This is a genomic window from Methylobacterium sp. TK31 (assembly GCF_055361545.1).
In genome coordinates this window covers 3,221,408-3,276,882 of record NZ_CM143964.1, presented here as the reverse complement: position 1 = coordinate 3,276,882, position 55,475 = coordinate 3,221,408, and the positions used below count along the sequence as shown (strand labels likewise).

The window sequence follows — 55,475 nt, the reverse complement described above, 5'->3', positions numbered from 1 at the left end:
GATTCCCCACGACGACGGAAAGTCCTTCGCGGATGATCAAGCTTCATGGTCCGCAAGGCGCGGTCGAGCCCGAGGCCCAGTCGCCGGCGGCGGCTTACCCCTCGCAGGTCGTCTGGATCGATCTCGATGATCCGAGCGCCGAGGAGGCCCAGCGGGTCGAGGCCTGCACCGGCATCCGGGTGCCCTCCCGGAAGGCGCTGAGCGAGGTCGAGAACTCGAGCCGGCTGCGGCGGCTGAAGTCCGGCTTCTCGCTGTCCACCCCGATGGTCACCTTCGACAAGCTCGACACCCAGTTGAAGCCCCTGGGCTTCGTGCTGACCCGCGACCGCCTCGTCACCGTGCGCTTCCACGAGTTGCGCGCCTTCGCGGAGGTGAAGAAGCGCATCGACGCCGGCGACGGGCCGGGCACAACCTCCACCGAGATCTTCCTCCTTCTGATGGAGGAATTGGTCGACAGCCTCGCGGACTCCCTCGAGGACATGGGGGCCGACCTCGACGAGTTGTCCACGCGGATCTTCGATTTCGATGTCCGTAGCGGGGCTCCCGCCGGGGATACCAAGCTCCGCGCCCAGACGCCCCGCCGGCGCGACCTGGCGCTGCGCCGGATCCTGCGCGGCATCGGCCGGCGCGGGAAGACCCTCGGCAAGATCCGGTCGAGCCTCCTCGGTCTGGAGCGGATCGTGCCTTTCGTGGCCAATGAGTGCGAGCATATCCTCGGCGAAGAGCAGGGGCCGCGCTTCGAGGCCGTGCGTCGCGACATCGCCTCCCTCGACGAGTTCGAGATCCGGCTCTCGGAGAACGTCCAGTTCCTGCTCGACGCGACCCTCGGCCTGATCAGCATCGAACAGAACAACACCTTCCGGGTCCTCACCGTGGCGTCCGTGGTCGGCATTCCGCCCACCCTGATCGCTTCGATGTACGGCATGAACTTCAAGCACATGCCCGAGCTGGAATGGGTCTACGGCTATCCCTACGGCCTCGCCCTGATCCTGGTGAGCGCCATCATTCCGATCGTTTTCTTCCGCATCCGGGGCTGGTTGTGACCGGTTGACGGAATGTTTGCCCGCGTGGTGCTAGAGCCGTGCGCAGCGATGCCCCGTCGAGCCGGCATCCGAGGATGAACCCGTCCGCGCCATGGCCGTGATCGCTGCCTTCATCCTCAATGCCGGCCTGAACTTCATCCTCGGCCTGCTCATCGCCAAGCTGCTGGGTCCCGCCGATTTCGGCCTGTTCGCCCTCGCGACGGCCGGGGCCATCGTGGCCAACACCGTCCTGTTCGAGTGGCTGCGCCTGTCGGCGACGCGGTTCTACTCGACCCGGGTTCGCCTGGATGAACCCTGGATCCGCCAGGGTCTCGACCGCGCCTACATGGTCCTGGCGCTGGCGCTCTTCGCGGCGGCCCTGATCTGCGCCGGATTGGGCCTGACCATCGAGCCCGGTGCGGGTGGGCGCCTCGCGATCACGGCCGGCGCGGCGGTGGCCGCCCTCGGCATCGGCGTGTTCGACTATCATGCCGCGCTCGCCCGAGCCCGCTTCGACGGCGGGCTCTACTTCAATCTCGTCGCCGTCAAGAACGGCCTCGCTTTCGTGCTGATGGCCGGTGCCGCTTGGTTCTTCCCCCAGCCGGTCTGGGTGCTGACAGCGGCGGGCGTCAGCCAAGCTTTCGCCGTCCTGCTGCTGTATCGCCCGTTGCGCGACCCAACCGTCCCGCACCCGCATCCCAAGCTGCGCGAGGCGTGGCGCCTCTTCGTCGCCTACGGCCTGCCGCTCATCGCCGCCAACGCGATCTATCAGCTGATGCCCTTCCTCAACCGCGGCAGCATCGCCGCCCATGCGGGACTCGCCGAAGCCGGCTACTTCGCCCTCGCCGCCGATGTCACGACCCGCAGCATCGGCACCCTCGGGACCGCCCTCGACCTGCTGCTGTTCCAGCTCGCGGTCCGGGTCGAGGAGGAGGAGGGCCGTGCGGCCGCCGAGCGTCAGGTCGGGCGCAACATCGGCGTCGTGGTGGCGCTGCTGCTGCCCTGCGCCGTGGGATTCTGGGCGGTGCTGCCGGGCCTGGAGGCGCTGGTGGTTCCGGAGGCCTATCGCGGCCCCTTCGCCGCCTATGCGGGGCTGATGGTGCCGGGCTTCTTCTGCTTGGCGATGATGAACTTCGCCCTGAACCCGATCTTCCAGATTCGCCGGCGCACCCGCCCGGTGATCGCGGCCGCCCTCCTCGGACTCGGCCTCAACGCGCTCGGGCTGTGGGTCCTGCCATCCCGGCTCGGACCCGAGGGGGTGGCGGTCGCCCAGACCCTCGGCCTCGCCGTCGCCACCCTGCTCCTGGCCTGGCGCGCACTGACCGGACCCGACCGCCTCCGCCTGCCCTGGTGGGAGATCCTGGCGGCCGGCATCGCCTCCCTGGCGATGGCGCTCTGCCTGCTGCCCCTTCGCCACATCGAGCCGACCCGGGCCCTGATGATCGGTGTGCCTCTCGGCATCGTGGTCTACGGCGCGCTGGTTTGGCTCTTCGACATCGCGGGCCTGCGCGGGCACCTGGAGGCCCGCTTCGGCCGGCCTCCGTCCGAGGCGGCGCCGGCCGAATAGCGGGTCCGCGCCGGATGCCATCGGCGCGAAGCTCCTCTAAGGTGGCCGCACAGGAACAGGATCGAGGACGCCGCAGAGCGTCCCGGATCAGGCAGGAAACGATGCGTGCATATCAGCCTCACGACGAGGGCGCGGCGGCCGAGATCGTCCGCGCGGCGGCCTCCGGCGCGGAGCCACTCCGCCTGGTCGGCGGTGCGACCAAGAGTGGGATCGGACGGCCGGCCCAGGACGAGGGCACCCTCTCCAGCACCGGCCTGACCGGCATCACCCTCTACGAGCCGGCCGAGATGGTCGTCGCCGCCCGGGCGGGCACGCCCCTGGCCGAGGTCCAGGTGCTGCTCGCCGCGCGCGGCCAGATGCTGCCCTTCGAGCCGATGGACCACCGCCCCCTGCTGGGCAGCACCGGCGAGCCGACCTTCGGCGCCGTGGCGGCGGCCAACAATTCCGGGCCGCGTCGGATCAATGCGGGAGCCGCCCGCGACAGCCTGATCGGCGTGCGCTTCGTCAACGGGCGCGGCGAGGCGATCAAGTCGGGCGGGCGGGTGATGAAGAACGTCACCGGGCTCGACCTCGTGAAGCTGATGGCCGGCTCCTGGGGCACCCTCGGCCTCCTGACCGAGGTGACCTTCAAGGTGCTCCCCGTGCAGGAGCGGGTCACGACCCTCGCCTTTCCGGACCTCGACGATGCGCGCGCGATCGCGGCCCTGAGCGCGGCCCTGGGCTCGCCCTTCGAGCTGACCGGGGCCGCCCACCTGCCCGCCGGCATCGAGGGCGGCGCCGCGCGGACGCTGATGCGGATCGAGGGGTTCTCGGAGTCGATCGACTATCGGCTCGGCGAATTGCGCCGTCTTCTCAAGCGCTTCGGCGAACCCGGGATCGTCGAGGGCGAGGCCGGCGATGCCCTCTGGACCCGGATTCGCGACGCGACCGCCTTCGCCGAGCCGCGCGATGCCGCGATCTGGCGCATCTCCACCGCCCCGACGCGCGGGCCCGCCGTCACGGCCGCGATCGGCGCCCGGCGCGACGCCCGCTGGTTCTACGACTGGGGCGGTGGCCTGATCTGGCTCGCGACGGATGCGGCGGGCGATGCCGGCGCGGAGATCGTCCGGGGGGCGGTGCGGGCGCAGGGCGGCCACGCCACGCTGGTCCGCGCCCCCGATGCCGTCCGCGCCGCCGTGCCGGTCTTCGAGCCGCTCTCCGAGCCGCTGATGCGGGTCACCGCCGGGATCAAATTCGCCCATGATCCCAAGGGCTTGTTCAATCCGGGCCGGATGTATGCCGGAATCTGAGCGGCCTCCGGTGCGGGACGAGGTCGCGCCGGCCGCGCTGTTCGGAGCGATTCCAAGGCTCGGCAACCGGCGCGAGACGCTCTAAACAGACAGGGCCAAGAACGACGATGCCGACACGGACCGGGTGCGCCCGGTCCGATGGACGGCGCAAGGGTGGACCCGAGGACACGCCGTGCAGACCAATTTCAGCCTGACGCAGCTCGCCGATCCGGCCATGGCGGCGTCCGAGAAGATCCTGCGGACCTGCGTCCATTGCGGATTCTGCACCGCGACCTGCCCGACTTACCTGCTCCTCGGCGATGAACTCGACTCCCCGCGCGGGCGGATCTACCTGATCAAGGACATGCTCGAAGGTGGAAAGCCGGCGGTGCCGGAAGTGGTCAAGCATGTCGACCGCTGCCTCTCGTGCCTGTCCTGCATGACGACTTGCCCGTCGGGGGTGCATTACATGCACCTCGTCGACCATGCCCGGGCGCATATCGAGGAAACCTATCAGCGTCCCCTGAGCGACCGGCTGCTCCGCAGCGTGCTGGCCTTCGTGCTGCCCTACCCGAACCGCTTCCGCCTGGCCCTCCTGGGGGCGAAGATCGGCGCCCCGTTCCGGCCCCTGGTGGCGCGCCTGCCGCGGGTCGGCAACCGCCTCGCGGCGATGCTCGACCTCGCCCCGGCCCACCTGCCGAACCGCAACCCGACCGACCGGCCCGGCACCTTCCCGGCCGAGACCCGGGCCCTGGAGGCGAGTGCGGCGTTGCAGGGGTATACCGCGCCGTCGCGTCGAGGTCGCGTGGCCCTGCTGCGCGGCTGCGCCCAATCCGTGCTGCGTCCCGATTTCAACGAGGCCGCGATCCGGCTCCTGACCCGGCACGGGGTCGAGGTGGTCCAGGCCAAGGGCGAGGGCTGCTGCGGCGCGCTCACCCACCACATGGGCAAGGCGGATTCGTCGCATGCCCAGGCCCAGCGGACCATTGACGCCTGGATCGCCGAGATGGACGGCGCCGGCCTCGACGCGATTCTCGTCACCGCCTCCGGCTGCGGCACGACGATCAAGGATTACGGCTTCATGTTCCGCGAGGATCCGGCCTATGCGGAGAAGGCGAAGCGCGTCTCGGCCATCGCCAAGGACGTGACCGAGTACATGGCCACGATCGGCCTGATGCCGCCGATCGTCGAGACCGACCTCGTGGTCGCCTACCACTCGGCCTGCTCGATGCAGCACGGCCAGGGCATCCGCACCGAACCGAAGAACCTCCTGAAGAATGCGGGCTTCACCGTGAAGGACGTGCCCGAGGGGCACATCTGCTGCGGCTCGGCCGGCACCTACAACATCCTCCAGCCGGAGATCGCCAGCCGCCTGCGCGACCGGAAGGTGGCCAACATCGAGCGGATGCGCCCCGACGTGATCGCCACCGGCAACATCGGCTGCGCCACCCAGATCGGGAAGGGCACGGCGATCCCGATCGTCCACACGGCGGAACTGCTGGACTGGGCGACCGGCGGCCCGAAGCCGGCGGCGCTGGAGGGCCTGCCCGCGCGGATGATGCTGGCAGCGGAGTAAGGGCGCGTCAGCGCCGGAGCGGGTCCGGCAGCGGAATCCAACGGTATCCCAGTCCGTCGCGGGCGACGTGGCCCAGCGACGGAAAGGCGGTGTGGTAGCCGGCGACGAGGATGCGGTCGGTGGCCGCCATGTCGTAGATCGTCCGCCGGGTCGCCGCGCCGGCCGCCTTGTCCAGGTCGAACAGGGCGTGCCAGTCGGGCCGTGCCAGCGAGGCGACCTCGTGATGGGCGCAGTCGCCCCAGACCAGCAGGCGCTGGCCCTCGCTCTCCAGATGGAAGGCGAGGTGCCCCGGCGTGTGGCCGAAGGCCGCCAGGGCGTCGATGCCCGGGACCACATTCTGGCCCGGCGACACGAAGCGGATGCGGTCGGCGAGGGGGAGCAGGTGACTGCGGAAGACGCGGGCCGACTTGTAGGTGTTGCTGTCCGGCGCGGTCGCGAGGCGCGCGTCGTCCTTCCAGAAAGCGAATTCCCGGTCGCCCATGACGTAGCGGGCCCTGGGGAAGAGCGGGCGCCCGGCCTCCAGGAGGCCGCCGATATGGTCGGTGTGGCAATGGGTCAGGACCACGAGATCGATCGCGTCCGGCGACAGCCCCGCCTGCCGCACCCGCTGCGCCAGCTGCCCGCCGGCCGGGCGCGGGACGAAGCCGACTTCGCCGTTGCCGGTGTCGAACAGGACGGTCTCGCGGCCGGTCTGGACGAGGATCGGCGTGAAGCCGGGCTCGAAGCGGTCCGGCGGGAGCCGGTTCGCCCGCATCAGGGCCTCGACCTCCGCCTTCGGACGGTCCTCGCCCACGATCGGCCAGGGACCGTCGATGACCGCCTCGGCGTCGCGCAGGGCGGTGACGGTGAAGGCGCCGAGGCGGAACTGCCGCAGGCCGGCGGGCAGGCTCGGGGGCAGGGCGTGCGTCGGTGGGCCCGCCCATGCGGCCTTCGGCAGGGCGAGGCCGGCGACCAGGGTCGCGGCGAGATGACGGCGGGTGAGTTCGGTCATCGCTGGACGTATCCCGAGAGGGCCGGTTCCGTCAGGATGGGTGCGGGACCGGTCGGAACGGTCTAGCGCGCGGGAGGAGGGCTCAGCTTGAACGAACGTGCTGCGCCGTCCGGCGCGTCGCCGGTCCCGATCTGGCATGTGGAGGGGGCGCACACGCTCTTCGCGGGGCCGCTCCGCTACAATGCCAGCCACCAGCACGGGGCCCCGGTCTACCTGGCGGGGCTCTACGACGCCTTCCGCATCCGATTCGCGCCGGGGTCATGGCTCACCTGCCGTACGGCCTTCGTCCCGGCGGGCATGCCGCACGAGCTGGATTGCGCCGGCGCACCCATCGGTGTCCTCTATCGCGAGCCCGATGCCGGGGCGTGGGCCCTGACGGGCCTGATGGGTCCGGCCGACACGGTCGGCACCGCCCTGGTGGGCAGGGGCGGGGAGATCGGCCCGTTGCGGTCGCTGTTCGAGCGCCGCGACGCCTGCGACTGGGCGGGCGAAGCCATCGCCGACCTGTCCGGTTTCGCGGCACGGCGGGTCGATCGGCCGGCCGATCCCCGGATCGCGAAGATCCTCGTCGATCTGCGGGCCCGGCCGGAGGCCGGGATGAGCGCGGAACGGCTGGCCCTGGCGGCGTCCCTGTCCTCCTCCCGGATGCAGCACCTGTTCAGCGCGACCATGGGTGTCCCGTTCCGGCGCTATCGCGGCTGGCTGCGCATGCGCCGCGCCATCGAGGCCGTCCTGCGCGGTGCCAACTTCACCGGGGCCGCGCACGAGGCGGCGTTCGCCGACCAGGCGCACTTCGCCAACGCCTTCCGCCGGACCTTCGGCGCGCCGGCCTCCTACAGCCTGCAGGACATCCGCCGCCCGAGCCCGTCGCGGCCGTCAGGTGCGATCGCGCATCTCCGCCAGCACGAACACCCGGAGGGCGGATGAGAGGTTCTGGCCGTCCCGGCCGGCATCGACGGCGCCGATCAGGGCCTGGACGGACTGGCCGCGCGCGCCTGCGATCGCCCGCAGGGCGTCCCAGAACGGGTCCTCCAGGGACACGCTGGTCCGGTGCCCGGCGATCATCACGGAGCGCTTGGTGATGCCGTTGGTCATTCCGGCACCCGACCCTCCCCCCTCTGCGGGGGAGGGTGGTCGCGGAGCGACCGGGAGAGGGGAGCGCCATATCCGGAAAGGTCGCTCCCTCTCCCGCCTGCTCCGCAGGCACCCTCTCCCGCAGAGGGGAGAGGGTCACGTGCCGCGTCCCCCATCACCCCTCCGAATCCGGCCCCACGAGCTTGTGGCCCTCGTGGCGCGAGACCTCGATGGCCTTCTTGGCCTCGGCCAGGGTTTTGGCCTTCTTCGGGCGGCCGAAGGCGATGCGGTTGTCCGCGGCCTTCGCCTCCTTCTCCACCCGCGCCCGGTCCTTGCGGGCCTGGCGCAGGTTGATGATCTCCGCCATACCGGTCGGCTCCCTCACTCGGCGCTGGGCGCCAGCATCGTCTCGGGGCGCACCACGCGCTCGAACTCCTCGGCCGTGACGTAGCCGAGGCGCAGGGCCTCCTCCTTGAGGGTGGTGCCGTTCTTGTGCGCGGTCTTGGCGATCTCGGCGGCCTTGTCGTAGCCGATCGAGGGCGCGAGCGCGGTCACCAGCATCAGCGAGCGGCTCATCAGGTCGGCGATCTTGTCCTCGTTCGCCTTGATGCCGACGACGCAATTGTCGGTGAAGCTGACGGCGGCGTCGGCGATCAGGCGGATCGACTGCAGCACCGCGTTGGCGATCACGGGCTTGAACACGTTCAGCTCGAAATTGCCCTGGCTGCCGGCCAGGCTCACGGTGGTGCCGTTGCCGATCACCTGGGCGCAGACCATCGTCAGGGCCTCGCACTGGGTCGGGTTGACCTTGCCGGGCATGATCGACGAGCCGGGCTCGTTCTCCGGCAGCGAGAGCTCGCCGAGGCCCGAGCGCGGGCCCGAGCCGAGGAAGCGGATGTCCTGGGCGATCTTGAACAGGCCCGAGGCCAGGGCGGTCAGCGCGCCCTGCGTGAAGACCAGGGCGTCGTGCGTCGCCAGGGCCTCGAACTTGTTGGCGGCCGAGGTGAAGGGCAGGCCGGTCAGCTCCGCCACCTTGGCGGCGAATTTTTCCGCGAATTCGGGATGGGCGTTGAGGCCGGTGCCCACCGCCGTGCCGCCCTGGGCCAGCGCCAGCACGCCCGGCAGCGTCGCCTTCACGCGCTCGGTGCCGAGCGCCACCTGGGCGACGTAGCCGGAGAATTCCTGGCCGAGCGAGACCGGGGTCGCGTCCTGCAGGTGGGTGCGGCCGATCTTGACGATGGAGGCGAAGGACTCGGACTTGGCCTGGAGCGCGTCGTGCAGGTGCTTCAGGGCCGGCAGCAGGCGGTCGTTGATCTCGCGCGAGACCGCGATGTGCATCGCGGTGGGGAACACGTCGTTGGAGGACTGGCCGCGATTGACGTGGTCGTTGGGGTGGACCGGCGACTTCCCGCCGCGCTTGCCGCCCAGGAGCTCGTTGGCGAGGCTGGCGATCACCTCGTTGGCGTTCATGTTCGACTGGGTGCCCGAGCCGGTCTGCCAGACCACCAGGGGGAATTCCTGGTCGTGTTCGCCGGAGACCACTTCGGCCGCGGAGGCCGCGACGGCCTGGGCCACCTTCGGGTCGAGGGCGCCGAGATCCTGGTTCACCAGGGCGGCGGCCTGCTTGACCATGCCGAGCGCGTGGACGAGGGGCGCCGGCATCCGTTCGGTGCCGATCTTGAAGTTCTGGATCGAGCGCTGCGTCTGCGCGCCCCAGTAACGATGCGCCGGGACCTCGATCGGGCCGAAGGTGTCGGACTCGGTGCGGGTGGCGGGCGTCTCGGTGGGCGACATCGTGGCCTCTTCGTCTGGCTAGAACGGACCCTACTTAAACCGCACGCATCCAAACCGCGATGGCGCATCGTGAGCGGGCCGTGTGCCCGGCGCCGAATTGTCATGGCTTCACAGCCCCCCGTGCCAGCCCCCCGGGGACCCGGAGTTGTCCTACATGCCGCCTGCCGCCGCCCTCGTAGAAGCCCGCGTCGAACCGGTGCCGCCGCTCCGCTTCCGGCCGGCGGTCCCGAAGCCCCTGCGCGAGCAGCCGGGCCTGTTCGGTTTCCTCAAGGCGGCCCGGGCCAATCCGCTGACGACCTGGCTCGACGTGCATTTCGAGAAGCCGGTGGTGGCCGCCGACGGCGCCCTCGGGCGGGTCACCGTGGTCAGCGACCCGGCCCTGATCCGCTACCTCTACGTCGAGAACGCCGCCAACTACCGCAAGGACGACCTGCAGCGGCGCGTCCTCGCCCCCGGCCTCGGCAACGGGCTGCTCACCGCCGAGGGCGACGAGTGGAAGCTGCAGCGCCGGACCCTGGCGCCGATCTTCTCGGCCCGGCACGTGCTCGGCTTCAATGCGCCGATGAACGCCGCCGGCGCCCGCATCGCCCGCCGGCTGGCGCGCCGCGACGGCACCCGCATCGACGTCGCCCTGGAGATGACCCGCGTCACCCTCGACGTGCTGGAGCGGACGATCTTCACCCACGGCCTCGCCAGCGATCCCGACGCCCTGGGCCGGGCGATCACCCGCTTCCTCGAATCGGTCGGGCCGATCGATCCCCTCGACGTGTTCGGGGTGCCGGGCTTCGTGCCCCGCATCGGCCGCCTGCGGGCGCGCCCCGCCATCCGATTCTTCGCCGAGGTGGTGGACGAGCTGATCGAGCGCCGCCGCGCCCTGATCGCCCAGGGCACCGCGCCGGCCGACCTGCTGACGCTTCTCCTGAAGGCGCAGGACCCGGAGACGGGCAAGGGGCTCACCGATCTCGAGGTGAAGGCCAACATCGTCACCTTCATCGCGGCCGGCCACGAGACCACCGCCAACGCCCTGACTTGGGCGCTCTACTGCCTGTCGCAGGACCCGGCCGCCCGGGCCCGGATCGAGGCCGAGGTCGACGCCGTGCCGGCGGACCAGGATTTCGACGCGGAGGCGCTGCCCTACACGAAGGCGGTGATGGAGGAGACCATGCGGCTCTTCCCGCCGGTGCCGTTCCTGAGCCGGCAGGCCATCGCCGAGGACCGGATCGGCCGCATCAAGATCCCCAAGGGCTCCCTGGTGATGGTGGCGCCCTACGTGCTCCACCGCCACAAGACCCTGTGGCAGGAGCCCGAGGCCTTCATGCCCGAGCGCTTCCTGCCGGAGGCCCGCGCCGCGATCCCGCGCTTCGCCTACCTGCCCTTCGGGGCCGGCCCGCGCGTCTGCATCGGCCAGAGCTTCTCCCTGCAGGAGGCCGTGGTGGTGCTGGCCCACATCGCCCGCGCCGCCCGCTTCACGCTGGCCGACGACCACGCCCCGGTGACGCCGCTCCACCGGGTGACGCTCCGGCCCGAGCACGGGCTGCACATGACCGTGCACCCGCGGGGGTGAGGGACGCGCTCCGCGCTCCGAAGGGCCGGCATTTCCGTCGTGCGGGTCATGGAGGAAGATCCCGCGCGCGGCACCGAGGCATCCCGGGGCCGCGCCGCGGAAGCCGGGATGCAGACGCGCAGGTGGTGTAGGACATGACGCTGTCAGCGGTTCTGGATTCCGGGCTCGCCTGCGGCGCCCCGGAATGACGGCGTGGATTTCTCGGAAGGGGAAGAGGCGGGTGCGGCTCCACCGGTCTCGAACACAGCACCGCGTCATCCCGGGGCCGCGCAGCGGAACCCGGGATCCAGATCCGCAGGGGGTGTCGGACATGACGCCGTCGGCGGTTCTGGATTCCGGGTCCGCCGGCAGCGCCCCGGAATGACGGCGTGGATTTCTCGGAAGGGGAAGAGGAGGGTACGGCTCCACCGGTCTCGAACACAGCACCGCGTCATCCCGGGGCCGCGCAGCGGAACCCGGGATGCAGACGCGCAAGGGGGTGCCGAACCCGACGCCGTCGGCGGTTCTGGATTCCGGGCTCGCCTGCGGCGCCCCGGAATGACGGTGTGGATTTCTCGGAAGGGGAAGAGGCGGGTGCGGCTCCACCGGTCTCGAACACAGCACCGAGTCATCCCGGGGCCGCGCAGCGGAACCCGGGATCCAGATCCGCAGGGGGTGTCGGACATGACGCCGTCGGCGGCTTTGGATTCCGGGTCCGCCGGCGGCGCCCCGGGATGACGGGGCGGTCGCCCCCGCCGATCAGCTCTTCTTGCGGAAGGCGTCGAGGCTGACGACTTCGGCGCTGGTCTCGGGGGCGTCCTCGGCCTTCTTGGCCGGGGCCTTGGACTCGGAGCCGTCCTCGGCCTTCGCGGCCTGGGCGGCGGGCGCCGGTGCGGCGCCGATCTTCGGGACGGCGCTGCCGATGGTGGCGAGGCCGGTGCCCTTCGGCTTGATCTCGGTCGGCTCGGAGGCGGCGCCGCGCGGCGGGGTCTTGCCGCCGGCGGCCGGCGCATCCTCCTCCGGCTCCTCCTCGGCGGCGACCGCCTCCGTGCCCTCGCTGAGGTCGAACTTGAGGCCGAACTGCACGGAGGGATCGAAGAAGCCGGTCAGGGCGTCGAAGGGTACGAGCAGGCGCTCGGGCACGCCGGAGAAGGACAGCCCGACCTCGAAGGTGTGCTCGGTGACGCCGAGATCCCAGAACTGGTGCTGGAGCACGATGGTCATGTCCTGCGGGTACTTCTCCCGCAGGCGCTGCGACATGCGCACGCCCGGCGCCTCGGTGCGGAACGAGACGTAGAAGTGGTGCTCGCCCGCGAGGCCCTCGCGGGCCGCGTCGGTCAGCACCTTGCGCACCACGCCGCGCAGGGCGTCCTGCACCAGGAGATCGTAGCGGATCAGGTCGTCTGCCATCTGCGGTCGCTTATGCCCGGTCACTGCCCGCCGTCTCACGCCGCGAGGGCGCTCCGGGTCGGATGAAAATCGAATGGGAGCACCGGTGAACGGCCCTCCCGGAACCCTGCCTGAACGGCCGTGACATCGGCTGGCCGAAGACCGAGCTTCCGCCAAAACCCGGAGCCTGTCGAGCCTCGGGGCCTCGCGGACGGGGGCCTTGCGTCCAAAAGCCCGTGGTCCGGAGCGCCGCCGCCGGGTTACCGTTCCGGCCGCGAACCCCGTTCCGGCGCCGCCGGATCCCCGACCTCGCCGAGCCCCTCGGCCAACGCCTTGATTATAGTGGGAGTGCCGCCGCATTTGAAGCCCGATGATGGGGCGCCGCTGCCGGAGTCGCAGGCGGCGTGGCCCGCATGCCCACAGCCCCGCGCGTCGCGGGTGCGGACCGGCCTCGGGGCCGTGACGGCGCTCGCCGGGCTGGCTTTCGCGGCCTTCCTGGCGCTGGCGGCCGCGACCCTCCTGGCCCTGGTCATCGTCCGGGTCGGCGGCGACTGGATCGACGGCATCGCCCTCCTCGGCGGGGAGCGGCCGCGGCTGCATCCGCGCCAGCTCGCCATGCGGGAGCTCGCCGTGGACGTGGTCCGGCAGGTCGTCCTCGCCCTCCTCGTCGTGGGTGCGGTGCGCTGGCGGGACGGGGCGGCCTGGCGCCGGACCCTGGCCCTGGCGGCGCCGGTGCCGCCGCCCTGGGGGCCCGGCGCCCCGGGCCTGTCGGCGCGCCGCTTCGCCGCGATCCTGCTGGTCTGGCCCCTGATCCACATCACCTGGGTGACCGGCAGCGCCGAGCTGTTCCGGATGCCCATCGGCCGGCACACCGCCCTGTCGCCGGGCCTGACCCCGGCGGCGGCGGCCCTGTGGTTCGCCTACGTGCTCGTGCTGGCGCCGCTGGCCGAGGAACTGCTGATGCGCGGCGCGCTGTTCGCCCGGGCGCGGCAGACCTTCGCGGCGCGCGGCGCGATCCTGGCGACCGCGCTGCTCTTCGCCGGCGCCCACCTCACCCCCGCGGGCTTCGCCCGGCCGGTCTCGCTGATCCCCCTGGCGCTGGTCCTCGGCTGGGTGCGCTGGCGCAGCGGGCGGCTCTGGCCGGGCATCCTGCTGCACGCCTGGAGCAACCTCGCCATGATCGCCTACGTGCTCGCCCCCGCGCTGGACTGAGCGCGGGGCGGGTGTGGCGACGAAGATGTTGACGTCCCGGCCCGCGACCTCGCCAGCCCCGGCGCTTCGGGGTATTCCGGGTGCCCCGCCTCGGAGCCGCGATGCACGCTTATCACCAGCTTCTCGAACGCATCCTGCAGGACGGGGTGCGCAAGGACGACCGGACCGGCACCGGCACCCTCTCGGTGTTCGGGCACCAGATGCGCTTCGACCTCGCGGAGGGCTTCCCCCTCGTCACCACGAAGCAGCTGCACCTGCGCTCGATCATCCACGAGCTGCTGTGGTTCCTCACCGGCGACACCAATGTGCGCGCGCTCCAGGCCAACGGCGTCAGCATCTGGGACGAGTGGGCGGACGCGAACGGCGATCTCGGCCCGGTCTACGGCCACCAGTGGCGCTCCTGGGCCAAGCCCGACGGCGGCAGCGTCGACCAGATCGCCTGGGTCCTCGACGAGATCCGCCGCAACCCGGATTCCCGGCGCCTCATCGTCTCGGCCTGGAACCCGGCCGACCTCGACCGGATGGCGCTGGCGCCCTGCCACTGCCTGTTCCAGTTCTACGTCGCTGAGGGGCGGCTCTCGTGCCAGCTCTACCAGCGCTCGGCCGACGTCTTCCTCGGCGTGCCCTTCAACATCGCGAGCTACGCCCTCCTCACGGCGATGATCGCCCAGGTGACGGGGCTGGAGCCCGGCGACTTCGTCCACACCCTGGGCGACGCCCATCTCTACGTGAACCACCTCGAGCAGGCCCGGCTGCAGCTGACGCGGGACCAGCGGCCGCTGCCGCGCCTCGTGCTCAATCCCGCCGTAACCTCGCTCTTCGATTTCCGCTTCGAGGACATCGCGGTGGAGGGCTACGACCCCCATCCGGCGATTCGCGCCCCGGTGGCGGTCTGATGCCCGCCCCCCGCATCACGATCATCGCGGCGGTCGCCCGCAACGGCATCATCGGGCGCGACAACGACCTGATCTGGCGCCTGCGCAGCGACCTGCGCCGGTTCAAGGCCCTCACCATGGGCAAGCCCCTGCTCATGGGGCGCAAGACCTTCGCGTCGATCGGCCGGCCGCTGCCCGGCCGGCGCACCATCGTGCTCACCCGCGACCCCGGCTTCGCGGTGCCCGAGGTGGCGGTGGCGCATGACTGGGCGGGCGCCCTGGCGGCGGCCGAGGGGGCCGAGGAGCTGATGGTGGCGGGCGGCGGCGAGATCTACGCCCTGGCGCTTCCCCACGCGGCGCGCATCCACCTTACCGAGGTCGATCTCGCGCCCGAGGGCGACACGGCGTTCCCGCCCTTCGACCGGAGCCGCTACCACGAGACGCACCGCGAGGCGCATCCGCCCGGAGAGCACGACGCCTGCGCCTTCAGCTTCGTCGATCTGGAGCGCACGGCGTGACCGCGCCGTAAACCATGGCACCGCGACCCATTGCGCAATGGCGACCGGTGCGGTTGTCTTTCCCGCGCCCGATGCCCAAGTGGCAATCTTGACAGGATCACGCGCGCCCACGCAGGTGCCAGGGTCGGGTCACGACGAGATCAACACTCTTGTCCACGCGGGGGAGTTCCGGCCCGCCTCCTGAGGAGGCCGGGTCGGAGAGCGCGGGTGGGCTTCGTGCGCGGCGCAGACGCTGCTGGAACAGGAGAGATCGGCGAGCATGCCTTGGAGCAATCAGAGCGGCGGCGGTAGCGGCAACGGGGGAGGGCCCTGGGGCCGAGGCGGCGGCGGCAATGGCGGCGGGGGTGGCCCGTGGGGCGGCGGGGGCGGCGGCGGCAAGACTCCGCCCGACCTCGAGGAACTCCTGCGGCGCAGCCAGGACCGGCTGCGCGGCGTGCTCCCAGGCGGCTCCTTCGGCGGCGGTCGCGGCATCCTGATCGCCGGCGGCATCGTGGTCGCCGTCTGGCTCGCCACCGGGTTCTACACCGTGGCGCCGCAGCAGGTCGGCATCGAGACGGTCTTCGGCCGCTACACCAGCACCACCGGCCAGGGCCTGAACTACAACTTCCCGGCCCCCATCGGCGCCGTGACCAAGCCCAATGTCGGCCAGGTCAACAGCGTGCAGATCGGCTACCGCGCCGGCCTCGGCAATCAGACCCGGACGGTGGACAAGCCCGAGGAGAGCCTGATGCTCACCGGCGACGAGAACATCGTCGACCTCGACTTCGAGGTGCAGTGGCGCATCAACCCCCTGAAGGCCTCCGACTTCGTCTTCAACCTCGAGAATCCCGAGGGCACGATCAAGGCCATCGCCGAGAGCGCGATGCGCGAGGTCGTCGGCCGCCGCAACATCCAGCCGATCCTGACCAACGAGCAGTCGAGCGTCGCCCAGGAGGTCCGCGAGATCACCCAGAAGGCCCTCGACGAATACGGCGCCGGCGTGCGCATCGAGCTCGTGCAGCTCGTCAGCGTGCAGCCCCCGCCGGAGGTGCGGCCCGCTTTCTTCGACGTGAACGCGGCCCAGCAGGACGCCGAGCGCGCCAAGAACGACGCGCGCACCTACGAGAGCCGCGAGGTTCCGCAGGCCCGCGGTAAGGCCGCCCAGATCGTCCAGGCGGCGGAGGCCTACAAGACGCAGTCCACCGCCGACGCGACCGGCCAGGCCTCCCGCTTCAGCCAGGTCTACGATTCCTACAAGGTCGCGCCGGTCATCAGCCGCGAGCGCATCTTCCTCGAAACGATGGAGCGGGTCCTGGGCTCGGTCAACAAGGTGATCATCGATCAGAACGGGGCCGGCGCCGGGTCAGGCGCCAGCGCCGCCGGCGTCCTGCCGGTGCTGCCGCTCACCGAGTTCGGTCCCCGCAACGCTGCCGGTGGAGTGGCCCGATGAACAACCAAGCCCTCCGCACCGGCCTGATGATCGTGGCCGCCGCCATCGTCGTCGGCCTCTACGCCTCGGTCTTCACCGTGGGCCAGATGCAGCAGGCCCTGGTGCTGCGCTTCGGCGGCGTCCGCGCCGTCCTGAACCAGACCGGCACCGACAAGCCCGGGCTCTACTTCAAGCTTCCGTTCTTCGAGAACGTCGTCCTGTTCGACAAGCGGGTGCTCGATCTCGACCTGCCGGTGCAGACCCTGCTGACCACCGACCGTCAGAACCTCGAGGTGGACGCCTTCGCGCGCTACCGGATCATCGATCCGCTGAAGTTCTACCAGTCGGCCAACAACATCGCCCGCGCCAACACCCTCCTGGCGAGTTTCACCAACTCGGCCCTGCGCAACCTGCTCGCCCGCTCGACCCGCGACGCCATCGTGCGGACCCAGCGCGCCGAGCTGATGAACCAGATCCAGGCCGACGTGAACAAGCAGGCCAAGGAGCTCGGCGTCGAGATCGTCGACCTGCGCATGACCCGCGTCGACCTCCCGGCCCAGAACAGCTCGGCGGTCTACAAGCGCATGACGACGGAGCGCCAGCGCGAGGCGGCCGACATCCGCGCCACCGGCGAGCAGGCCGCGGTCACGATCAAGGCCAAGGCCGACCGCGACGTCACCGTGCTGCTCTCGGAGGCCAACCAGACGGCCGAGACCCTGCGCGGCCAGGGCGACGCCGACAAGAACCGCATCCTCGCGGAAGCCTACGGCAAGGACGCGGACTTCTTCAGCTTCTACCGCTCCATGCAGGCCTACGAGACCGGCCTGAAGGGCTCCGACACCCGGCTGGTGATCAGCCCCTCGTCGGACTTCTTCCGGTACTTCAGCGATCCGCAGGGCCGGACCCCCGCGAGCCCGGCCGCCCGCACGCGGGCGCCGGCGGAGCCCGGCTCGACGGGCAGCACCCGCTGACGGGACCCGACCACATGCCGGCGGCGAACCCTCGGTTCGCCGCCGGACTCTTGATCGGGGACCGGCGCGGACGATCTAAGACCGTCCAGACACACATGAGGTCGACCATGCTTCCCGTCGCGAGCGCCGTCCGGGCGCCCCGTTCCCGAGCGCTCCAGCGCAGCCTGCGCTCCGCCCTCGCCGCCGCGGCGCTGGCGACCGCCCTGGCCGTGACCGGCGCCCCGGCGCCGGCCTTCGCCAAGGGCCCCGAATCCCTGGCCGACCTCGCCGACCAGGTCACCGACGCCGTGGTCAACATCTCGGCCTCGACCACCGTCGACGCGCGCCCCAGCACCCGTTCCGGCCCGCAGCTGCCCCAGGGCACGCCCTTCGAGGACCTGTTCGAGGAGTTCTTCAACAAGCGCGGCCAGCGCGGCGGCGGCGGTGGCGACCGCAGCGAGGCGGAGCGCCCGCGCCAGCGCAAGTCGAACTCCCTCGGCTCGGGCTTCATCATCGACGCCTCCGGCATCGTGGTGACGAACAACCACGTCATCGGCGACGCCAACGACATCCAGGTCATCCTGCACAACGGCACCAAGCTGAAGGCCGAGATCATCGGCAAGGATGCCAAGATCGATCTGGCGGTGCTGCGGGTGAAGCCGGAAGCCGGCAAGCCCCTGAAGGCCGTGCCGTTCGGCGACTCCGAAAAAATGCGCCCGGGCGACTGGGTCATCGCCATCGGCAACCCGTTCGGCCTCGGCGGCTCGGTCTCGGCCGGCATCGTCTCGGCGCGCGGCCGCAACATCGAGTCCGGCCCCTACGACAACTACATCCAGACCGACGCGGCCATCAACAAGGGCAATTCCGGCGGGCCGCTGTTCAACATGAACGGCGAGGTCATCGGCATCAACACCGCGATCCTGTCACCCACCGGCGGCTCGGTCGGCATCGGCTTCGCGGTTCCGTCGAACAACGCCTCCCAGGTCATCGACCAGCTGCGCGAGTTCGGCGAGGTCCGCCGCGGCTGGCTCGGCGTGCGCATCCAGAACGTCGACGAGACCACGGCCGAAGCCCTCGACATGAAGGACGGGGTCAAGGGCGCGCTCGTGGCCGGCGTCGACGAGAAGGGCCCGGCCAAGGCCGCCGGCCTCGAGATCGGCGACGTCATCGTCAAGTTCAACGGCACGGCGGTGAAGTCGTCCAGCGACCTGCCGCGCATCGTCGCCTCGACCCCGGTCGGCAAGACCGTCGACGTGCTGGTGATCCGCAAGGGCGCCGAGACCACGAAGTCCGTCACCCTCGGCCGCCTGGAGGACACCGAGAAGCCGACCCTGGCCAGCGTCAAGCAGCCCGAGCCGGAGAGCGCGGTGCGCCAGGTGCTCGGCCTCAACCTCTCGGGCATCACCGACGAGGCGCGCAAGCGCTACAGCCTCAAGGACGGCCTGAAGGGCGTCCTCGTCACCCGCGTCGATCCGAACTCCACGGCGGCCGACAAGCAGATCAAGCCGGGCGAGGTCATCGTCGAGGTCGGTCAGGAGGCGGTGAGCGCGCCGGCCGACGTCAGCAAGCGCATCGACCAGCTCAAGAAGGACGGCCGCAAGTCCGTCCTGCTCCTGGTCGCCAGCGCGAGCGGCGACGTCCGCTTCGTGGCGCTGGGGATCGACTGATCCCTTCGACTCCGGTGATGCGACGAAGCCGCCGCCCGAGAGGGCGGCGGTTTTGTTTTGGCCTCTGGGGGCTTCGGTTCGCGGGCGGCTGTTTCACCGGCCAAGACGTTTCCCGTCGCTCCCCGTCATCCCGGGGCCGCGCAGCGGAGCCCGGGATCCAGACACACAGGTGGCGCAAGGTTTTGTAGGGTCAGCGGCTCTGGATTGCACGCCGTTGGCGCGCCCCTTCGGGTCCGGGTTCGCCTGCGGCGCCCCGGAATGACGGTGTGGTGTCGGCTGTGTCCAGGCCGGAAACCCGCGCCGCCGCTCAGCCCACGAATTCGGCCGAGGCATACCCCTGCAGGTAGAGCAGGGCCGTGAGGTCGCCGTGGTCGATGCGCACCTGCGCGGCGGCCGCCACCTTGGGCTTGGCCCGGAAGGCGACGCCGAGGCCGGCTTCGCTGAGCATGTCGAGGTCGTTGGCGCCGTCGCCCACCGCCAGGGTTTCGGCGGCGTCGAGGCCGAGGCGGCCGCGCAGGGCGATCAGGGTCGCGCGCTTGGTCTCCTTGTCGACGATCGGCTCGATGACCTCGCCGGTGAGGTGGCCGTCACGGACACCGAGGGTGGTGGCGTGGGCCTCGTCGAAGCCGATCCGGGCCGAGACCGGGCCGGTGAACAGGGTGAAGCCCCCCGAGATCAGGCAGGTATGGGTGCCGTGCGCCTTCATGGTCTGGACCAGCGTGCGCCCGCCCGGCGTCAGGGTGATGCGCTCGGCGATCAGCGCGTCGATCTTCTCCACCGGCACGTCGCGCAGCAGGGCGACCCGCTCGCGCAGGGCCGGGCCGAAGGCGATCTCGCCCCGCATCGCCCGCTCGGTGATGGCGGCGACATGGTCCTTCAGCCCGATCGTGTCGGCGAGTTCGTCGATGCATTCCTGCTCGATCATGGTCGAGTCCATGTCGGCCAGGAACAGGCGCTTGCGCCGGTGCGGGCCAGCGCTCAGCACCGCGACGTCGATCGGCTCGGAGGCGAGCGCCGCGCGCAGGCGGCGCGCCAGGGCCGGCGCATCCGCCTCGGCGCCCGGCACCAGGACTTCCGCGGCGACCTCGCCGTGCAGGATGCGGGGCTGGTGCTCCGTGCGCATCACCGCCCGGGTCTCGGCCAGGACCGCATCGGTGATGGCGGGGCGGCTCTCGTTTGCTATCAGGATCGCGACGAGGGTCATCCGGGAGTTTTCCACGCCAGTGCCGCCGGTCACGCAACGCGCCCAAGCGCACACCCTGCCGGCGGCGATCCTCATCGCAGGGCCGACCGCCTCGGGCAAGTCGGGTCTGGCGCTGGCGCTGGCGCGCGCGCTCGGCGGCGTGGTGGTCAACACCGACTCGATGCAGGTCTATGCCGACCTGCGCCGGCTCTCCGCCCGGCCGAGCGCGGACGAGGAGGGCCTGGCGCCCCACCGCCTCTACGGCCATGTCGACGGGGCGGTGAACTACTCGGCCGGGCACTTCGCCCGCGAGGCCGCGCCGCTGATCGGCGCGCTTCGCGAGGCGGGCCGCCTGCCGATCTTCGTCGGCGGCACCGGCCTGTATTTCCGGGCGCTGGAGGAGGGCCTGTCGGAGCTGCCGCCGGTGCCGGACGCCGTCCGCGCGGCCCTGCGGGCGCGGGCCGAGGGCCGGGCGACGGAGGACCTCCACGCCGATCTGGCCGAACGCGACCCCGCCGGGGCGGAGGCCCTGCGCCCGAGCGACCGGGCGCGGGTGATGCGCGCCCTTGAGGTGCTCGACGCCACCGGCCGGCCGATCGCGGACTTCCAGGGCGCGCGCACGCCCGGGCCGCTCGCCGGCCTGCCGCTCCTGAAGCTGTTCCTGGCGCCCGAGCGCGAGGCCCTGCGCCGGGCCATCGACGCCCGCTTCGAGGCGATGATCGCGCACGGGGCGCTCGGCGAGGTCGAGGCCCTGCGCGACCGGCGCCTCGACCCGCTGCTGCCGATCATGCGCGCCCACGGGGTGCCGGGCCTGATCGCCCATCTCGACGGGACGCTCACCCGGGCGGAGGCGATCCGGCGCGGGCAGGGCGACACCCGGCGCTACGCCAAGCGCCAGTTCACCTGGTTCCGACACCAGATGGGGCCGGACTGGCTCTGGACGCCGCCCGAGGAAGCCCTGGAGCGCGTACACACGCGCCTCGGATTTGAAGGCGGGTGAGTTTCGTTCTCTTATAGGCGGGGTCACCGCACAGGATGACGCAGTGCCAGAGTCGGACGCTGATGGAGCCGCACCCGCCGCGATCCCCGCCCGAAAAACCCCAACCCGTCATCCCGGGGCGCCGAAGGCGAGCCCGGACCCGAAGGGGCGCGCCGGAGGCGTGCAATCCAGAGCCGCCGACGGCGTTAGGTTTGGAACCTCCTGCGCGTCTGGATCCCGGGTTCCGCTGCGCGGCCCCGGGATGACTCGGTGCTGCGTGTGGGTTTCCGGCACGATCGCAGCCGGCACCACACCATCAGGGCTACTTCTCCAGGCGGGCGATGAGGGACGAGGTGTCCCAGCGGTTGCCGCCCAGGCCCTGCACGTCGGCGTAGAACTGGTCGACGAGGGCGGTGACGGGGAGCTGGGCGCCGTTGCGCCGGGCCTCGGCCAGGAGGATGCCGAGATCCTTGCGCATCCAGTCCACCGCGAAGCCGAAGTCGAACTTGCCCGCGTTCATGGTCTTGCCGCGGTTCTCCATCTGCCAGGAGCCGGCGGCGCCCTTCGAGATCACCTCCAGCACGGCCTCGACGTCGAGATGAGCCCGCTTGGCGAAGTGCACCGCCTCGGACAGGCCCTGGACCAGGCCCGCGATGGCGATCTGGTTGACCATCTTGGTGAGCTGGCCGGAGCCGGTCGGGCCCATCAGGCGGCTGGCGCGGGCAAAGCACAGGATGGCGGGCTCGACCGCCGCGTAGGTCTCGGCCTCGCCGCCGCACATCACGGTGAGCGCCGCGTTCTCGGCGCCGGCCTGACCGCCGGAGACGGGGGCGTCGATGAAGCCGAGGCCGGCGGCCCGGGCGGCGTCGGCGAGCTCGCGGGCGACCTCGGCCGAGGCGGTGGTGTGGTCGACGAAGATCGCGCCCTTGTCCATGCCCGCGAAGGCGCCGTCCGCGCCGAGGGTGACGCTGCGGAGATCCTCATCGTTGCCCACGCAGGCGAAGACGATGGCCTGGCCCTTGGCGGCCTCGCGCGGGGTGGCCGCGAAGGCGCCGCCATGCGCGGCGACCCAGGCCTCCGCCTTGGCGGTGGTGCGGTTGTAGACCGTGACCGCGTGACCCTTGGCGGCGAGGTGGCGGGCCATCGGGCCGCCCATCACGCCAAGGCCCAGAAACGCAACCTTCGCCATCGTCATCTCCGCTCGTATCCTGAATACGAGCGGGGTCTAGGAGCGATGCTTGCGGGGGTCAAACCGAGGCGGGGACTTATCCGCCGGTGACGCTCATGTGGCGCGGCACGGCGGCCGGGCGGGCGCGCTCGATGACGAAGTCGTGGCCCTTGGGCTTGCGCGCGATGGCGTCGATCACCGCCTGGGTCACCAGGGCGTCGTCGGGGGAGGCGCGCAGGGCCGCGCGGAGATCGGCGGCGTCCTCCTGGCCGAGGCACATGTAGAGCTTGCCGGTGCAGGTCAGGCGCACCCGGTTGCAGCTCTCGCAGAAATTATGGGTGAGCGGCGTGATGAAGCCGAGGCGGCCGCCGGTCTCGGCGATGCGCACGTAGCGGGCCGGGCCGCCGGTGCGGTCGGGCAGGGGGGTCATGGTGTAGCGCTGCTCGAGCCGGGCGCGGGCGACCGAGAGGGGCAGGAACTGGTCGGTGCGGTCGCCCTCGATCTCGCCGAGCGGCATCACCTCGATCAGCGTCATGTCCATGCCGTCGCCGTGGGCCCAGGCGATCATGTCGGCGATCTCGTCCTCGTTGACGCCCTTGAGTGCCACGGCGTTGATCTTGACCTTGATGCCGGCCTTCCGCGCCGTCTCGATGCCGTCGAGCACGACCTTGAGGTCGCCCCGGCGGGTCACCGCGCGGAACTTGTCCGGGTCGAGGGTGTCGAGGGAGACGTTGACGCGGCGCACGCCGAGTTCGGCGAGCTCGGGCGCGAAGCGGCCGAGCTGGGTGCCGTTGGTGGTCATCGTCAGCTCTTCGAGGGCGCCCGTGTCGAGGTGGCGGGACAGGCGCCGGAACAGGTGCATGATGTCGCGTCGGACCAGCGGTTCGCCGCCGGTGATGCGCAGCTTGCGCACGCCGCGCTGGATGAACACGGCGCAGAGCCGGTCCAGTTCTTCCAGGGACAGCAGGTCGCGCTTGGGCAGGAACTGCATGTCGTCGGACATGCAGTACACGCAACGCAGGTCGCAGCGATCGGTCACGGAGATGCGCAGGTAGGTAATCGCCCGCTGGAACGGGTCGATCAGCGGCGCCGGAGCGACCGTGGCGGCATCGTCGGTGGCGCGGGGACCCCACATGCGGGTTTCTGTGCTCTGTTGGGGTGAGGAAACGTTGGCGCGGTCGCGTGACGAACCTAACATGGCACGTCATATGAGGTCTCGCACCGCCGCGGGCAAGTTTGCGTACCGCCGCGGGGAAGTTTGCGTCGGTCGCAGGGGCCGTGCAAGGCAATCCTCCCGTGATCGACGCGGTGGATGCCGCCGGAAGGACGTCACCATGACTCAGCAGGCTGTCGATCCGCACGCGGCCCCGGCCGCTCCCGAGCGCTGGCCCACCGAGATCCGTCTCTCGGGCGACAAGCGCACCCTCAACGTCGCCTTCGAGGATGGCGGCCGCTTCGCCCTGCCGGCGGAGTATCTCCGGGTCTCAAGCCCCTCGGCCGAGGTCCAGGGCCACTCGCCCTCCGAGCGCAAGGTCGTCGGCGGCAAGCGCGACGTGGCGATCCTCAAGGTCGAGCCGATCGGCAACTACGCCGTCAAGCTGACCTTCGACGACATGCACGATACCGGCCTGTACGGCTGGGGCTACCTCTACGACCTCGGGCGCGAGTACCGGAACCGCTGGGCCACCTACCTGTCCGAGCTGGAGGACCGGGGCCTGAGCCGCGATCCGGTGCGCCGGAGTGCGAAGCCGGCCGCCCCGCCAAGCGATACGGGCGGAAGCTGCGGCAGCGGCTGCGGCTGCCACTGATCTTGCTTTTCGTACGGCGTCCGACTGCTTCGTTCGAGGGTTGGCGCGGGTCCCCTCTCCTTCCAGGAGAGGGAGCAGCGCGTGACTCCGAGGATCCAGGCGATCAACCGGACCATGTCTTTGTATGGTCCTTCTTGGGGTCCTTCAGACCGGTGAAATCTCAGCTCGGTGCCCGCCTCCACGACACCGGAAGGCATAAGAGCGAAGCTTGACGGCAGAGGCCCGAGTCGAGAATCCGTTGTTCGAGACGCTTGCACACGAGAGCCTGCCCGACATGACGCCTTCGACCAGCCCGGCGACCAGTCGGCGCGTCCTCGCGCTCGCCCTGCCGATGACGCTCGCCAACGTGACGACGCCGCTCCTCGGCTTCGTCGGGGCCACCGTGATCGGCCGGCTCGGCGACGCCGCGCTCCTCGGGGCGATGGCGCTGGGCGCGGTGATCTTCGACGCGATCTTCTGGTCGTTCGGCTCGCTGCGCATGGCCACGGCCGGGCTCACCGCCCAGGCGGTGGGTGCGCACGACGCGGCGGAGGTCGACCGGACGCTGGCCCGCGCCCTGGCGGCGGCGCTGATCGTCGGGCTGGTCATCGTGGTGCTGCAGGGCCCGATCGGCCGGGCCGCCTTCTCCCTGAGCGGCGCAAGCCCGGCCGTGATCGCCGCGCTGGCGGCCTATTTCCACATCCGCATCTTCGCCGCCCCCTTCACCCTGGCCAACTACGCCATCCTCGGCTCGGTGCTGGGGCGCGGGCGCACCGATCTCGGGCTGATCCTGCAGGTCGCCATCAACCTCACCAACATCGTCCTCACCCTCGTCTTCGTCCTCGGGGCGGACATGAGCGTCGCCGGCGCCGGGCTCGCCACCCTGATCGCGGAGGCGGCCGGCGCAGGCCTCGGCCTGGTCCTGCTGGCGCGGCTCGGCTCGCGGCCCTTCGCGGTGCCCTTCCGGGTGGTGCGCGATCCCCTGGCGCTCGCCCGGATGCTCAGCGTCAACGCCGACGTGATGATCCGGACCCTGCTGCTCGTCGGCTGCATCACCCTGTTCTCGGCGCTCGGCGCCCGCTCGGGCGACGTGGTGCTGGCAGCCAACGCCGTCCTGTGGAATCTCTTCATGATCGGCGGCTTCTTCCTCGACGGCTTCGCCACCGCCGCCGAGACCCTGTGCGGGCAGGCGGTGGGCGCCCGGGACGAGGCCCGTTTCCGCCGCGCCGCGCGCTTGAGCCTGATCTGGTGCCTGGCCTTCGGCGGCGCCATCGCGGGCGGGTTCCTCGTCGCCGGCAACGCCTTCATCGACGCGGTGACGACGAGCCCGGAGGTGCGCGCCATGGCCCGGCTCTACCTGCTGCCGGCGGCGCTCGCCCCGCTGATGGCGGCCGTGCCCTTCGCCTTCGACGGCATCTATATCGGCGCCACCTGGACGCGGGCGATGCGCAACCTGATGCTCGTCGCGACCGCGCTCTACGGCGTCGCCCTCTTTTCCGCCCATGCGGCGGGCCTCGGCAACGGGGGCCTGTGGCTCTCGTTCCTGATTCTGCTGGCCGGCCGCGGGATCAGCCAGGCGCTGGCCTATCCCGGCCTCACGCGCCGGACCTTCGCCCCGGCGGGCGAGATTTCGCTGGACAAGCGGACCGGCGCATACACGCCCGCGTGAGATGGAACCGGACGTCGAGGCGGTTCGATACCGACGGGCCTGGGCGTTTCCTCGCGTTCGACAAGGCAAAGGGCCGGACAATAAGAAAGATCTACTTGCCGGCCCAGGTAGATCCTCAGTTTGGAATTGTTCTCATTCAGAAACGTGACGAAAAAGCCTCTTTGCTTGTTTAATCGTCTGGTCTACGCGCTAGCCACGATGCGCAAGAATCTCCGCTCCTCCCTCGCCCTGGCCCTCCTGCTCACCGGCGCCGTCTCCTTCGGGAGCGCGGCCCAGGCGAAGGAGACGCCGATCGGGCCGCCGACCATCCAGAACGGGCTGGAGATCGCAGCCGTCTACCTGCAGCCGATCGAGATGGACCCGCCCGACATGATGCGCGCGGCGGCCGCGTCCGACATCCACCTGGAGGCCGACATCCGGGCCACCAAGGAGAACCGCAACGGCTTCGCCGAGGGCGACTGGGTGCCGGCCCTCTCGGTCAGCTTCGAGATCACCAAGCTCGAAGGCGAGGCCGCCACCGGCCCGAAGGTCACCGGCGGGCTGATGCCGATGGTCGCCAATGACGGCCCGCATTACGGCGACAACGTCAAGCTCTCGGGCCCCGGGCGCTACCGCCTGAAGCTCACGGTCGCGCCCCCCGGGGCCCACGGGCATTTCGGCCGCCACGTCGACAAGGAGACCGGCGTCGCCGAGTGGTTCAAGCCCTTCGACGTGATCCAGGACTTCACCTTCGCGGGCATCGGCAAGAAGGGGGCCTACTGAGCCCATGGCCGTTCTCCGCCGCCTCCTGCCCGCCGCCGCCCTCGCGGCCGCCCTCGCCGCGACCGGGACGCCCGCCCGCGCCGAGGAACTGCCGGTCATCAAGGTCGAGATGAAGGACGGGACCATCGTCCCGAACGTCATCGAGGTGCCGGCCAACACCCGCTTCAAGCTCGAGATCACCAACACCGGCACCAGCCCGGTGGAGTTCGAGAGCGTGGAGCTGAAGCGCGAGAAGGCGCTCGCCGCGGGCGCGACCTCCTCCATCGTCTTCCGCACCGTCGATCCGGGCACCTACGACGTGTTCGACGACTTCCACCCCAACTCCAAGGCCACCCTGGTGGCGAAGTGAAGCGGTCTCGATAACCCTGGCGAAACCCACCGGAATGGCAGTCTCGACGTCCATCAAGCCGCAAGACGTCCGCCCGCCGCGCGACGGCCGGGACGCCTGGATCGACGCGAAGCTCGCGGATCTCGGGCAGTGGATGCAGCGACACGGCGGCACGATCCGCACCATCCAGTGGGGCGTGGTCGCCGTCTACCTCGTGCTGGTCGCGGTGCCGGCCTTCCTGCCGCTGCCCGACCGCAGCGCGCACCTGTGGAACAACCTGACCGTCTTCGCCCAGTTCGCCTTCTGGGGGATCTGGTGGCCCTTCGTGCTGGTCAGCATGGTGGTCGTCGGCCGGGCCTGGTGCGGCATCCTCTGCCCCGAGGGCGCGCTCACCGAGTTCGCCAGCCGCTGGAGCCTCGGCCGCGCCGTGCCGAGCTGGATCACCTGGGGCGGCTGGCCCTTCATCGCCTTCGCCGGCACCACGGTCTACGGCCAGATGGTCAGCGTCTACGGCTACCCGAAGCCCGTGCTGGCGGTGCTCGGCGGCTCCACCGTGGCGGCGATCATCGTCGGGCTGCTCTACGGCCGCAACAAGCGGGTCTGGTGCCGCTACCTCTGCCCCGTCAACGGCGTCTTCGCGGTGCTCGCCAAGCTCGCGCCGGTGAGCTTCCAGGTCGATCACGCCGCCTGGGCGGCCTCGCCCAAGCCCCGCGGGGCCACCGCGTCCAAGCCCCGCGGGGCCACCGCGTCCAAGCCGCGCGGGGACGCCTTCAACTGCGCGCCGCTGGTGCCGGTGAAGACCATGAACGGTGCGGGCGCCTGCCACATGTGCGGGCGCTGCTCGGGCTATCGCGGCGCCGTGCGCCTCGCCCGGCGCTCGCCCACCCACGAGATCGTCCACGTCGCCGGCACCGAGCCGAGCCTCGACCAGACCATGCTGATCCTGTTCGGCATGATGGGCCTCGCCGTCGGCGCGTTCCAGTGGTCGTCGAGCCCCTGGTTCATCGACGTCAAGCAGGCCCTGGCCACCTGGCTGATCGAGCGCGGCACCACCTGGCCCCTCGAGACCACGCTGCCCTGGTACATCCTGACGAACTACCCCGAGCACAACGACGTGCTCAGCCTCCTCGATGGCGGGCTGCTGCTGGGCTACATCGCGACCGCCGCGATCGTGCTCGGCCTCTCGCTCTCGGGCCTCGTGGCCCTGGCGACCCTGTCGCTCGGCTGGTCGCGGGCGCGCTTCCACCACCTCACCCAGACGCTGATCCCGGTGGCGGGCTGCGGCGTCTTCCTCGGCCTCTCGGCGCTGACCGTCACCTTCCTGCGCGGCGACGGCATCCTCATCCCCTACGTCTCGGAGATGCGGGCCGCGCTGCTGCTGGGCACCAGCCTGTGGAGCGTCTGGCTCGCCTGGTCGGTGGCCGGGCTCTCGGCGCGCGGCCTGCGCCGCGCGGGCGCGACCCTCGGCATCGCCGCCGCCTGCGCCCTCTCGGTCTCGGGCTGGGTGCTGTTGTTCTGGATCTGGTAGGGCGCGCCGCGAACCCGGCCGCGCCCGCGAACGTGAAAAGGGAATCCTCCGCATGATCGGAGCCTTCGTCATCGCCTTCCGCGAAGTCATCGAGGCGGGCCTCATCATTGGCATCGTGCTGGCCGCCACCCGCGGCATCGCCGGGCGCGGCCGCTGGATCGGCCTCGGCGTCCTCGGCGGCCTCGCCGGGGCCGCCCTGGTGGCTTTGTTCGCCGAGAAGATCTCCGACGCCTTCGAGGGGGCGGGCCAGGAGATCCTCAACGCCGGCGTGCTGATCGTCGCCGTGCTGATGCTGATCTGGCACAACACCTGGATGGCCAAGCACGGGCGCGAGCTCGCGGGCGAACTGCGCGCCGCCGGCGAGGCGGTGCGCACGGGCCAGAGCACGGCCGCGGGCCTCGCCCTGGTGGTCGGCGCCGCGATCCTGCGCGAGGGCGCCGAACTCGTGCTGTTCCTCTACGGCCTCGTCGCCTCAGGCACCTCCGGGCCGGACATCCAGTTCGGCGCCCTGGCCGGCGTCGCCGTCGGCGCGGCCACCTCCTCGGTGAGCTATTTCGGCCTCGCGGCGATCCCGACCCGCTACGTCTTCTCGGTGACGAGCGGGCTCATCGTCCTGCTGGCGGCGGGCCTCGCCGCCCAGGCCGCGCAGTTCCTGACCAATGCGGGCCTGATCACCGTGCTCGACCGGCCGCTCTGGAACACCTCCGCAATCCTGCGGGAGGACAGTCTGATCGGCCGCGTGCTCCACGCCCTCGTGGGCTACACCGACCGGCCCAGCGCCATGCAGGTGCTGGTCTATCTCGGCACCATCCTGGTCATGGTCGCGCTGATGCAGGTCTCGTCCGCCGGCAAGCGTCGGCAGCTCCGCACGGCCTGAGCCCATGCACGTCAGCCACGCCCCCGATGCGTCGGCCGCCCCGGCCATCGACTTCGACGCTTTCCTGGCGGTGGACATCCGGGTCGGCACGGTGGTGTCGGCCGAGCCCTTCCCGGAGGCGCGCAAGCCCGCCCTGAAGCTCGTCATCGATTTCGGGCCGGCGATCGGCACCAAGCGCTCCAGCGCGCAGATCACCGAGCATTACCGGGCCGAGGACCTGCCGGGCCGGCAGGTCGCCGCCGTGGTGAACTTCCCCCCGCGCCAGATCGGCAAGTTCCTGTCTGAGGTGCTGACCCTCGGATTCGCCGACGCCAACGGCGCCGTGGTGCTGTTCCGTCCCGACCAGGCGGTGCCGGACGGCAGCCGCCTGTTCTGAGGGTGACCCGAGCCGCGGGGACGCTTGCCGACGGAACGGTTTTTCGCCATCCCTGTCCGCATGAGCGACCTCGGACAGGACGATTCCGGCATCGAGTGGGACGACGGGTTCGCCCATCAATTGCTGGGCGCGACCCTCTTCGTCGGCGTCACCTATCTCGATCACGACGGAACCCTGATCCGGCGCGAGCAGGTCTTCGGCCGGGTCGAGATGGTCGATCCCGAGGCCGGCATCACCATCCGGCCCTTCGACGGCGCGGCCCCCTTCACGATGGTGCCGATCCTCGAGGCCATCGAGCCGGCCGATCCCGGTTCGTACCAGCTCTCGCCCGAGGACCCGGTGGTCGAGAACCCCGACTACACGGTGATCTTCAGCCTCACGGCGCCGCTCCGCCATTAGGAGCGTCCCGCTCAGCGGCGCAGAGGGGCGGCCTTGGTCCATTCGGCCAGCCGCGCGGCGAGCGCCGGACCCTCGCCGGACAGGACCACGATCTTGAGCCGGGCCGTCTCGCCGGAGACGATCCGCACGTCGGACCGGCGCAGCTTCAGGGCCTTGGCCAGATAGGCGATCAGCGCCGCGTTGGCGGCGCCCTCGACGGGCGGCGCGGCCACCCGCACCTGCAGGGCGACGCGCCCCTCGGCATCCGCCACCAGACCGTCCAGCCCGTCGCGATTCGCCCGCGGCGTCAGCCGCAGCGCGAGGCGGACGCCCTCCGGGATCACCTGATAGGGCTCGCTCATCCGTCTCCGATCCGGGACCGCGCCCGATCCCTCCGCGCCCCCGGCGGGGCCCGCGGCTGCGCCTTCCGGTTCGCGTGCATTGCAACAGAATCGCTGGAATGCCACGGCATTCCGGTCGTCGCGGGGTGTCCGCGCGGGCGTGTTGCACTAAGCTTCAGCGAAAACCACGGGAACGCGATATGTCCGACCTCCGCTTGCGCCGCAGCGTGCTCTATATGCCCGGTTCGAACCAAAGGGCTCTCGACAAGGCGAAGACCCTGGCGGCCGATTCGCTGATCCTCGACCTGGAGGACGCGGTGGCGCCCGACGCCAAGGAGATCGCCCGCGAGCAGGTCTGCGCCGCCGTGAAGGGCGGCGGCTACGGCGAGCGCGAGATCATCATCCGCGTCAACGCCCCCCAGACCCCCTGGGGCGAGGCCGACCTGAAGGCGGCGATCCAGGCCCGCCCCGACGCGATCCTGATGCCGAAGGTGTCTTCGCCGGCCGTGCTGGAGAGCATCGCCAATCACCTCGAAGCCCTCGACGCTCCCGAGAGCATCGCCGTCTGGGCGATGATCGAGACCCCGGCGGCGATCCTGAACATCCAGGAGATCGCCAAGGCGCAGCGCGACCGGCGCACCCGCCTGACCTGCTTCGTGCTGGGCACCAACGATCTGGCCAAGGACACCTGGGCCCAGCTCGTGCCCGGCCGCGTGCCGATGCTGCCCTGGATGATGTTCACCCTCGCCGCCGCCCGGGCCGAGGGCCTGACCATCCTCGACGGCGTCTGGAACGACATCGAGGACGTGGCGGGCTGCCGGGCCGAATGCCAGCAGGCCCGCGACCTCGGCTTCGACGGCAAGACCCTGATCCACCCCAACCAGCTCGAGCCGGCCAACACCTGCTTCGCCCCCTCCGACGAGGAGGTCCGCCGCGCCCGCCTGGTCATCGAGGCCTTCGACCGCGAGGAGAACGCCAAGCGCGGCGCGATCAAGATCGAGGGCCGCATGTACGAGCGCCAGCACATCGGCATGGCCCGCCGGGCGGTGAACTGGCGCGAGGCGATCGCCGCCAAGGGGTATTGAGAGCGGGGCCGACGCCGGCGGGAACACCGCCCGGCGTCGCTGCTTGTCCCGGCTGAAGCCCGGCGTGTCTGCGCGCCCGGCGCCCTCCAGGACACAGCCGACCGCATGAGCCCGATCCTCGAACCCTTCACCCTGGGCGACCTCACCCTGAAGAACCGCGTCGTGATGGCGCCGCTGACCCGGAGCCGCTCCTCCACCGAGGGCGTGCCGCCGGACTTCGCGGTGGATTACTACGCCCAGCGCGCCAATGCCGGCCTCATCATCAGCGAGGCCACCAACATCTCGCCCCAGGCGGTCGGCTACGCCTACACCCCCGGCATCTGGAGCGAGGCGCAGGTCGAGGCCTGGAAGCCGGTCACCGCCGGGGTCCACGCCAATGGCGGGCTGATCTTCCTGCAGCTCTGGCACACCGGCCGGATCTCGCATCCCGACGTGCAGCCGGACGGGCAATTGCCGGTGGCACCCTCGGCGCTCAAACCCGAAGGCACGGCCTTCACCGAAACCGGCATGCAGCCGCACGTGACGCCGCGGGCGCTGGAGACGGACGAGATCCCGGGCATCGTCGAGGATTACCGCCGGGCCGCCGAGAACGCCAAGCGCGCCGGCTTCGACGGGGTCGAGATCCACTCGGCCAACAACTACCTGCTCGAGCAGTTCGTGCGCGATTCCACCAACCACCGCACCGACCAGTATGGCGGCTCGATCGAGAACCGCCTGCGCTTTCCGCTGGCCGTGGTGAAGGCGGTCACCGAGGTCTGGGGCGGCGGCCACCGCGTCGGCATCCGCCTGTCGCCGGCCACCACCGAGCCCGGCAAGACCCCCCTCGACAGCGACCCGAAGGCGACCTTCGGCGCCTACGTGGACGCCCTCAACGCCTTCGGCCTGCTCTACGTCCACACCATCGAGGGCGTCACGCAGCAGACCCGCGACGTGCCGGACTCGGTCGATTTCGGCCAGATCCGCAAGCGCTTCAAGGGCGCCTATATCGGCAACAACCAGTACACCCTGGAGCTTGCCGAGAAGGACCTCGCCGAGGGCCGCGCCGACCTGTTCAGCTTCGGCCGCCCCTACATCGCCAACCCGGACCTGGTGCAGCGCCTGGAGACCGGCGCGCCGCTGGCCGAGGCCCCGAAGCCGTACTGGTACGGCGGCGGCGCCAACGGCTACTCGGACTGGCCGGGCATGAACGGCCCGGTGGCGATCAAGCGCTGAACGGGAAGCACGGAGCACGGGGTGTCGTGTGCCACCCTCCCCCCTCTGCGGGGGAGGGTGCCTGCGGAGCAGGCGGGAGAGGGGGCGACCGCTCCGGACAACGGGCGAGGGGAGAGGGATCGCGCGGCGAGCATCCGCGATAGCCGGTCAGGTAGGCGCCGTCCGGGTGGAAAGAGGCTCGTTGCCCCGAAGTCACCCGTGCAGATGCGCCAGCACGGTCTCCCCCGCCGGGCTGGGAGCGTAGTGCGTCCGCTGGGTCCGCGCGTTCCTGTCGGTCAGGGCGAGGAGTCCTGCCTCGCTCGCCAGCGTCTCCACCGCCCGCAGCACCAGGGCGTGCTCCAGGCCGAACACCCGCGCGAAGCTGCGGCTGTCGCGGGCGAGGTCGAGGTGGAGGGCGGCGAGGATTCCGGCCTCCAGGGTCGAGAGGCCGGGCTGGAGGGCGGCGACCGAATCGGTGACCGCGAGGAACGTCTCCGCGTCGGCCGGCGGTTCGCTCATGCGGCGGCCGGTCGGCGCAGGCGGACCAGCACCGATTTCGAGGTCGGCGTGTCGCTCTCCGCACCGAAGGTCGAGAGCGGCACGAGGACGTTGAGCTCCGGATAATAGCCCGCGAGCGACCCGCGCGGCATGTCGAAGGGCACGAGGCGGAAATCCTCGGCTACCCGCGTGATGCCGTCCGCGTGGGTGCCGACGATGTCGACCCGGTCGCCGGCCCGGGCGCGGATCTCGGCCAGGTCGTCCGGATGGGCGAAGACCACGCGGCGCTCGCCGTAGACGCCGCGGTAGCGGTCGTCGAGGCCGTAGATCGTGGTGTTGTACTGGTCGTGGCTGCGGAAGGTCTGGAGCACGAAGGTGTCGGCCGCGCGCTTGGCCTGCTGGTGCTCCGTCGCCTCCGGGAGCGGGCCGGCGGAGAAGTTGGCCCGGCCGGTCGGCGTCTCGAAGCTGCGCTCGGCGGCGAGGTTCTTCAGCATGAAGCCGCGCGGGCGCCGGACGCGCAGGTTGTAGCCGGTGAAGCCCGGGATCGTGCGCTCGATCAGGTCGCGGATGCCGTCGTAATCGTCGGCGAGGGCGGCCCAGTCCACCCGCTCCGAACCGACGGTCGCCGCCGCCATCCCGGCGATGATGCCGATCTCGGAGCGCAGTTCGGGCGAGGCCGGCTTGTTGATGCCCCCCGAGCCGTGGACCATGCTCATGGAATCCTCGACCGTGACGATCTGGGTCTTGCCCTTTGAATTCCGGTCGATCTCGGTGCGGCCGAGGCAGGGCAGCAGGTAGGCGACCCGGCCCGGCACGAGGTGCGAGTGGTTGAGCTTCGTCGCGATGTGGACGGTGAGTTCGCAGGAGGCCAGCGCCCGGGCCACCAGGGCGGTGTCCGGCGTCGCGCGGGCGAAGTTTCCGCCGAGACCGATGAAGGCCTTCGAGGAGCCGTCGAGCATGGCGCCGATGGCGGCCAGCACGTTGTGCCCGTGCCGGCGCGGGGCGGGGAAGCCGAAGGTCCGCTCCAGGGCGTCGAGGAGGGCGGCCGGGGGCTTCTCGTTGATGCCGACGGTGCGGTCGCCCTGCACGTTGGAATGGCCGCGCACGGGGCACAGGCCGGTGCCGGGGCGGCCGACATGGCCGCGCAGGAGCATGACGTTGGTCAGCTCGCGGATGGTGGCCACCGAGTGGCGGTGCTGGGTCACGCCCATCGCCCAGGTGCAGATCACCTTGTCGGCCGCCAGATAGACCTCGGCCGCGGTCTCGATGTCGGCCCGGGAGAGGCCGGACTGGTCCTCGATGGCGTCCCAGGACGTGGCATCGACGGCGGCCCGGTAGGCCTCGTAGTCCGCCGTGTGGTTGCGCAGGAAGGTCCGGTCGAGGCGCGAGGGCTGGCCGGCGGCGAGCGCCGCGTCGTCGGCCGCGAACACCGCCTTGGCGATGCCCCGGAACGCCGCCATGTCGCCGCCGAGGCGCGGCTGGTAATAGTGGCTCGCCACCGGCGCGCTGGCGCCGCGCAGCATCTCCACGGTGTTCTGCGGGTCGGCGAAGCGCTCGAGCCCGCGCTCGCGCACGGGATTGAACACCACGACCTTCGCGCCGCGCTGGGCGGCGCGCCGCAGGTCGCCGAGCATGCGCGGATGGTTGGTGCCGGGGTTCTGCCCGACCACGAAGATGGCGTCGGCCTTCTCGAAATCCTCCAGGAGCACGGTGCCCTTGCCGACGCCGATGGCCGCCTGCAGGGCGATGCCGCTGGCCTCGTGGCACATGTTGGAGCAGTCGGGGAAGTTGTTGGTGCCGTAGTGCCGGGCGAAGAGCTGGTAGAGATAGGCGGCCTCGTTGGAGGCGCGGCCCGAGGTGTAGAACTCGGCCTGGTCCGGGTGGTCGAGCCCGCGCAGGGTGGCGCCGATCTCGGCGAAGGCCGCGTCCCAGGTGGTGGCGACGTAGCGGTCGCTCGACGCGTCGTAGCGCATCGGATGGGTCAGGCGGCCCTCGCCCTCCAGGGCGTAATCGGTCCAGCCGCGCAGCTCGGTCACGGTGTGGCGGGCGAAGAACTTCGGCGGCGTGCGCTTGTCGGTGGCCTCCCAGGAGACCGCCTTCACGCCGTTCTCGCAAAACTCGAAGGAGGAACCGTGCTCCGGGTCGCCCCAGGCGCAGCCCGGGCAGTCGAAGCCGTCGGGCTGGTTGGCCTTCAGCATGGCGCGGGCCCCCGAGAGCGGGGCGCGGCTGCCGAGCAGATGCTTGCCGCAGCTCTTCAGGGCCCCCCAGCCGCCGGCGGCGGACGAACGCTTCGGGGTCGCGACCGGGTGATCCATGAACGGGTCCTGGGACGGTCCGGCGCGGCCGAGGATCGGTCGCGAAACGGGGCCGTGGCCACCCAGCGATATCGCGATGCGGCGCGGGCGCTCAATCACGCGAAAACGCAGGCCAGTCATGCCGTTAGGGGTCCCATGCGTTTTTTGCAGAGCCAGTGTCCAGCAGGTTAAAATCGTTCCCAGCTGCATTGCGGAAGACCGGGGGCCCGTCGCCGGTCCCGGTCCCTGGTGAAGCGCCCGCCGATCGCCTAACCCTCGGTCCGGAACGGCGGCGGGGACGCCCGGGATGCGGGAGCGCGGGACATGAGGACGCCGGTGAGGATCTTCGCGGCGGCGGCCGTCGCCGTCGCGGTCGGCCTCGCGGTGATGGCGCATGACCGCCAGGTCGGCGCCGAATGGGCCGTGTCGGCCGAGCAGATCGCCGACGCGCAGGCCTATGGCAAGCCCGGGGTCGAGCTCCCGGCCGGCCACATGGTGACCGAGCCCCAGCGCAGCGAGGGCGCGGAGCGGCTTCCCCTGAAGTGGATCCTCCTCGGCCTCGCGGCCGGCGGCGCGGTGCTGGCCGGGACCGGGCATCGGCGCGAGCCGGCCCGGAAGCCGGACGGCCGGGGCTGAGGGCGCCCTGTCGCGCACCGGGCACACCGGCCTGGAAAAGCGCGCGCGGCCATTGACGCCGCCGCGGCCCATCGGGCCTCCTGTCCCGCGACGGTTCCTCGTCGACGAGGATCAAAAGGGAACGCGGTGAGGGTGTGAGCCCGAGGCCGCGGCTGCCCCCGCAACTGTGAGCGGCGAGCCCCTCATCAGCACGTCACTGGGCCTGTCCGGTCTGGGAAGACGATGAGAGGGCGGTGACCCGCGAGCCAGGAGACCTGCCGTCAGTCGTGGTCACACGCGAAACGCATCGGGCGGGGTGTCCTGATGGGTGTCGGGGTGGATGCCGTGCGGCATCCGCACCGGCCTCGTTCGCGGTGACGTGCCACAGACGTCGCCCGAGGTCCCATGCCGTCCTTCCGTTCCGGGTCGCTGCCCCGTTCACGGCCCACCTATCGATCCTGGCTCCTGGCCTCCTGCGCCGGCCTCGCGTCCACCGGCGCCGCAATCCGCGATGCCGGCGCCCAGACCGCGCAGGCGGACCTCGCCGAACTCTCCGTGACCGCCGAGGCGCCGCCGACCGGCGGGGCCGGACCGGCCGCCAGTGCCGGGTTCGTCGGCGGGGTCACCGGGATCGGCGGCGGCCTGCGGACCGTCGATGCGGCGAGCGCCGGCGTGATCTCGGGCGCGGCGCTCAACAGCCGGCCGATCACCCGGCCGGGCGAGGCCCTGGAGAGCGTGCCCGGCCTCATCGTCACCCAGCATTCCGGGGAGGGGAAGGCCAACCAGTTCTTCCTGCGCGGGTTCAACCTCGACCACGGCACCGACATCGCGCTTCACGTGGACGGGATGCCGGTGAACATGCGCACCCATGCCCACGGCCAGGGCTACGCCGATCTGAATTTCCTCATCCCCGAGCTCGTCGGCGCCGTTGAGTTCCACAAGGGACCCTACTTCGTCCGCGACGGCGACTTCGCCTCCGCGGGCTCGGTGCGGATCGACTACCTCGACACGGTCGAGCGCAACCTCGCCCTGACCTCGCTGGGCAGCTTCGGCTACAAGCGCGCGCTCAGCATCGCCTCCGCGCCCCTCGGCGCGGGCCACCTGCTCGTGGCCGGCGAGGCCCAGACCTATGACGGGCCCTGGGACGTGCCGGACCGGCTCGCCAAGCTCAACGGCGTCGTCCGCTACAGCCAGGGCACGGCCCTCGACGGCTTCGCCCTGACGGGCATGGCCTACTGGGCGAAGTGGAACGCCACCAACCAGATCCCGGAGCGGGCGGTCGCGGAGGGCCTGATCGGCCGCTTCGGCAGCCTGAACCCCACGGATGGCGGCGACACCGGCCGCTTCTCGCTCTCGGGCCGCTGGAGCCGGACGAGCGAGGCCGGCATCACCCGGGCGAGCGCCTACGTGATCCGCTACGGGATGAACCTGTTCAACGACTTCACCTACTTCCTGAACGATCCGGTCGCCGGCGACCAGTTCCGCCAGCGCGACAGCCGCGTTCTCGGCGGCGGCGAGGTCAGCCACACCGTCCCGGGCAGCCTGTTCGGCTTGGCCATGGAGAACGAGTTCGGCGTCCAGACCCGCACCGACGACATCCGGGTCGGCCTGTTCAACACCGCCGCGCGGCAGTACCGCTCGACCGTGCTGGACGACCGGGTGCTGGAGGCGAGCGCGGCGTTCTACGCCGAGAACCGGGTGCGCTGGACCGACTGGCTGCGGACCAGCCTGGGCTTCCGCGCCGACGGGTTCTACGCCGATGTCCGCTCGGACACGCCGGCCAATTCCGGGCGCGCCCGGGACGGCATCGTCAACCCGAAGCTCGGGCTGGTGCTCGGGCCCTGGTTCGACACCGAGCTGTTCGTGAATTACGGCGGCGGCTTCCATTCCAACGACGCCCGCGGCGTCACCGCCACCGTCGACCCGACGAGCCCGCTGTTCAACATCAGCCGCTCGCCCTTCCTCGTGCCCTCCACGGGCTCGGAGATCGGCCTGCGCAACCGCAGCCTCGCTGGGCTGGAGACGGCGGTGACGCTGTTCCAGCTCGATTTCGCCTCCGAGAACCTGTTCCAGGGCGACAGCGGCACCACCGAGCCGAGCCGCCCGACCCGCCGCTTCGGCGTCGAGTGGACCAACCGCTACGCGGTGACGCCCTGGCTCTCCCTGGAGGGCGACCTGACGGTGACGAATGCCCGCTTCGCGGACCGCGACCCCATCGGACATCGGGTCCCGGAGGCGCCGACCACGATCGCGTCGGCCGGCTTCACCTTCGGCGAGGGCCCGGGCTGGTTCGGGTCGATGCGGTTCCGCTATTTCGGGCCGCGGCCGCTGATCGAGGACAATTCGGTGCGCTCGCGCCCGACCGCGCTCGTCAACGGCCGGGTCGGCTACACCTTCGACAACGGGGTCAGCCTGTCCCTCGACGTGCTGAACCTGACCAACGCCAAGGCCGACCAGATCACCTATTTCTACACCTCGCGCCTGCCCGGCGAGGCGGCGGACGGCGTCGCCGACCGGCATTTCCATCCGGTCGAGCCGACGGCGGTACGCCTGACCCTGGCGGGGCGGTTCTAGCCCTGCGGCCCTCAGCCCGGCAGCTTGGCCAGGGCGGCGGCGTCGCGCCCGACCAGGGGCGCGAGCCGGCTCGCGCCCTCGGCCGCCATCCGCGAGACGAGGCCGGCCTTGATCTCCGGGATCAGTCCCGGGCCGGCATAGACCAGGCTCGAATAGAGCTGGAGCAGGCTGGCGCCGGCCCGGATCTTGGTCCAGGCGGCCTCGGCCGAGTCGATGCCGCCGACCCCGACCAGGGGGAGCTCCTCGCCGACCCGCAGGTAGGTCTCGGCGAGGAGGCGCGTCGCCGCGGCGAAGAGCGGCCGGCCGGAGAGGCCCCCGGTCTCGCGGGCGAGGCCGGCCTCGCGCAGGGTCTCGGGCCGGGCGATCGTGGTGTTGGACACGACGAGGCCCTGGACGCCGCGGCGCAGGGCGGTCGCCGTCATCGCGTCCAGCGCCGCGAGGGTGATGTCGGGGGCGATCTTGAGCAGGATGGCGGTGGCCGGATGGGTCGCGTCCCGGGCCTCGACCACGCGGGCGAGCAGCTCGTCGAGGAAGGCCTCGCCCTGGAGGTCGCGCAGGCCGGGCGTGTTCGGCGAGGAGACGTTGACGGTGACGAAATCCACCAGCGGCGCCAGGGCGCGGGTGCAGGCGACGTAGTCGGCGAGGCGGTCGGTCGATTCCTTGTTGGCGCCGATGTTGACGCCGACCCGGCCCGGCCGGCCCTGGCGGGCGGCGAGGCGGCCGCGGACCACGTCGAGGCCCTCGCTGTTCAGCCCGAAGCGGTTGATCACCGCGCCGTCCCGCGTCAGCCGGAAGACCCGCGGGCGCGGATTGCCCGGCTGCGCCTTCGGCACGACGCCGCCCACCTCGACGAAGCCGAAGCCGAGGCCGAGCAGCGCATCCGGCACCTCGGCGCCCTTGTCGAAGCCCGCCGCCAGGCCGACCGGGTTCGGGAAGCGGCGCCCCAGCACCTCGACGGCCAGCCGCGAATCGTCCGCCGCCGGCCGCAGCGGCGGCAGGGCGGCCAAGCCGCGCAGGGTCAGGTTGTGCGCCGTCTCGGCATCGAGGCGGTGGAGCAGGGGCCTGGCCAGGGGAAAGAGCGCGCCGATCATGCCGGGCGGCCTCCCGCGAGATCGGGGGGAAAGACGTGACGCCCATCGGCCCCGAGGGGCAGGTCGGCGACGGAGCGGACCACCGCCAAGTCGAGATCGGCGTAGAGATGCGGGAACAGGTCGCCCCCGCGCGACGGTTCGTATCGCAGGGCCGGGCCGAGCGCCTCGGCTTCCACGGCCACCAGGACGAGGTCGTCCGCGCCGGCGAAATGGCGCGCCGCGGTCTCGGCCACCTGGGCGGCGGTGGAGAAGTGGATGTAGCCGTCCGCGCGGTCGATGGGCGCGCCCGCGAAGCGGCCGGTCTCCTCGGCCTCGCGCCAGAGTGCCCGGGGGGAGATCTTGTAGATGAGCGCCATTCCGGCTCCCTATCGGGTTTCACCCAGTCGATCAAACGCCGTGACGAAGACCGAAGCCGCAACCTCGAGGAGACAGTTGACATCGTGAGTTGTGAGGGCACCGCCAAGGGATCGCGGAGCGGTTTTGCAACCCGAGTGCCATTGCTATCCCCCGAATTTAGTTCTACTTTCCTATCTCTAGGCTGGACGTCTTAGCCGTAGCGCGCTTAGAATTTCGCAATGCTGTCTCATGAACAGATTTGGACCGCAATCGACCGCCTAGCGGAACGTCATGGCTTCTCGGCGTCCGGTCTCGCACGGCGCGCCGGCCTCGATGCCACGAGCTTTAACCGCTCGAAGCGCATCGGCCCCGACGGCCGCAAGCGCTGGCCCTCGACCGAATCGGTCTCGAAGGTTCTCGCCGCCACGGGCGCGAGCCTCGACGAGTTCCTTCGCCTGATCGAGGCGCGCGACGGGCCGCCGCGCACGATGATCCCGCTGATCGGCATGACCCAGGCCGGTGCCGGGCTCCTGTTCACGGACGAGGGCATGCCCACGGGCGGCCCCGGCTGGGAGGAGATCGAGTTTCCGGACCTCGCCGACGACCGGGCCTTCGCCCTGGAGGTGCAGGGCGATTCGATGGCCCCGCTCTACCGCGACGGGGACGTGCTCATCGTCTCGCCCACCGCCGGGGTGCGCAAGGGCGACCGCGTGGTGGTGCGGCTGGCGGCCGGCGAGGTGCTGGCCAAGGAACTCAAGCGCAAGACCGCCCGCACCATCGAGCTCGCCTCGCTCAACCCGGACCACGAGGACCGGGTCGTCAACGTCAGCGATATCGCCTGGATCGGCCGGGTGATGTGGGTGCGCCAGTAGCGTCGACGGCACAGCTTTGCCGTCTCGACGGTTGCCGCTATGGCTTGCGGCCGGAGGGGCCGCGTGCCCCGGATCGGCGGACAGGCCATGGCATCGCCCCGGACGGACGATCACGCTGCGCAGAGCGGGCCTGACGCGGGGCTCGCCCGATTGCTGACCGCCTCGGCGGTGCCCGCAGCGCTCCTGGCGCCCGACGGCTCCGGCGGCCGCGTCGTCCTCGCCAACCGCGCGCTCCTCGACCTGGTCCGACGATCCCCCGACGCGTCCGGCGACGGAGACCTGCGCGCCTGGCTCGGGCTCGACGGCGAGCGGGAAGCCGGCGCACTCCTCGGCGCGGCGCTCGCCGACGGGGCGCCGGAGGGTGTCGAGGTCCTGGCACGGCCGGGCGGCGGCGCGGCGTTCTGGGCGCAGGTCTTCGTCGTCCCGGTGACGGGGACGCCCTACCGCCTCGCGCAGGTCGTTGACGTCACCCGCCGGCACGATGCCGAGGGCGCGCTCGCCCTATCGCGCCAGCGCGAGGCGCTGGGCCTGCTGACCAACAGCGTGGCGCACGAGTTCAACAATTTCCTTCAGATCCTCATCGGCTACATCGACGGGCTCAAGCGCCGCCTGGGCGACCGCGACGAGCCCTTCATCCAGCGGGCCATCGTCCGCTCCACCGATGCCGCCGAGCGCGCCACCACCCTGACCCGGCAGCTCCTAGCCTTTTCCCGGCGGATCGCCCCCGACGTGCGCCCGGTCGACCTGAACCGGCTGATCGAGGCCTTCGGCACGCGCGTCGGGCCGACGCTTCCCGTGCGCATCACCCTGGAGATTCGGACCACGCCGGGGCTCGCCTGTGGCCTGAGCAATCCGACCCAGATCGAGCTCGCCCTCGGCCACATCGTCGCCAATGCCTGCGAGGCGATGCCGGCGCCGGGGCGGATCGTGATCGCGACCTTCGCGGTGCCTCCGGGCGACCGGGCCCTGCAGCGACCCGGCGACGGCGCGGTCGGCATCACGGTGACCGACGAGGGCCAGGGCATGTCGCCCGAGATGGCCGCCCGGGCCCTGGCGCCCTTCGTGACCAGCCGCGAGGCCGGCCGCGGCGCCGGGCTCGCGATCGTGCACGGCCTGGTCAAGCGTCAGAACGGCACGGTGTCGATCGATTCGAAGCCGGGCGAGGGCGCCACGGTCCGGATGGTGTTTCCGGCGGCCCTCCGAACGGAATCCGACGGGATTCTCTGAAGAAGAGCGGACTAAAACTCCCGTGCGAACGTCACCATATCAGGAGCGGCGGATTCGCCGGACTTCCCTGTTGTTCACCAGAGGCGTTTTCATGCTCACCTCCACCACTCGCCGGAAGCGCGCGGCGTCCATCCTCGCGCTCGCCGCGACGCTGGTTCTCGCAGCGCCCGTCGTCGAGGCGCGTCCCGGAAGCGGCAGCAGCGGTGGCATGGGCTCGCGCGGCTCGCGCACCTACGCGCCGCCCTCGGCCACCACGACGGCGCCCGGCGCCCCGGCCCCGATCCAGCGTTCGCAGACCCAGCCCGGCCCGGCCATGGGCAATCCCGGCATGAACACCGCCGCGCAGCCCGGCCGGCGCTTCGGCGGCGGCTTCATGGCCGGCCTGCTCGGCGCGGGCCTCCTCGGCGCGCTCCTGGGCGGCGGCTTCTTCGGCGGCCTCGGCGGCATCGCCTCGTTCCTCGGCCTGATCCTGCAGGTCGGCCTCGTGGTCCTGCTCGTCTCGTTCGCCGTGCGCTGGTTCCGCCGGCGCCAGGGCCAGCCGGCCGCTGCCGGCCTGTCCCGCTCGAACCTCGATGGCGCCGGCGCCAATGCCGGCCCGATGGGCGGCGCGCCCCTCGGAGGCGCCCCGACGGGCGCCGGCTACGGCAACGGCCAGCGTGGTCCCGCCCCGGTGCAGCCCGTGCAGGCGCGTCCGGTCCAGATCGGCCCCGGCGACTTCCAGAGCTTCGAGATCGCCCTCAACGACGTGCAGGCCGCCTATGGCCGCGAGGACGTCGCCGCCCTGCGCAACCTCGCGACCCCGGAGATGGCCGGCTACTTCATCGAGGAACTGCGGGCCAACGAGGCGCGCGGCGTCGTCAACCGGATCTCGGACGTGAAGCTGCTCCAGGGCGACCTCTCCGAATCCTGGGGCGAGGGCAATGCCGAGTACGCCACGGTGGCGATGCGCTACGCCATCAAGGACGTGACCCTCGACCGCCGGACCGACCGTGTCGTCGAGACCGGCGAGCCGGAGGCTGTGGAACTCTGGACCTTCGTGCGCGAGCGCGGCGGCCGCTGGGTCCTCTCGGCGATCCAGCAGGGTCGCTGACACCCGGCACCGCACCATCCCACCCGACTGAAGAGAGGGCCGTCCGGAGAGATCCGGGCGGCCCTCGTCGCATCCGGGGGGATCAGGCGGGCCGGTAGGCCTGGGCCATCGCCACGAAGGCGGAGACCGGCACCTCCTCGGCCCGCGCGGTCTCCGGAATGCCGGCCGCGGCCAGGAGCCGGGCCGGGTCCGGAACCGCCGCCTTGAGGCTCTGGCGCAGCATCTTGCGGCGCTGCCCGAAGGCCGCCCGGGTGATCGCCTCCAGCGCCTGGACCGAGCAGGGCAGGGGATCGCGCCGGGGGGTCAGGCGGACGATGGAGGAGGTCACCTTCGGCGGCGGCACGAAGGCCGAGGGCGCCACGTCGAACAGGATGTGGGCCTCGGTGCGCCAGCCGCAGAGGACGCCGAGCCGGCCGTAATTCGCCCGGTCCTCCTCGTCCGCCACGATGCGCTCGGCCACCTCGCGCTGGAACATCAGGGTGAGCGAATCCCACCAGGGCGGCCAGGCCCCGCCGGCGAGCCAGCCGACGAGGAGTGGGGTGCCGATGTTGTAGGGCAGGTTGGCGACGATCCGCACCGGACCCGTGCCGATCAGGGGCACCGGGTCGAAGCTCAGGGCGTCGGCGTCGACCACCTCGAGGCGTCCGGGATAATGCGCGGCGATCTCGGCCAGGGCCGGCAGGGCGCGCGGATCGCGCTCGATGGCGATGACCCGGGCGGCCCCCTCGGCCAGCAGGGCCCGGGTGAGGCCGCCGGGGCCGGGCCCGATCTCGACCACGGTGACGCCCTCCAGGGGGCCGGCCGAGCGGGCGATCCGCCCCGTCAGGTTGAGGTCGAACAGGAAGTTCTGGCCGAGCGCCTTCTTCGGCTCCAGGCCGTGCCGGCGCACCACCTCCCGGAGGGGTGGCAGGCCGTCGAGGCTGACGCTCCCGTCCTCGCTCACGCGCCGGCCTTCACGAGGCGGGCGGCGAGGCGGAGCGCCGCCATCAGGCTGTCGGGCCGGGCGATGCCCTTGCCGGCGATGTCGAAGGCGGTGCCGTGGTCGGGCGAGGTGCGGATGAAGGGCAGCCCCAGGGTGACGTTCACGCCCTCGTCGAAGGCCAGGGTCTTGATCGGGATCAGGGCCTGGTCGTGGGTCGGCGTCAGGGCCACGTCGTAGGTCGCCCGCGCGCGCTCGTGGAACAGGGTGTCGGCCGGCAGGGGGCCGCGGATGTCGATGCCCTCGTTCTGCAGCTGCAGCACGGCCGGTTCCAGCACGTCGCGGTCCTCCGTGCCCATGGTGGCGTTCTCGCCCGCATGGGGGTTGAGGCCGGACAGGACGAGGCGCGGCCGGGCGATGCCGAAGCGCCGGCGCAGGTCCTCCGCGACGATGCGGGCGGTACGCACGACCAGATCCTGCGTCAGCAGCTCGGGCACCCGCCGCAGGGCGACGTGGATGGTGACGGGTACCACCGCGAGGGTCTCGCTCCACAGCATCATCACGGGCAGCGGCGGGGTCTCGCCGGGCGCCACCGCGCAGGCGGCCAGGAACTCGGTATGTCCCGGATGGGCGAAGCCCACCTGGGTCAGCACGTACTTGGCGATCGGATTGGTGACGAGGGCGGTGGCCGCGCCGGAGCGGACGAGGTCCACCGCCGTGGTGATCGATTCGAGCGTCGCGCCGGCATTGGCGGAATCGGGGCGCCCGGCCACCGCGTGGACGGCGGCCCCGCTCGGCAGCGCCATCACCGGCAGGGCGCGCCCGAACACCTCGGTGGCGAGGTCGGCGCCGACATCGGCGATGGGGACCTGCAGGTTGAGTTCGCTCGCCCGCCGCTCGACGAAGGCGGGATCGCCGATCAGGAAGAACGGCGGCAGCCCCGGACCGGCGTCGCGCAGGCGCCACGCCATCAGGGCGAGTTCCGGGCCGATGCCGGCCGGGTCTCCGAGCGTGAGGGCGATAGGCCCGTGCAGGCTGCTCACCGCATCGCTCCGTGTCGTTCGAGGGGCCGGCCGCGTCAGCGGACCGTCGAGATGCCGTCGGCCGTGATGGCCGTGTTGAGGTTCTGGCGGAAATCCGCCTCGCCCAGGGTCTTGAGTTCGAGCCGCAGCAGCACCGTCCGGTTGCGCTCGCTGGTGCCGAGGGCGGCCGCCACCGGCGAGACCACGTAGTTGACCGAGACCGTGGTGCACTCGTCCTGATAGCCGGCGCCGATGCTCATGCCCGAGAGATAGGCCCGGCCCGGATTGCGGTAGACCGGCGCATCGCCGACGGGGTTCGCCAGGTAGGAGGCGTAGGCCGTCTGGAAGTTGTCGCGCACGTCGAGGTAGTGCGACAGGTCGACCAGGGCCGAGCCGGTGACGAACCAGTTCGGCGTGACGTGATAGGTGGCGGAGGCGGTGACGCCCTCGCGGCGGTTGGCGAAGCCGAGGGCCGGCTGCGCCTTGTAGTAGGAGTAGAAGGCCGACAGATCGATCGGCGCGAAGGGCGCGAGGCGGGCGATCACGCCGGTCTCGACCCGGTTCACCCCGAGATCGGCGTGGTCGAAGCGGCCGCGGGTGATGAAGGTGATGTGCTGGTTCGGCGAGAGCTGGAACCGGCCGACGAAGTCCGACGCCCGGCTGTCGAGGCCGGAATCGAGGCCCACATTGGCGATGTCGCCGCGGCGGAACGAGTTGACGCCGGCGATCTGGATCGACTCGCCGAACATGACGTTCGCGTACCAGCCGGCGGGCGTCACGACGGAATACTGCGCGCCCAGGTTGGTGCGCACGCCGCCCTCGACCCGATCGTAGCCCGAGAACTTGTCCCACTCGAACAGCGAGGTGTCGTCGAAGATCAGGCTCTGCGCGTCCTCGTTCGGGAGCCGGCCGATATGGGTCTCGCTCGGCCGCGCGATGACCTGCGCGATCGGCTCCAGGGTGTGGACGCCCAGCGGCCCGAAATTGCTGACGAACGGGTAGCGGTAGTCGATGCCGACGGCGGGCAGCACCCGGCCGGAGAAGTCGGCATCCTGTGTCGCGATGTTCGCCGACAGGGCGTTCTGGTAGCCGGACGTGCGCGGGTCGACGAAGAACGCGTCGGTGCGCAGGTAGGCGAAGGGCGTGAAGACCTGGCCGACATCGTCGATGAAGCTGCGGCGCCACGAGAGCTGGGCCGAAGCGCGGGTGTTCGTGCCCGCGAGGCCCCGGATCACGCACTGGCCGCGCGAGAAGGAGGTGCAGGTCTCGTAGAGATAATAGGTCCGGCCGTTGATCGTCGGCGTCTGGAGGTAGGCGGTCGGGCTCTGGACCGCCTGGAAATCCGTCGCCTGCCGGGTCAGGCTGGTGATGTTGGCCTCGAAGCGGACCTCGCCGCCGAGGAAGCCGGGCCCGTTGATGCGCTTGTCGTAGTCGATCACCGGCGCGACGAAGGGCTGCTCCTTCTGCCAGTCGAAGCTCGACAGGCCCTTGAAGTAGTAGCCCCGCGCCTCGAACCACGAGCGGTCGCCCTGGCCGATCAGGTAGGCCGTCGACACCGCTTCACGGAAATAGTCCGTGGTGATGCTCTGGTTGCGGATGCGGTAATTGTCGAGGAACCACTTGTCGGTGACGCCGACGATGTCCCAGCCGGTGCGCCACCGGTCGTTGATGTAGAACTGGCCCTTGGACTCGACCGAGCCGCGGAAGTCGCGGTCGCCCGCGCCGAGCGGACCCGGCAGGAAGGCGCTCGGCGTCGTCTGGAAGATACCGGACAGGCGCAGGTTGTAGGAGCCGGTCTCGAGCCGGTGCCGGAACTCCGCCTGCCCGAGGACGCCCTGGTTGCTCAGGAAGGCCGGGGAGAGCGTGAGGTCGTAGTTCGGTGCGAGGTTGACGAAGAACGGCGTCGCGAGGCCGGAGCCGAGGGCGGTCGAGGTGAGGAAGCGCGGCGTCAGGAAGCCGGTCTTGCGCTTCACGGTCGGGTCGGCGGTCTCGAAATACGGCAGGTAGGCGACCGGGATGCCGCCGATCTCGAGGGTGGATTCCTCGAAGGCGACGGTGTGGGTCTGATTGTTGTGGATGATCTTGGTGGCGCGGATCTGCCAGAGCGGCGGCGTCTCGGGGTTGTTCTTGCACGGCTCGCAGGCGGTGTAGGTGCCGTATTCGAAGCTGGTGCTGTCCCCCTCGATCCGCTCGGCGCGGGGCGCCGAGAAGCGGGTGCGGACGGTCTGCCCGTTGAGCTCGACGCTCTGCTGCACGCGCAGGGCGTCGATGAAGCCGTTCTTGAAGTCGTCGGTGAGCTCCATCTTGGAGCCGGTGACCACCGCGCCCGTTGCCTCGGTCAGGCGCACGTTGCCCTCGGCGAAGACGCGGCTCGCCTTGCGGTCGTAGATTACCCGGTCGGCCTGCAGGGTGCGCGGGCCGTAATGCAGCTCGGCGTTGCCGCGGGCCGTCACGGTGTTGCGGTCGTTGTCGTAGACGAGTTCGGCGGCCTCGACGAGGAGGCGCTCGGCCGGTTTGCCCGAATCCGGCTTGCCGGCGGCCGGCTTCGGGGCGCCGGCCCGCGCGCTCGACGGGGCACTGGCCTGGGCGAGCGCCTGCCCGCCGGGCGCCGCGGGGGCGACGGCCATGAGCAGCACCACGAACCCCGTGGCCAACGTGATGTCGGCGACCTTACGCAACGCCAGTCCCAACTCCTGCCTAGGCTTGCGCCCCTTCGCCACCACCGAGTCCGACATCAGCCGTCCTCCTGATAGAGAAGCGTGAGCGTACCGAGGAGACTCCCTACCACGGCCGGGAACCACGCCGCCACAGCCGGCGTCACGATTCCCGAGGCACCGAGGCCTTCCAGCACCTGTCGGGCGACGTACAGCACGAACCCCGCCGCGACGCCGCCCAGCACCAGCTTGCCCACACCACCAAAGCGGAAGAACCTTAAGGAAACGCTGGCCGCCACCAGGACCATGGCCAGGAACAGGACGGGTCTGGCCAGCAGCACGTCGTACTGGAGCCGGTAGCGGGTGGCGTCGAGGCCGGCCCGCTCGGAGCGGGAAATGGTTTCCGGCAGTTGCCAGAAAGGCACGGATTCCGGCGGGGTGAAGCGCTGGCGCACCTGCGAGGGCACCAGGGTCGAGGCGATCAGGTAGGTGTCGAAGGTCTCGGCCGGCTGGCCCTTGGTCATCACCCGGGCCTGGTTCAGCTCCCAGTAGCCGTCGTGCAGGCTGGCCTTCGCCGCCTCGATCTGCGCGGTGAAGATGCCGGCCTCGTCGAAGGTGAAGACCGAGACGCCCGCCAGCGTGGTGGTGCCCTCCACCGCGGTGTCGGCCCGGATGATCGCCTGCCCGTCGAGGCTGCGCTGGCGGATCCACAGGTCCTTGCCCGAATTGGCCTTGGTCGAGCGGGCGAAGATCTTGGCCTCGATCTCGGTGGAGCGCTGCTTCATCAGCGCCGAGACGGGGTTGTAGACCCCCACCGTGAAGGCCCCGATGGCCAGGGCCACGAAGGCGCCGGGCTGCAGGAACTGCCAGGCCGAGATCCCGGCGGCCCGGGCCACCACCAGTTCGAGCTTGCGCGAGAGCTGGAGCAGGGCGGCCATCGAGCCGAACAGGATCGCGAAGGGCAGCACGCCCTCGGCCACCGCCGGGGTCCGGTAGAGCGAGAGCTGCGCCATCAAACCTGTGGACGCGCCCTCCGCGTCGCCGGCGCGGCGCAGGAGCTCGACGAAATCGAGGGTGTAGACTAGCGTGAACACCGTCAGGAACACGCCCAGGATGGTGCGCACGAAGCGCATCGCGAAGTAGCGGCCGAGGGTGGCGCCGATCAGCATCGCATCAGCTCCGCCTCACCGCACGCCGAGGCGCGGGCGCCGGCCGAAGCGGCCGACGAACCCGGTCGCGGCCCGTCCGACCCGGGCGTTCCAGTCCCGCACCGCCGCGCCGTTGAAGATCATCACCGCGGAGATCAGGATGGCGAGGAGCGGCACGGCGTAGACCGCCACCACCGCGCCGGCGCTGCGGGCGGCCGCGCTGGAGGCGGCGAAGCCCCCGATGCGCACCACCACCACGGCGAGGACGGCGCCCGCCACCGCGAGGCCGCGCCCCTGGCGCGTGGTGCGCGGGTCGCCCAGCGCCGCGAAGGCGATGAAGGTCAGGGCCAGCGGATAGAGCCAGGACGAGAGCCGGTCGTGCAGCTCGGCCCGGAAGCGGCCCTTCTGCTGCCTGTAGTAGGTCTCGCTGGTGTCGGGGAACAGCAGCTGCGCCGTGGCGCGCTCGCGCGGCTTGTAGACCAGCTCGGCGTCCGGCGGCGTGAAGGCGGCGAGATCGACGGTGTAGCGCTCGAAGGTGATGATCGAGGCGTCGCGGGAATCCTTCTGCTGCCGGTGGATGCTGCCCTTCTCCAGGGCAAGGTAGCTCTGGCCGCCGTATTCCTGCGCCTGGCCGCGCTCGGCGAGGTAGACCACCGACTTGCCGGCCTCGCGCTTGTCCTGGATGAACAGGCCGAGCAGGGCGCCGCCGGGACCGCGCTCGCGGAAGTGGAAGGTGATGCCGCTGTCGAGGCTGGTGAACTGCCCCTCCTTGACCACGTTGGCGATAAAGTCGCCCCGCACCCGGGTCAGCACGTCCCGCAGTTCCTGGAAGGACGACGGCATCACCTGGATCGTCAGGAAGGCCACCGCCAGGCTGACGGCGAGGCCGAGGCTGAGGAAGGGGCGCAGGATCTGGCGCGGCCGCATGCCGGCGGCCGACATCACGATCAGCTCGGAATCCCCGTTCAGCTTGTTCAGCGCGTAGACGACCGCGATGAACAGCGCCACCGGGGCGATCACGGTGATCAGGGTCGGCAGCGAGAGGCCGGTGATGAGGAAGAAGATCACCAGGGTCTGGCCCTTGGCGGTGATGAGGTCGAGCTCGCGCAGGGCCTGCGTCACCCAGATCGTGCCGGTGAGGCCGACGAGGCAGGCGAAGAACGCCCCGAGCGCGATTTTGAAGATGTAGCGCTCGATCTGCGTCATGGGTTCTCGTGGATCGGCGTCTCGCGGATTGCCCCCCGCATCGCCCGACGGAGCCTCGGCCCCGCCCGTTTCTACCCGTCCCGCCCCCCGGCCGTCGACTCCGATCCGGGCGCCCGGATTCGGGCGCTTTCACGGCCGTCCGATCGCGTTGCGTTCTGTGCCTCAACAGGTACACAGAAGCGCCGGGAGCGGCACGTCCGATGCCGTGCCGCTCCGCACATCCTGCACGCACCACTTCGAACGCACGGTTCGTTCGAGCCCAATCCTCGGAAAGCTAGCGTCATGGCGGACGGAATCACGATCGCGTTCGGGCCCCTCGGCCCGGTTGGCCGGGGCGACGTCGTCCTCTTCGTCGGCGACGACCTCGCCCTGGCTCCCGCCGTGGCCCAGGCGATCGGCGGCGGGGTGGCCGATCTCGTCGCCCGCGCCGCCGCCGGCGAGCGCTTCAAGGGTAAGTCCCTGTCGGCCCTGGCGCTGCCCGCGCCGGCCGGCCTCGACGCCGACCGCCTGGTCGTGATCGGCCTCGGCTCCGAGAAGGACCGCGCCAAGATCGACTGGCCGGCGCTCGGCGGTTTCACCGCCAGCAAGGTCTCGGGCCGCAGCGCCCATGCCGCCCTGATCTTCGCCGGCCTCGACGTCTCCGCGGCCAACGCGGCCGACTTCGCCCTCGGCGCCCGCCTGCGCCACTACAGCTTCGACCGCTACAAGACCAAGAAGAAGCCCGAGGGCGAGGACGCCAAGGGCACGGCCCTGACCCTGATGGTGGCCGATGTCGCCGCGGCCGAGGCCGCCGCCAAGGTCGCGGACGCCGTCGCCGACGGCGTGATCCTGGCCCGCGAGCTGATCAACGAGCCGCCGAACGTCCTCTACCCGGAGGAGTTCGCCCGCCGTGCCGAGGCGCTGACCCGGCTCGGCGTCGAGGTCGAGGTCCTCGGCCCCGGCAAGCTCGAAGCGCTCGGCATGCACGCCCTGCTGGCCGTGGCCCAGGGCTCGACCCGGGAGGCGCGCGTCGTGGTGATGCGCTGGAACGGCGCCGCCGACCCCTCGGAGGCGCCCATCGCCTTCATCGGCAAGGGCGTGTGCTTCGATTCCGGTGGCGTCTCGATCAAGTCCGCCGGCGGCATGGAGGACATGAAGGGCGACATGGGCGGCGCCGCCTGCGTCGTCGGCACGATGCACGCGCTGGCCAGCCGCAAGGCCAAGGTCAACGTCGTCGGCGCCATCGGCATCGTCGAGAACATGCCCGACGGCAACGCCATGCGCCCGAGCGACATCATCACCTCGATGTCGGGACAGACCATCGAGATCATCAACACCGACGCCGAGGGCCGTCTCGTCCTCGCCGACGTGCTCTGGCACATCCAGGGCTCCTACAAGCCGAAGTTCATGATCGACCTCGCCACCCTGACGGGCGCGATCATCGTTGCCCTCGGCCAGGACATCGCCGGGATGTTCTCCAACGACGACGCCCTCTCGGCCAAGATCATGGCGGCCGGCGAGGCGACGGGCGAGGCTGTGTGGCGGATGCCGCTGATCCCGGCCTACGACAAGGCGATCGACTCGAAGTTCGCCGACATGAAGAACTCCGGCGGCCGCCATGGCGGTGCCGCCACCGCGGCCTCCTTCCTGAAGCGCTACGTCAACGACGTGCCCTGGGCCCATCTCGACATCGCCGGCGTGGCCATGTCCTCGTCGGCGAGCGAGATCAACCGGAGCTGGGGTGCGGGCTGGGGCGTGCGCCTGCTCGACCGCTTGGTGCGCGACAACTACGAGGCCTGAGGCCCGTGCTGCCGGCCCTGTTCCCGCTGGCAGCCGCGATCCTCGCGATCGCCGTCGCCTTCGCCACGGGCTTCGACCAGCGGACGGTGCTGCCGCCGGAGCTCGAGGCCCGCTTTTACGGCTTCTTCCTCGATCGCTACCCGCTCTTCGCGGTGGCGATCGTCTACGGGCTCGCCTGTCTCGGCCTGCGGATCGTCCGGCCGGGTCCGGCCGGCTGGCCCCGTCGGCTCGTCGGGGGCGCGCTGGCCCTGGCGCTGTTCCTGGCGGTCTGCCTGTACCCCACCTTCGGGGGCGTGGCCCTGCGCCTCGCCTTCGCCAGCGGCGGCACCGCCTTCATCACGCAGCAGCCGATGCCGGCCGCCTTCGCCCTCGGCTCGGCCCTGGCCGCCACGATGTTCGGGAGCGTCCTGGGCCTCGGCGCTCTGCTCATCGGCAACCGACCGGCGCGGGCCTCCCGGCCCCGACGCTGGCTGCGGATCGTAGCCGACCTCCTGCTCCGGTATCTCGCCCTCTGGTTCGCCCTGGCCGTGCTGGGCCTCGCCCACGTGGCGGGCTTCGGCATCTGGCCGCGCCGGTCGATGACGATCGGGGATGCCCTGTTAGCCGGTGCCCTGGCGTGCATCGCGTTTCTGCCGCACCTGAGTTGCAACGCAGTGATGACGCGGCAGGATCGTCGGCGTCCGTCCCGCGCCGCCGCTTGATCCCGCCGCTCGGATGGCCGAGGATGGTTTAGATGTGAACTAAGGAGGCAGGAAGCCGCCGGGTCGCATCACAGGGAGGAGATACATGCCCGTATCCCGGAGCGCCGCGCGCCCGTGGCTGTCCGCTTATCCGCCGAGCGTCCCGGCGGACCTCGACATCGACCGCCTCGGAACGCTGGTCGACCTGTTCGAGGATTGCATGGCGCGCTCGGGGCCACGTCCTGCCCTGGAGAGTTTCGGAGCCCGCGTCTCCTACGCCGCCCTCGGGGCCGGCTCCGAGGCCGTGGCGGCATGGCTCGCGGCGCAGGGCCTCGCCAAGGGCGACCGGGTCGCGATCATGATGCCGAACGTCGCCGCCTACCCGGCGACGATCTTCGGTGTGCTGCTCGCCGGCTGCACCGTCGTCAACGTCAATCCGCTCTACACCCCGCGCGAGCTGACGGCGCAGCTGAACGATTCGGGCGCCCGCATCCTCTTCGTGCTCGAGAACTTCGCCCATACGGTGATGCAGGCCCTGCCGGACCTCGCCCTCGACCGGATCGTCCTGGCCGGACCCGGCGACGGCCTCGGCCTGAAGGGACGGCTAATCACCCTGGTCTCGCGCCACGTCAAGAAGGCGGTCCCGCCCTATCGCTTCCCGGACGGGCGCGCGGTCCGCTTCGACGCTGTGATCCGCGCGGGCACCGGCAAGCCCAAGGTTCGCGTGCCCGTGCGCCCGGACGACCTCGCGTTCCTGCAATATACCGGCGGCACCACGGGCGTCGCCAAGGCGGCGATGCTGACCCACCGCAACATCATGGCCAATGTCGAGCAGAGCCGGGTCTGGTTCCGCATCTCGGCAGAGGACGGCGAGACGCGCGTCATGGTCACGGCGCTGCCGCTCTACCATATCTTCGCGCTGACCTGCTGCTTCTTCTTCTTCATGAAGGTCGGCGGCTGCTGCCTGCTGATCGCCAACCCGCGCGACGCCGACGGCTTCATCAAGACCCTCAAGGGCACGCCGTTCACCCACTTCTCCGGGGTGAACACCCTGTTCAACCTGCTGATCAACCATCCGAGGATCGGCGAGGTCGACTTCTCGAAGCTCGACTTCGTCATCGCCGGCGGCATGGCGGTGCAGGCCGCCGTCGCCGAGAAGTGGAAGGCGATCACCGGCCGCGCCATCGTCGAGGGCTACGGCCTGTCCGAGACCTCGCCCGTGGTCTGCGTCAACCCGCCGGACCTCGCCGCCTGGAGCGGCACCATCGGCTACCCCTTGCCCTCGACCGACGTCTCGATCCGCGGCCTCGACGGCCGAGAGGTGGCGATCGGCGAACCCGGCGAACTCTGCGTGCGCGGGCCCCAGGTCATGGCCGGCTACTGGAAGCGCCCGGACGAGACCGCCCGGGCCACCACGGCCGACGGCTATTTCCGCACCGGCGACGTGGCGGTGCTGAACCCGGACGGACAGGTCCGCATCGTCGACCGGATGAAGGACATGATCCTGGTCTCGGGCTTCAACGTCTATCCGAACGAGATCGAGGACGTGCTGGCGAGCCATCCGGGCGTGCTCGAATGCGCCGTGGTCGGGGCGATCAACGACGAGACCGGCGAGATGGTCGTGGCCCACGTGGTGCGCAAGGACGAGGCGATGACCACCGACGCGTTGCGGACCTTTGCCCGCTCGCAGCTCACCGGCTACAAGGTGCCGCGCCGGGTCGTCTTCCACGACGCCCTGCCCAAGACGAATGTCGGAAAGGTGCTGCGCCGGGCCCTCCGCGACGATCCGCCCCCGCCGTGATGTCCGGCCCGCCCGTAACCCGATCCCGCCCTCCGGCGAAGGGGGACATCGGAGACGGGTGACATCGGGCCGTCTTGCGCACTCGCCGCGTCCGGCCAATGTCAGGGCAACAGGCCGGCGCGCCGCGATTCGCGCCGCACGGAGGAATCGACATGCATATCAGGCGCACCCGGGCATGGGAGATGCCCGAACACCTCGCGACGCCGGAGAGCGTTTTCCTCGACCGCCGGCGCCTCCTCGGGGGAGCGGCGGGGCTGGCGGCCGCGTCGCTGATCGGGACCGAGGACGCCCGGGCGGCGGGCGATCCCACCGCCGACCTCTATCCCGCCAAGCGCAACGAGGCCTACACCCTCGACCGGCCGCTGACGCCGGAGAAGTTCAGCGCCGACTACAACAACTTCTACGAATACGGCACCTCGAAGTCGGTTCTTCCGGCGGCCAACGCGCTGAAGACCCGGCCCTGGACGGTGGCGATCGACGGCCTCGTCGAGAAGCCGATGACCCTCGGGATCGACGACCTGATCCGCAAGATGCCGCTGGAGGAGCGCCTCTACCGGCACCGCTGCGTCGAGGCCTGGTCGATGTCGGTGCCTTGGACCGGGTTCCCGCTGGCGAAGCTCGTGGCCCTGGCCAAGCCCACCTCGGGCGCGAAGTACATCCAGATGCAGACCTTCCTCGACCGGTCTATGGCGCCGGGCCAGAAGTCCTTCCTGTATCCCTGGCCCTATACCGAGGGGCTGACCCTGGAGGAAGCGGGCAACGACCTCGCCTTCGTCGCCACCGGCGTCTACGGCAAGCCGCTCGCCAACCAGTTCGGCGCGCCGATCCGCCTCGTGGTGCCGTGGAAGTACGGCTTCAAGTCGGTCAAATCGATCACCAAGATCTCATTCGTGGCCGAGCGGCCGAAGACCTTCTGGGAAGGGCTGCAGGCGGCCGAGTACGGCTTCTGGGCGAACGTCAATCCGGCCGTGTCGCATCCGCGCTGGAGCCAGGCGACGGAGCGGGTGCTGGGCACCGACCAGCGCGTGCCGACCCTGATCTACAACGGCTACGGGGAGCAGGTCGCCGGCCTCTACAAGGGGCTGGAGAAGGAGCGCCTGTTCGTCTGACCGTCACCGATGGGACGGGCGCGGGGCGGCGGACCAACCCGTCCCGCGTCCTCA

51 protein-coding genes and 1 riboswitch (1 of these 52 cut by a window edge) are annotated in these 55,475 nt (G+C 71.0%); of the genes, 32 read left to right on the top strand and 19 right to left on the bottom strand.

From position 1 onward, the window contains the following. The first annotated feature begins 32 nt into the window (after positions 1-32). From ACXJY8_RS15190 to ACXJY8_RS15175, 4 genes are all read left to right on the top strand, one after another. Positions 33-1,043 carry a magnesium transporter CorA family protein gene (locus tag ACXJY8_RS15190; RefSeq protein ID WP_463770262.1) on the top strand — a complete coding sequence of 337 codons (1,011 nt, stop codon included), beginning with the start codon at positions 33-35 and terminating at the stop codon, positions 1,041-1,043. A gap of 91 nt (positions 1,044-1,134) precedes the next feature. Beyond that, positions 1,135-2,589 carry a lipopolysaccharide biosynthesis protein gene (locus ACXJY8_RS15185; RefSeq protein ID WP_463770260.1) on the top strand — a complete coding sequence of 485 codons (1,455 nt, stop codon included), beginning with the start codon at positions 1,135-1,137 and terminating at the stop codon, positions 2,587-2,589. 101 nt (positions 2,590-2,690) lie between these two features. After that, positions 2,691-3,878 (top strand): FAD-binding protein, encoded by a 1,188-nt coding sequence (locus ACXJY8_RS15180; protein ID WP_463770258.1) that lies wholly within the window; start codon positions 2,691-2,693, stop codon positions 3,876-3,878. Between the two features lie 172 nt (positions 3,879-4,050). Further along, positions 4,051-5,433 (top strand): heterodisulfide reductase-related iron-sulfur binding cluster, encoded by a 1,383-nt coding sequence (locus tag ACXJY8_RS15175; RefSeq protein ID WP_463770256.1) that lies wholly within the window; start codon positions 4,051-4,053, stop codon positions 5,431-5,433. Between the two features lie 7 nt (positions 5,434-5,440). Here the strand turns inward: ACXJY8_RS15175 and ACXJY8_RS15170 are convergent, their stop codons facing one another. Next, positions 5,441-6,424, bottom strand: a complete 984-nt coding sequence (locus tag ACXJY8_RS15170; protein ID WP_463770254.1) for an MBL fold metallo-hydrolase — start codon at positions 6,422-6,424, stop codon at positions 5,441-5,443. 87 nt (positions 6,425-6,511) lie between these two features. On the opposite strand from ACXJY8_RS15170, the gene ACXJY8_RS15165 reads away from it, so the two are divergent. Beyond that, complete coding sequence (locus tag ACXJY8_RS15165; protein ID WP_463770252.1) at positions 6,512-7,351, top strand: AraC family transcriptional regulator; 840 nt, start codon at positions 6,512-6,514, stop codon at positions 7,349-7,351. Here ACXJY8_RS15165 and ACXJY8_RS15160 read toward each other — a convergent pair. From ACXJY8_RS15160 to fumC, 3 genes are all read right to left on the bottom strand, one after another. Then, positions 7,301-7,519, bottom strand: a complete 219-nt coding sequence (locus ACXJY8_RS15160) for a ribbon-helix-helix domain-containing protein (RefSeq protein WP_463770250.1) — start codon at positions 7,517-7,519, stop codon at positions 7,301-7,303. The genes ACXJY8_RS15165 and ACXJY8_RS15160 overlap by 51 nt on opposite strands. A 154-nt stretch (positions 7,520-7,673) precedes the next feature. Then, entirely contained in the window at positions 7,674-7,865 is a 192-nt protein-coding gene (locus tag ACXJY8_RS15155) for a DUF4169 family protein (RefSeq protein ID WP_463770248.1), read from the bottom strand. Between the two features lie 14 nt (positions 7,866-7,879). Further along, positions 7,880-9,292, bottom strand: a complete 1,413-nt coding sequence (gene fumC / locus ACXJY8_RS15150; protein WP_463770246.1) for a class II fumarate hydratase — start codon at positions 9,290-9,292, stop codon at positions 7,880-7,882. Positions 9,293-9,446: 154 nt separating this feature from the next. Here fumC and ACXJY8_RS15145 point away from each other — a divergent pair, with 154 nt between their 5' ends. Continuing rightward, positions 9,447-10,856 carry a cytochrome P450 gene (locus ACXJY8_RS15145; RefSeq protein ID WP_463770244.1) on the top strand — a complete coding sequence of 470 codons (1,410 nt, stop codon included), beginning with the start codon at positions 9,447-9,449 and terminating at the stop codon, positions 10,854-10,856. Between the two features lie 738 nt (positions 10,857-11,594). Here ACXJY8_RS15145 and ACXJY8_RS15140 read toward each other — a convergent pair. Beyond that, entirely contained in the window at positions 11,595-12,245 is a 651-nt protein-coding gene (locus tag ACXJY8_RS15140; RefSeq protein ID WP_463770242.1) for an SspB family protein, read from the bottom strand. Positions 12,246-12,683: 438 nt separating this feature from the next. Here ACXJY8_RS15140 and ACXJY8_RS15135 point away from each other — a divergent pair, with 438 nt between their 5' ends. From ACXJY8_RS15135 to ACXJY8_RS15110, 6 genes are all read left to right on the top strand, one after another. Then, complete coding sequence (locus ACXJY8_RS15135; protein WP_463770240.1) at positions 12,684-13,436, top strand: CPBP family intramembrane glutamic endopeptidase; 753 nt, start codon at positions 12,684-12,686, stop codon at positions 13,434-13,436. 101 nt (positions 13,437-13,537) lie between these two features. Further along, a complete protein-coding gene (locus ACXJY8_RS15130; protein ID WP_463770238.1) occupies positions 13,538-14,332 on the top strand; it encodes a thymidylate synthase in 795 nt (264 codons plus the stop codon). Beyond that, a complete protein-coding gene (locus ACXJY8_RS15125; RefSeq protein WP_463770236.1) occupies positions 14,332-14,829 on the top strand; it encodes a dihydrofolate reductase in 498 nt (165 codons plus the stop codon). The genes ACXJY8_RS15130 and ACXJY8_RS15125 overlap by 1 nt, the downstream gene beginning before the upstream one ends. 259 nt (positions 14,830-15,088) lie before the next feature. Further along, a complete protein-coding gene (gene hflK, locus ACXJY8_RS15120; protein WP_463770234.1) occupies positions 15,089-16,258 on the top strand; it encodes an FtsH protease activity modulator HflK in 1,170 nt (389 codons plus the stop codon). After that, positions 16,255-17,208, top strand: coding sequence for a protease modulator HflC (gene hflC / locus ACXJY8_RS15115; protein WP_463770232.1), 954 nt, complete (start codon positions 16,255-16,257; stop codon positions 17,206-17,208). The genes hflK and hflC overlap by 4 nt, the downstream gene beginning before the upstream one ends. A gap of 107 nt (positions 17,209-17,315) precedes the next feature. Then, entirely contained in the window at positions 17,316-18,854 is a 1,539-nt protein-coding gene (locus ACXJY8_RS15110) for a DegQ family serine endoprotease (RefSeq protein ID WP_463770230.1), read from the top strand. 307 nt (positions 18,855-19,161) lie between these two features. Here ACXJY8_RS15110 and serB read toward each other — a convergent pair whose 3' ends face one another. Next, entirely contained in the window at positions 19,162-20,058 is an 897-nt protein-coding gene (gene serB, locus ACXJY8_RS15105) for a phosphoserine phosphatase SerB (protein WP_463770228.1), read from the bottom strand. A 19-nt stretch (positions 20,059-20,077) separates the two neighbouring features. Between serB and miaA the strand changes: the two genes are divergently transcribed. Beyond that, entirely contained in the window at positions 20,078-21,037 is a 960-nt protein-coding gene (miaA, locus tag ACXJY8_RS15100; RefSeq protein WP_463770226.1) for a tRNA (adenosine(37)-N6)-dimethylallyltransferase MiaA, read from the top strand. Between the two features lie 301 nt (positions 21,038-21,338). Here miaA and ACXJY8_RS15095 read toward each other — a convergent pair whose 3' ends face one another. Beyond that, positions 21,339-22,205, bottom strand: coding sequence for an NAD(P)-dependent oxidoreductase (locus ACXJY8_RS15095; RefSeq protein ID WP_463770224.1), 867 nt, complete (start codon positions 22,203-22,205; stop codon positions 21,339-21,341). Positions 22,206-22,281: 76 nt separating this feature from the next. Beyond that, a complete protein-coding gene (moaA, locus tag ACXJY8_RS15090) occupies positions 22,282-23,319 on the bottom strand; it encodes a GTP 3',8-cyclase MoaA (RefSeq protein ID WP_463770222.1) in 1,038 nt (345 codons plus the stop codon). A gap of 199 nt (positions 23,320-23,518) precedes the next feature. On the opposite strand from moaA, the gene ACXJY8_RS15085 reads away from it, so the two are divergent. The 8 genes from ACXJY8_RS15085 to ACXJY8_RS15050 all read left to right on the top strand — a co-directional run bounded on the left by ACXJY8_RS15085 (position 23,519) and on the right by ACXJY8_RS15050 (position 29,910). Next, positions 23,519-23,992: a gamma-butyrobetaine hydroxylase family protein gene (locus tag ACXJY8_RS15085; RefSeq protein ID WP_463770220.1), complete on the top strand. Its 474-nt coding sequence runs from the start codon at positions 23,519-23,521 to the stop codon at positions 23,990-23,992. Positions 23,993-24,266: 274 nt separating this feature from the next. Beyond that, positions 24,267-25,640 (top strand): MATE family efflux transporter, encoded by a 1,374-nt coding sequence (locus tag ACXJY8_RS15080; RefSeq protein ID WP_463770218.1) that lies wholly within the window; start codon positions 24,267-24,269, stop codon positions 25,638-25,640. 198 nt (positions 25,641-25,838) lie between these two features. Next, a complete protein-coding gene (locus ACXJY8_RS15075) occupies positions 25,839-26,402 on the top strand; it encodes an iron transporter (RefSeq protein ID WP_463770216.1) in 564 nt (187 codons plus the stop codon). A 4-nt stretch (positions 26,403-26,406) separates the two neighbouring features. Continuing rightward, positions 26,407-26,751 carry a cupredoxin domain-containing protein gene (locus ACXJY8_RS15070; protein WP_463770214.1) on the top strand — a complete coding sequence of 115 codons (345 nt, stop codon included), beginning with the start codon at positions 26,407-26,409 and terminating at the stop codon, positions 26,749-26,751. Positions 26,752-26,785: 34 nt separating this feature from the next. Further along, positions 26,786-28,258, top strand: a complete 1,473-nt coding sequence (locus tag ACXJY8_RS15065) for a 4Fe-4S binding protein (RefSeq protein WP_463770212.1) — start codon at positions 26,786-26,788, stop codon at positions 28,256-28,258. A gap of 52 nt (positions 28,259-28,310) precedes the next feature. Continuing rightward, complete coding sequence (locus tag ACXJY8_RS15060; protein WP_463770210.1) at positions 28,311-29,135, top strand: FTR1 family iron permease; 825 nt, start codon at positions 28,311-28,313, stop codon at positions 29,133-29,135. Between the two features lie 4 nt (positions 29,136-29,139). Continuing rightward, positions 29,140-29,511, top strand: a complete 372-nt coding sequence (locus ACXJY8_RS15055) for a tRNA-binding protein (protein ID WP_463770208.1) — start codon at positions 29,140-29,142, stop codon at positions 29,509-29,511. A 60-nt stretch (positions 29,512-29,571) separates the two neighbouring features. Then, positions 29,572-29,910: a hypothetical protein gene (locus ACXJY8_RS15050; RefSeq protein ID WP_463770206.1), complete on the top strand. Its 339-nt coding sequence runs from the start codon at positions 29,572-29,574 to the stop codon at positions 29,908-29,910. A gap of 11 nt (positions 29,911-29,921) precedes the next feature. On the opposite strand, the gene ACXJY8_RS15045 is transcribed toward ACXJY8_RS15050, so the two are convergent. Further along, positions 29,922-30,251 carry a DUF167 domain-containing protein gene (locus ACXJY8_RS15045; RefSeq protein ID WP_463770204.1) on the bottom strand — a complete coding sequence of 110 codons (330 nt, stop codon included), beginning with the start codon at positions 30,249-30,251 and terminating at the stop codon, positions 29,922-29,924. Between the two features lie 179 nt (positions 30,252-30,430). Between ACXJY8_RS15045 and ACXJY8_RS15040 the strand changes: the two genes are divergently transcribed. Beyond that, a complete protein-coding gene (locus ACXJY8_RS15040) occupies positions 30,431-31,315 on the top strand; it encodes an HpcH/HpaI aldolase/citrate lyase family protein (RefSeq protein ID WP_463770202.1) in 885 nt (294 codons plus the stop codon). Between the two features lie 105 nt (positions 31,316-31,420). Then, positions 31,421-32,527: an alkene reductase gene (locus ACXJY8_RS15035; RefSeq protein WP_463770200.1), complete on the top strand. Its 1,107-nt coding sequence runs from the start codon at positions 31,421-31,423 to the stop codon at positions 32,525-32,527. 192 nt (positions 32,528-32,719) lie between these two features. On the opposite strand, the gene ACXJY8_RS15030 is transcribed toward ACXJY8_RS15035, so the two are convergent. After that, positions 32,720-33,025 (bottom strand): hypothetical protein, encoded by a 306-nt coding sequence (locus tag ACXJY8_RS15030; RefSeq protein ID WP_463770198.1) that lies wholly within the window; start codon positions 33,023-33,025, stop codon positions 32,720-32,722. Then, complete coding sequence (locus tag ACXJY8_RS15025; RefSeq protein ID WP_463770196.1) at positions 33,022-35,319, bottom strand: FdhF/YdeP family oxidoreductase; 2,298 nt, start codon at positions 35,317-35,319, stop codon at positions 33,022-33,024. Before ACXJY8_RS15025 ends, ACXJY8_RS15030 begins: the two co-directional genes overlap by 4 nt. A 303-nt stretch (positions 35,320-35,622) precedes the next feature. Between ACXJY8_RS15025 and ACXJY8_RS15020 the strand changes: the two genes are divergently transcribed. Beyond that, the gene (locus tag ACXJY8_RS15020) at positions 35,623-35,934 is read left to right on the top strand and encodes a hypothetical protein (RefSeq protein WP_463770194.1); all 312 of its coding nucleotides are present in this window, start codon (positions 35,623-35,625) and stop codon (positions 35,932-35,934) included. A gap of 76 nt (positions 35,935-36,010) precedes the next feature. Then, positions 36,011-36,210, top strand: a riboswitch (cobalamin riboswitch). A gap of 108 nt (positions 36,211-36,318) precedes the next feature. Further along, positions 36,319-38,487 carry a TonB-dependent receptor gene (locus ACXJY8_RS15015; protein ID WP_463770192.1) on the top strand — a complete coding sequence of 723 codons (2,169 nt, stop codon included), beginning with the start codon at positions 36,319-36,321 and terminating at the stop codon, positions 38,485-38,487. 11 nt (positions 38,488-38,498) lie between these two features. On the opposite strand, the gene ACXJY8_RS15010 is transcribed toward ACXJY8_RS15015, so the two are convergent. Continuing rightward, positions 38,499-39,578, bottom strand: a complete 1,080-nt coding sequence (locus ACXJY8_RS15010) for a quinone-dependent dihydroorotate dehydrogenase (RefSeq protein ID WP_463770190.1) — start codon at positions 39,576-39,578, stop codon at positions 38,499-38,501. Beyond that, positions 39,575-39,934 carry a DUF952 domain-containing protein gene (locus ACXJY8_RS15005; RefSeq protein ID WP_463770188.1) on the bottom strand — a complete coding sequence of 120 codons (360 nt, stop codon included), beginning with the start codon at positions 39,932-39,934 and terminating at the stop codon, positions 39,575-39,577. The genes ACXJY8_RS15010 and ACXJY8_RS15005 overlap by 4 nt, the downstream gene beginning before the upstream one ends. A 219-nt stretch (positions 39,935-40,153) precedes the next feature. On the opposite strand from ACXJY8_RS15005, the gene ACXJY8_RS15000 reads away from it, so the two are divergent. From ACXJY8_RS15000 to ACXJY8_RS14990, 3 genes are all read left to right on the top strand, one after another. Continuing rightward, positions 40,154-40,786 (top strand): S24 family peptidase, encoded by a 633-nt coding sequence (locus tag ACXJY8_RS15000; protein ID WP_463770186.1) that lies wholly within the window; start codon positions 40,154-40,156, stop codon positions 40,784-40,786. Between the two features lie 87 nt (positions 40,787-40,873). Next, complete coding sequence (locus ACXJY8_RS14995) at positions 40,874-42,013, top strand: ATP-binding protein (protein WP_463770184.1); 1,140 nt, start codon at positions 40,874-40,876, stop codon at positions 42,011-42,013. A 91-nt stretch (positions 42,014-42,104) separates the two neighbouring features. Then, positions 42,105-43,103: a TIM44-like domain-containing protein gene (locus tag ACXJY8_RS14990; protein WP_463770182.1), complete on the top strand. Its 999-nt coding sequence runs from the start codon at positions 42,105-42,107 to the stop codon at positions 43,101-43,103. Positions 43,104-43,185: 82 nt separating this feature from the next. Here the strand turns inward: ACXJY8_RS14990 and rsmA are convergent, their stop codons facing one another. The 5 genes from rsmA to lptF all read right to left on the bottom strand — a co-directional run bounded on the left by rsmA (position 43,186) and on the right by lptF (position 50,052). Then, positions 43,186-44,046 (bottom strand): 16S rRNA (adenine(1518)-N(6)/adenine(1519)-N(6))-dimethyltransferase RsmA, encoded by an 861-nt coding sequence (gene rsmA / locus ACXJY8_RS14985; RefSeq protein WP_463770181.1) that lies wholly within the window; start codon positions 44,044-44,046, stop codon positions 43,186-43,188. Continuing rightward, on the bottom strand, positions 44,043-44,993 hold the full coding sequence (pdxA, locus tag ACXJY8_RS14980) for a 4-hydroxythreonine-4-phosphate dehydrogenase PdxA (protein ID WP_463780672.1): 951 nt from the start codon (positions 44,991-44,993) through the stop codon (positions 44,043-44,045). Before pdxA ends, rsmA begins: the two co-directional genes overlap by 4 nt. Before the next feature lie 107 nt (positions 44,994-45,100). Beyond that, positions 45,101-47,722 carry an LPS-assembly protein LptD gene (locus tag ACXJY8_RS14975; protein WP_463780669.1) on the bottom strand — a complete coding sequence of 874 codons (2,622 nt, stop codon included), beginning with the start codon at positions 47,720-47,722 and terminating at the stop codon, positions 45,101-45,103. Positions 47,723-47,778: 56 nt separating this feature from the next. Next, positions 47,779-48,867, bottom strand: a complete 1,089-nt coding sequence (gene lptG, locus ACXJY8_RS14970; protein WP_463770179.1) for an LPS export ABC transporter permease LptG — start codon at positions 48,865-48,867, stop codon at positions 47,779-47,781. A 15-nt stretch (positions 48,868-48,882) separates the two neighbouring features. Next, positions 48,883-50,052 carry an LPS export ABC transporter permease LptF gene (gene lptF, locus ACXJY8_RS14965; RefSeq protein WP_463770177.1) on the bottom strand — a complete coding sequence of 390 codons (1,170 nt, stop codon included), beginning with the start codon at positions 50,050-50,052 and terminating at the stop codon, positions 48,883-48,885. 282 nt (positions 50,053-50,334) lie between these two features. Here lptF and ACXJY8_RS14960 point away from each other — a divergent pair, with 282 nt between their 5' ends. The 4 genes from ACXJY8_RS14960 to msrP all read left to right on the top strand — a co-directional run bounded on the left by ACXJY8_RS14960 (position 50,335) and on the right by msrP (position 55,421). Next, the gene (locus ACXJY8_RS14960; protein WP_463770175.1) at positions 50,335-51,831 is read left to right on the top strand and encodes a leucyl aminopeptidase; all 1,497 of its coding nucleotides are present in this window, start codon (positions 50,335-50,337) and stop codon (positions 51,829-51,831) included. A 5-nt stretch (positions 51,832-51,836) separates the two neighbouring features. Beyond that, on the top strand, positions 51,837-52,532 hold the full coding sequence (locus tag ACXJY8_RS14955; protein ID WP_463770173.1) for a hypothetical protein: 696 nt from the start codon (positions 51,837-51,839) through the stop codon (positions 52,530-52,532). A gap of 85 nt (positions 52,533-52,617) precedes the next feature. Then, positions 52,618-54,312, top strand: a complete 1,695-nt coding sequence (locus ACXJY8_RS14950) for an AMP-binding protein (protein WP_463770171.1) — start codon at positions 52,618-52,620, stop codon at positions 54,310-54,312. A gap of 152 nt (positions 54,313-54,464) precedes the next feature. After that, positions 54,465-55,421 (top strand): protein-methionine-sulfoxide reductase catalytic subunit MsrP, encoded by a 957-nt coding sequence (gene msrP, locus ACXJY8_RS14945; protein WP_463770169.1) that lies wholly within the window; start codon positions 54,465-54,467, stop codon positions 55,419-55,421. Between the two features lie 51 nt (positions 55,422-55,472). On the opposite strand, the gene ACXJY8_RS14940 is transcribed toward msrP, so the two are convergent. Next, a protein-coding gene (locus tag ACXJY8_RS14940) for a LysR family transcriptional regulator (RefSeq protein WP_463770167.1) crosses the window boundary here: on the bottom strand, positions 55,473-55,475 show its final stretch. Its footprint extends 888 nt past the window's final position; the window shows 3 of its 891 coding nt (coding positions 889-891); its start codon lies off the right edge, out of view — the gene reads right to left on this strand; it ends in the stop codon at positions 55,473-55,475.

What these genes read in the sequence shown, in the direction of transcription:
- ACXJY8_RS15190 (WP_463770262.1), top strand. Translation starts at nt 33, where the DNA reads ATGATCAAGCTTCATGGTCCGCAAGGCGCGGTCGAGCCCGAGGCCCAG.
- ACXJY8_RS15185 (WP_463770260.1), top strand. Translation starts at nt 1,135, where the DNA reads ATGGCCGTGATCGCTGCCTTCATCCTCAATGCCGGCCTGAACTTCATC.
- ACXJY8_RS15180 (WP_463770258.1), top strand. Translation starts at nt 2,691, where the DNA reads ATGCGTGCATATCAGCCTCACGACGAGGGCGCGGCGGCCGAGATCGTC.
- ACXJY8_RS15170 (WP_463770254.1), bottom strand. Translation starts at nt 6,424, where the DNA reads ATGACCGAACTCACCCGCCGTCATCTCGCCGCGACCCTGGTCGCCGGC.
- ACXJY8_RS15160 (WP_463770250.1), bottom strand. Translation starts at nt 7,519, where the DNA reads ATGACCAACGGCATCACCAAGCGCTCCGTGATGATCGCCGGGCACCGG.
- ACXJY8_RS15155 (WP_463770248.1), bottom strand. Translation starts at nt 7,865, where the DNA reads ATGGCGGAGATCATCAACCTGCGCCAGGCCCGCAAGGACCGGGCGCGG.
- fumC (WP_463770246.1), bottom strand. Translation starts at nt 9,292, where the DNA reads ATGTCGCCCACCGAGACGCCCGCCACCCGCACCGAGTCCGACACCTTC.
- ACXJY8_RS15145 (WP_463770244.1), top strand. Translation starts at nt 9,447, where the DNA reads ATGCCGCCTGCCGCCGCCCTCGTAGAAGCCCGCGTCGAACCGGTGCCG.
- ACXJY8_RS15140 (WP_463770242.1), bottom strand. Translation starts at nt 12,245, where the DNA reads ATGGCAGACGACCTGATCCGCTACGATCTCCTGGTGCAGGACGCCCTG.
- ACXJY8_RS15130 (WP_463770238.1), top strand. Translation starts at nt 13,538, where the DNA reads ATGCACGCTTATCACCAGCTTCTCGAACGCATCCTGCAGGACGGGGTG.
- ACXJY8_RS15125 (WP_463770236.1), top strand. Translation starts at nt 14,332, where the DNA reads ATGCCCGCCCCCCGCATCACGATCATCGCGGCGGTCGCCCGCAACGGC.
- hflK (WP_463770234.1), top strand. Translation starts at nt 15,089, where the DNA reads ATGCCTTGGAGCAATCAGAGCGGCGGCGGTAGCGGCAACGGGGGAGGG.
- hflC (WP_463770232.1), top strand. Translation starts at nt 16,255, where the DNA reads ATGAACAACCAAGCCCTCCGCACCGGCCTGATGATCGTGGCCGCCGCC.
- ACXJY8_RS15110 (WP_463770230.1), top strand. Translation starts at nt 17,316, where the DNA reads ATGCTTCCCGTCGCGAGCGCCGTCCGGGCGCCCCGTTCCCGAGCGCTC.
- serB (WP_463770228.1), bottom strand. Translation starts at nt 20,058, where the DNA reads ATGACCCTCGTCGCGATCCTGATAGCAAACGAGAGCCGCCCCGCCATC.
- ACXJY8_RS15095 (WP_463770224.1), bottom strand. Translation starts at nt 22,205, where the DNA reads ATGGCGAAGGTTGCGTTTCTGGGCCTTGGCGTGATGGGCGGCCCGATG.
- moaA (WP_463770222.1), bottom strand. Translation starts at nt 23,319, where the DNA reads ATGTGGGGTCCCCGCGCCACCGACGATGCCGCCACGGTCGCTCCGGCG.
- ACXJY8_RS15085 (WP_463770220.1), top strand. Translation starts at nt 23,519, where the DNA reads ATGACTCAGCAGGCTGTCGATCCGCACGCGGCCCCGGCCGCTCCCGAG.
- ACXJY8_RS15080 (WP_463770218.1), top strand. Translation starts at nt 24,267, where the DNA reads ATGACGCCTTCGACCAGCCCGGCGACCAGTCGGCGCGTCCTCGCGCTC.
- ACXJY8_RS15075 (WP_463770216.1), top strand. Translation starts at nt 25,839, where the DNA reads ATGCGCAAGAATCTCCGCTCCTCCCTCGCCCTGGCCCTCCTGCTCACC.
- ACXJY8_RS15070 (WP_463770214.1), top strand. Translation starts at nt 26,407, where the DNA reads ATGGCCGTTCTCCGCCGCCTCCTGCCCGCCGCCGCCCTCGCGGCCGCC.
- ACXJY8_RS15065 (WP_463770212.1), top strand. Translation starts at nt 26,786, where the DNA reads ATGGCAGTCTCGACGTCCATCAAGCCGCAAGACGTCCGCCCGCCGCGC.
- ACXJY8_RS15060 (WP_463770210.1), top strand. Translation starts at nt 28,311, where the DNA reads ATGATCGGAGCCTTCGTCATCGCCTTCCGCGAAGTCATCGAGGCGGGC.
- ACXJY8_RS15055 (WP_463770208.1), top strand. Translation starts at nt 29,140, where the DNA reads ATGCACGTCAGCCACGCCCCCGATGCGTCGGCCGCCCCGGCCATCGAC.
- ACXJY8_RS15050 (WP_463770206.1), top strand. Translation starts at nt 29,572, where the DNA reads ATGAGCGACCTCGGACAGGACGATTCCGGCATCGAGTGGGACGACGGG.
- ACXJY8_RS15045 (WP_463770204.1), bottom strand. Translation starts at nt 30,251, where the DNA reads ATGAGCGAGCCCTATCAGGTGATCCCGGAGGGCGTCCGCCTCGCGCTG.
- ACXJY8_RS15040 (WP_463770202.1), top strand. Translation starts at nt 30,431, where the DNA reads ATGTCCGACCTCCGCTTGCGCCGCAGCGTGCTCTATATGCCCGGTTCG.
- ACXJY8_RS15035 (WP_463770200.1), top strand. Translation starts at nt 31,421, where the DNA reads ATGAGCCCGATCCTCGAACCCTTCACCCTGGGCGACCTCACCCTGAAG.
- ACXJY8_RS15030 (WP_463770198.1), bottom strand. Translation starts at nt 33,025, where the DNA reads ATGAGCGAACCGCCGGCCGACGCGGAGACGTTCCTCGCGGTCACCGAT.
- ACXJY8_RS15025 (WP_463770196.1), bottom strand. Translation starts at nt 35,319, where the DNA reads ATGGATCACCCGGTCGCGACCCCGAAGCGTTCGTCCGCCGCCGGCGGC.
- ACXJY8_RS15020 (WP_463770194.1), top strand. Translation starts at nt 35,623, where the DNA reads ATGAGGACGCCGGTGAGGATCTTCGCGGCGGCGGCCGTCGCCGTCGCG.
- ACXJY8_RS15015 (WP_463770192.1), top strand. Translation starts at nt 36,319, where the DNA reads ATGCCGTCCTTCCGTTCCGGGTCGCTGCCCCGTTCACGGCCCACCTAT.
- ACXJY8_RS15010 (WP_463770190.1), bottom strand. Translation starts at nt 39,578, where the DNA reads ATGATCGGCGCGCTCTTTCCCCTGGCCAGGCCCCTGCTCCACCGCCTC.
- ACXJY8_RS15005 (WP_463770188.1), bottom strand. Translation starts at nt 39,934, where the DNA reads ATGGCGCTCATCTACAAGATCTCCCCCCGGGCACTCTGGCGCGAGGCC.
- ACXJY8_RS15000 (WP_463770186.1), top strand. Translation starts at nt 40,154, where the DNA reads ATGCTGTCTCATGAACAGATTTGGACCGCAATCGACCGCCTAGCGGAA.
- ACXJY8_RS14995 (WP_463770184.1), top strand. Translation starts at nt 40,874, where the DNA reads ATGGCATCGCCCCGGACGGACGATCACGCTGCGCAGAGCGGGCCTGAC.
- ACXJY8_RS14990 (WP_463770182.1), top strand. Translation starts at nt 42,105, where the DNA reads ATGCTCACCTCCACCACTCGCCGGAAGCGCGCGGCGTCCATCCTCGCG.
- pdxA (WP_463780672.1), bottom strand. Translation starts at nt 44,993, where the DNA reads ATGGCGTGGCGCCTGCGCGACGCCGGTCCGGGGCTGCCGCCGTTCTTC.
- lptG (WP_463770179.1), bottom strand. Translation starts at nt 48,867, where the DNA reads ATGCTGATCGGCGCCACCCTCGGCCGCTACTTCGCGATGCGCTTCGTG.
- lptF (WP_463770177.1), bottom strand. Translation starts at nt 50,052, where the DNA reads ATGACGCAGATCGAGCGCTACATCTTCAAAATCGCGCTCGGGGCGTTC.
- ACXJY8_RS14960 (WP_463770175.1), top strand. Translation starts at nt 50,335, where the DNA reads ATGGCGGACGGAATCACGATCGCGTTCGGGCCCCTCGGCCCGGTTGGC.
- ACXJY8_RS14950 (WP_463770171.1), top strand. Translation starts at nt 52,618, where the DNA reads ATGCCCGTATCCCGGAGCGCCGCGCGCCCGTGGCTGTCCGCTTATCCG.
- msrP (WP_463770169.1), top strand. Translation starts at nt 54,465, where the DNA reads ATGCATATCAGGCGCACCCGGGCATGGGAGATGCCCGAACACCTCGCG.